Annotated in this window: 55 protein-coding genes (2 of these 55 only partly in view); 17 read left to right on the top strand and 38 right to left on the bottom strand. The window is 62.9% G+C overall.

Annotation, left to right across the window (positions count from 1 at the left end; all coding sequences use genetic code 11):
• Positions 1 to 1434, bottom strand: the 5' portion of a protein-coding gene (locus CH271_RS19175; RefSeq protein ID WP_094634498.1) for an acetate--CoA ligase family protein. Its footprint begins 729 nt before the window's first position; the window shows 1434 of its 2163 coding nt (coding positions 1-1434); its start codon is at positions 1432 to 1434; the stop codon falls past the left edge of the window.
• A 122-nt stretch (positions 1435 to 1556) separates the two neighbouring features.
• On the opposite strand from CH271_RS19175, the gene CH271_RS19170 reads away from it, so the two are divergent.
• Complete coding sequence (locus CH271_RS19170; RefSeq protein ID WP_094634497.1) at positions 1557 to 2492, top strand: acyl-CoA thioesterase; 936 nt, start codon at positions 1557 to 1559, stop codon at positions 2490 to 2492.
• A gap of 64 nt (positions 2493 to 2556) precedes the next feature.
• On the opposite strand, the gene CH271_RS19165 is transcribed toward CH271_RS19170, so the two are convergent.
• Positions 2557 to 3300, bottom strand: a complete 744-nt coding sequence (locus CH271_RS19165; RefSeq protein WP_094634496.1) for an IclR family transcriptional regulator — start codon at positions 3298 to 3300, stop codon at positions 2557 to 2559.
• A 47-nt stretch (positions 3301 to 3347) separates the two neighbouring features.
• On the opposite strand from CH271_RS19165, the gene CH271_RS19160 reads away from it, so the two are divergent.
• From CH271_RS19160 to dmpG, 3 genes are read left to right on the top strand one after another with little or no spacing between them, the layout of a single operon-like run.
• Positions 3348 to 4139 carry a 2-keto-4-pentenoate hydratase gene (locus tag CH271_RS19160; protein ID WP_094634495.1) on the top strand — a complete coding sequence of 264 codons (792 nt, stop codon included), beginning with the start codon at positions 3348 to 3350 and terminating at the stop codon, positions 4137 to 4139.
• 40 nt (positions 4140 to 4179) lie between these two features.
• Complete coding sequence (locus tag CH271_RS19155; protein ID WP_094634494.1) at positions 4180 to 5127, top strand: acetaldehyde dehydrogenase (acetylating); 948 nt, start codon at positions 4180 to 4182, stop codon at positions 5125 to 5127.
• Positions 5124 to 6170 (top strand): 4-hydroxy-2-oxovalerate aldolase, encoded by a 1047-nt coding sequence (gene dmpG, locus CH271_RS19150; RefSeq protein WP_094634493.1) that lies wholly within the window; start codon positions 5124 to 5126, stop codon positions 6168 to 6170. Before CH271_RS19155 ends, dmpG begins: the two co-directional genes overlap by 4 nt.
• A 118-nt stretch (positions 6171 to 6288) precedes the next feature.
• On the opposite strand, the gene CH271_RS19145 is transcribed toward dmpG, so the two are convergent.
• The gene (locus CH271_RS19145; protein ID WP_094634492.1) at positions 6289 to 6567 is read right to left on the bottom strand and encodes a hypothetical protein; all 279 of its coding nucleotides are present in this window, start codon (positions 6565 to 6567) and stop codon (positions 6289 to 6291) included.
• On the opposite strand from CH271_RS19145, the gene CH271_RS19140 reads away from it, so the two are divergent.
• Both CH271_RS19140 and CH271_RS29335 read left to right on the top strand, forming a co-directional pair.
• Positions 6553 to 7122 carry a TAXI family TRAP transporter solute-binding subunit gene (locus CH271_RS19140; RefSeq protein WP_256986458.1) on the top strand — a complete coding sequence of 190 codons (570 nt, stop codon included), beginning with the start codon at positions 6553 to 6555 and terminating at the stop codon, positions 7120 to 7122. The genes CH271_RS19145 and CH271_RS19140 overlap by 15 nt on opposite strands.
• A complete protein-coding gene (locus CH271_RS29335; RefSeq protein ID WP_256986457.1) occupies positions 7119 to 7337 on the top strand; it encodes a hypothetical protein in 219 nt (72 codons plus the stop codon). Before CH271_RS19140 ends, CH271_RS29335 begins: the two co-directional genes overlap by 4 nt.
• Positions 7338 to 7342: 5 nt before the next feature.
• Here CH271_RS29335 and CH271_RS19135 read toward each other — a convergent pair whose 3' ends face one another.
• The 6 genes from CH271_RS19135 to CH271_RS19110 are packed head-to-tail and all read right to left on the bottom strand — an operon-like array spanning position 7343 to position 14408.
• On the bottom strand, positions 7343 to 8116 hold the full coding sequence (locus CH271_RS19135) for a hypothetical protein (protein WP_143546072.1): 774 nt from the start codon (positions 8114 to 8116) through the stop codon (positions 7343 to 7345).
• Between the two features lie 29 nt (positions 8117 to 8145).
• Entirely contained in the window at positions 8146 to 9216 is a 1071-nt protein-coding gene (locus tag CH271_RS19130; protein WP_256986456.1) for a lipocalin-like domain-containing protein, read from the bottom strand.
• 35 nt (positions 9217 to 9251) lie between these two features.
• A complete protein-coding gene (locus CH271_RS19125; RefSeq protein WP_094634489.1) occupies positions 9252 to 10739 on the bottom strand; it encodes an aldehyde dehydrogenase family protein in 1488 nt (495 codons plus the stop codon).
• A complete protein-coding gene (gene hmgA, locus CH271_RS19120) occupies positions 10736 to 12058 on the bottom strand; it encodes a homogentisate 1,2-dioxygenase (RefSeq protein ID WP_094634488.1) in 1323 nt (440 codons plus the stop codon). Before hmgA ends, CH271_RS19125 begins: the two co-directional genes overlap by 4 nt.
• The gene (locus CH271_RS19115) at positions 12055 to 13308 is read right to left on the bottom strand and encodes an oxygenase MpaB family protein (RefSeq protein ID WP_094634487.1); all 1254 of its coding nucleotides are present in this window, start codon (positions 13306 to 13308) and stop codon (positions 12055 to 12057) included. Before CH271_RS19115 ends, hmgA begins: the two co-directional genes overlap by 4 nt.
• Positions 13305 to 14408 (bottom strand): alpha/beta hydrolase, encoded by a 1104-nt coding sequence (locus CH271_RS19110; RefSeq protein ID WP_094634486.1) that lies wholly within the window; start codon positions 14406 to 14408, stop codon positions 13305 to 13307. Before CH271_RS19110 ends, CH271_RS19115 begins: the two co-directional genes overlap by 4 nt.
• 156 nt (positions 14409 to 14564) lie before the next feature.
• Here CH271_RS19110 and CH271_RS19105 point away from each other — a divergent pair, with 156 nt between their 5' ends.
• Entirely contained in the window at positions 14565 to 15161 is a 597-nt protein-coding gene (locus CH271_RS19105; protein WP_256986455.1) for a hypothetical protein, read from the top strand.
• Entirely contained in the window at positions 15158 to 15640 is a 483-nt protein-coding gene (locus CH271_RS19100; protein WP_094634484.1) for a hypothetical protein, read from the top strand. The genes CH271_RS19105 and CH271_RS19100 overlap by 4 nt, the downstream gene beginning before the upstream one ends.
• A 21-nt stretch (positions 15641 to 15661) precedes the next feature.
• Here CH271_RS19100 and CH271_RS19095 read toward each other — a convergent pair whose 3' ends face one another.
• From CH271_RS19095 to CH271_RS19055, 9 genes are read right to left on the bottom strand one after another with little or no spacing between them, the layout of a single operon-like run.
• A complete protein-coding gene (locus tag CH271_RS19095) occupies positions 15662 to 16963 on the bottom strand; it encodes an MCE family protein (RefSeq protein ID WP_094634483.1) in 1302 nt (433 codons plus the stop codon).
• Positions 16960 to 18075: an MCE family protein gene (locus CH271_RS19090; RefSeq protein ID WP_094634482.1), complete on the bottom strand. Its 1116-nt coding sequence runs from the start codon at positions 18073 to 18075 to the stop codon at positions 16960 to 16962. The genes CH271_RS19095 and CH271_RS19090 overlap by 4 nt, the downstream gene beginning before the upstream one ends.
• Complete coding sequence (locus CH271_RS19085) at positions 18072 to 19304, bottom strand: MCE family protein (RefSeq protein ID WP_094634481.1); 1233 nt, start codon at positions 19302 to 19304, stop codon at positions 18072 to 18074. The genes CH271_RS19090 and CH271_RS19085 overlap by 4 nt, the downstream gene beginning before the upstream one ends.
• Complete coding sequence (locus CH271_RS19080) at positions 19301 to 20356, bottom strand: MCE family protein (protein WP_256986454.1); 1056 nt, start codon at positions 20354 to 20356, stop codon at positions 19301 to 19303. The genes CH271_RS19085 and CH271_RS19080 overlap by 4 nt, the downstream gene beginning before the upstream one ends.
• A complete protein-coding gene (locus CH271_RS19075; protein WP_094634479.1) occupies positions 20353 to 21375 on the bottom strand; it encodes an MCE family protein in 1023 nt (340 codons plus the stop codon). Before CH271_RS19075 ends, CH271_RS19080 begins: the two co-directional genes overlap by 4 nt.
• Positions 21372 to 22577 carry an MCE family protein gene (locus CH271_RS19070; protein WP_094634478.1) on the bottom strand — a complete coding sequence of 402 codons (1206 nt, stop codon included), beginning with the start codon at positions 22575 to 22577 and terminating at the stop codon, positions 21372 to 21374. Before CH271_RS19070 ends, CH271_RS19075 begins: the two co-directional genes overlap by 4 nt.
• A 2-nt stretch (positions 22578 to 22579) precedes the next feature.
• Positions 22580 to 23422 carry an MlaE family ABC transporter permease gene (locus CH271_RS19065; protein WP_256986468.1) on the bottom strand — a complete coding sequence of 281 codons (843 nt, stop codon included), beginning with the start codon at positions 23420 to 23422 and terminating at the stop codon, positions 22580 to 22582.
• A gap of 8 nt (positions 23423 to 23430) precedes the next feature.
• The gene (locus tag CH271_RS19060) at positions 23431 to 24216 is read right to left on the bottom strand and encodes an MlaE family ABC transporter permease (protein WP_094634477.1); all 786 of its coding nucleotides are present in this window, start codon (positions 24214 to 24216) and stop codon (positions 23431 to 23433) included.
• On the bottom strand, positions 24213 to 26069 hold the full coding sequence (locus CH271_RS19055; RefSeq protein ID WP_094634622.1) for a multicopper oxidase domain-containing protein: 1857 nt from the start codon (positions 26067 to 26069) through the stop codon (positions 24213 to 24215). Before CH271_RS19055 ends, CH271_RS19060 begins: the two co-directional genes overlap by 4 nt.
• A gap of 100 nt (positions 26070 to 26169) precedes the next feature.
• Between CH271_RS19055 and CH271_RS19050 the strand changes: the two genes are divergently transcribed.
• The 3 genes from CH271_RS19050 (at position 26170) to CH271_RS19040 (ending at position 29067) form a co-directional block, all read left to right on the top strand.
• Positions 26170 to 27000, top strand: coding sequence for an esterase/lipase family protein (locus tag CH271_RS19050; RefSeq protein ID WP_256986453.1), 831 nt, complete (start codon positions 26170 to 26172; stop codon positions 26998 to 27000).
• A gap of 61 nt (positions 27001 to 27061) precedes the next feature.
• The gene (locus tag CH271_RS19045; RefSeq protein ID WP_094634620.1) at positions 27062 to 27691 is read left to right on the top strand and encodes a TetR/AcrR family transcriptional regulator; all 630 of its coding nucleotides are present in this window, start codon (positions 27062 to 27064) and stop codon (positions 27689 to 27691) included.
• Positions 27692 to 28644: 953 nt separating this feature from the next.
• Positions 28645 to 29067 carry a phosphate acetyltransferase gene (locus CH271_RS19040; protein ID WP_094634476.1) on the top strand — a complete coding sequence of 141 codons (423 nt, stop codon included), beginning with the start codon at positions 28645 to 28647 and terminating at the stop codon, positions 29065 to 29067.
• Positions 29068 to 29114: 47 nt separating this feature from the next.
• On the opposite strand, the gene hydA is transcribed toward CH271_RS19040, so the two are convergent.
• From hydA to CH271_RS19020, 4 genes are read right to left on the bottom strand one after another with little or no spacing between them, the layout of a single operon-like run.
• Positions 29115 to 30503, bottom strand: coding sequence for a dihydropyrimidinase (gene hydA / locus CH271_RS19035; RefSeq protein WP_094634619.1), 1389 nt, complete (start codon positions 30501 to 30503; stop codon positions 29115 to 29117).
• Positions 30500 to 30886: an allophanate hydrolase-related protein gene (locus CH271_RS19030; RefSeq protein WP_037189205.1), complete on the bottom strand. Its 387-nt coding sequence runs from the start codon at positions 30884 to 30886 to the stop codon at positions 30500 to 30502. The genes hydA and CH271_RS19030 overlap by 4 nt, the downstream gene beginning before the upstream one ends.
• 13 nt (positions 30887 to 30899) lie before the next feature.
• On the bottom strand, positions 30900 to 32048 hold the full coding sequence (locus tag CH271_RS19025; protein ID WP_094634475.1) for an NAD(P)/FAD-dependent oxidoreductase: 1149 nt from the start codon (positions 32046 to 32048) through the stop codon (positions 30900 to 30902).
• Complete coding sequence (locus CH271_RS19020) at positions 32038 to 33000, bottom strand: dihydrodipicolinate synthase family protein (protein ID WP_094634474.1); 963 nt, start codon at positions 32998 to 33000, stop codon at positions 32038 to 32040. Before CH271_RS19020 ends, CH271_RS19025 begins: the two co-directional genes overlap by 11 nt.
• A gap of 172 nt (positions 33001 to 33172) precedes the next feature.
• Between CH271_RS19020 and CH271_RS19015 the strand changes: the two genes are divergently transcribed.
• From CH271_RS19015 to CH271_RS18995, 5 genes are all read left to right on the top strand, one after another.
• Positions 33173 to 34177 carry a LacI family DNA-binding transcriptional regulator gene (locus CH271_RS19015; RefSeq protein ID WP_037189949.1) on the top strand — a complete coding sequence of 335 codons (1005 nt, stop codon included), beginning with the start codon at positions 33173 to 33175 and terminating at the stop codon, positions 34175 to 34177.
• A 228-nt stretch (positions 34178 to 34405) separates the two neighbouring features.
• Entirely contained in the window at positions 34406 to 35266 is an 861-nt protein-coding gene (locus CH271_RS19010) for an ABC transporter substrate-binding protein (protein ID WP_037189208.1), read from the top strand.
• Between the two features lie 30 nt (positions 35267 to 35296).
• Positions 35297 to 36037, top strand: a complete 741-nt coding sequence (locus CH271_RS19005; protein ID WP_094634473.1) for an amino acid ABC transporter permease — start codon at positions 35297 to 35299, stop codon at positions 36035 to 36037.
• 53 nt (positions 36038 to 36090) lie between these two features.
• Positions 36091 to 36822, top strand: coding sequence for an amino acid ABC transporter ATP-binding protein (locus CH271_RS19000; RefSeq protein ID WP_306437410.1), 732 nt, complete (start codon positions 36091 to 36093; stop codon positions 36820 to 36822).
• 132 nt (positions 36823 to 36954) lie between these two features.
• Positions 36955 to 38946, top strand: a complete 1992-nt coding sequence (locus CH271_RS18995; protein WP_094634471.1) for a TerD family protein — start codon at positions 36955 to 36957, stop codon at positions 38944 to 38946.
• Between the two features lie 94 nt (positions 38947 to 39040).
• On the opposite strand, the gene CH271_RS18990 is transcribed toward CH271_RS18995, so the two are convergent.
• From CH271_RS18990 to CH271_RS18950, 9 genes are all read right to left on the bottom strand, one after another.
• Positions 39041 to 40009, bottom strand: coding sequence for a sugar kinase (locus CH271_RS18990; protein ID WP_230596203.1), 969 nt, complete (start codon positions 40007 to 40009; stop codon positions 39041 to 39043).
• The gene (locus tag CH271_RS18985; RefSeq protein WP_037189210.1) at positions 40006 to 40653 is read right to left on the bottom strand and encodes a bifunctional 4-hydroxy-2-oxoglutarate aldolase/2-dehydro-3-deoxy-phosphogluconate aldolase; all 648 of its coding nucleotides are present in this window, start codon (positions 40651 to 40653) and stop codon (positions 40006 to 40008) included. The genes CH271_RS18990 and CH271_RS18985 overlap by 4 nt, the downstream gene beginning before the upstream one ends.
• A complete protein-coding gene (locus tag CH271_RS18980; protein ID WP_256986451.1) occupies positions 40650 to 42149 on the bottom strand; it encodes a mannitol dehydrogenase family protein in 1500 nt (499 codons plus the stop codon). Before CH271_RS18980 ends, CH271_RS18985 begins: the two co-directional genes overlap by 4 nt.
• Positions 42146 to 43363, bottom strand: coding sequence for a D-mannonate dehydratase ManD (gene manD / locus CH271_RS18975; RefSeq protein ID WP_037189211.1), 1218 nt, complete (start codon positions 43361 to 43363; stop codon positions 42146 to 42148). The genes CH271_RS18980 and manD overlap by 4 nt, the downstream gene beginning before the upstream one ends.
• 38 nt (positions 43364 to 43401) lie before the next feature.
• Positions 43402 to 44124: an amino acid ABC transporter ATP-binding protein gene (locus tag CH271_RS18970; RefSeq protein ID WP_037189953.1), complete on the bottom strand. Its 723-nt coding sequence runs from the start codon at positions 44122 to 44124 to the stop codon at positions 43402 to 43404.
• A gap of 68 nt (positions 44125 to 44192) precedes the next feature.
• A complete protein-coding gene (locus CH271_RS18965) occupies positions 44193 to 44990 on the bottom strand; it encodes an amino acid ABC transporter permease (protein WP_094634470.1) in 798 nt (265 codons plus the stop codon).
• Entirely contained in the window at positions 44990 to 45637 is a 648-nt protein-coding gene (locus CH271_RS18960) for an amino acid ABC transporter permease (RefSeq protein WP_037189213.1), read from the bottom strand. The genes CH271_RS18965 and CH271_RS18960 overlap by 1 nt, the downstream gene beginning before the upstream one ends.
• Before the next feature lie 34 nt (positions 45638 to 45671).
• Positions 45672 to 46538, bottom strand: a complete 867-nt coding sequence (locus tag CH271_RS18955) for a transporter substrate-binding domain-containing protein (RefSeq protein ID WP_094634469.1) — start codon at positions 46536 to 46538, stop codon at positions 45672 to 45674.
• 18 nt (positions 46539 to 46556) lie between these two features.
• Positions 46557 to 47582: a LacI family DNA-binding transcriptional regulator gene (locus CH271_RS18950; RefSeq protein ID WP_094634468.1), complete on the bottom strand. Its 1026-nt coding sequence runs from the start codon at positions 47580 to 47582 to the stop codon at positions 46557 to 46559.
• Positions 47583 to 47776: 194 nt separating this feature from the next.
• Here CH271_RS18950 and CH271_RS18945 point away from each other — a divergent pair, with 194 nt between their 5' ends.
• The gene (locus CH271_RS18945; RefSeq protein ID WP_037189215.1) at positions 47777 to 48241 is read left to right on the top strand and encodes an SRPBCC family protein; all 465 of its coding nucleotides are present in this window, start codon (positions 47777 to 47779) and stop codon (positions 48239 to 48241) included.
• Between the two features lie 33 nt (positions 48242 to 48274).
• Here the strand turns inward: CH271_RS18945 and CH271_RS18940 are convergent, their stop codons facing one another.
• The 7 genes from CH271_RS18940 to CH271_RS18905 form a co-directional block, all read right to left on the bottom strand.
• Positions 48275 to 48847 carry a hypothetical protein gene (locus CH271_RS18940; RefSeq protein ID WP_143546071.1) on the bottom strand — a complete coding sequence of 191 codons (573 nt, stop codon included), beginning with the start codon at positions 48845 to 48847 and terminating at the stop codon, positions 48275 to 48277.
• Complete coding sequence (locus CH271_RS18935; protein WP_256986450.1) at positions 48847 to 50775, bottom strand: DEAD/DEAH box helicase; 1929 nt, start codon at positions 50773 to 50775, stop codon at positions 48847 to 48849. The genes CH271_RS18940 and CH271_RS18935 overlap by 1 nt, the downstream gene beginning before the upstream one ends.
• Positions 50776 to 50850: 75 nt before the next feature.
• Positions 50851 to 51669, bottom strand: coding sequence for an Fpg/Nei family DNA glycosylase (locus CH271_RS18930; RefSeq protein ID WP_094634466.1), 819 nt, complete (start codon positions 51667 to 51669; stop codon positions 50851 to 50853).
• A 71-nt stretch (positions 51670 to 51740) separates the two neighbouring features.
• Positions 51741 to 52163 (bottom strand): carboxymuconolactone decarboxylase family protein, encoded by a 423-nt coding sequence (locus CH271_RS18925; RefSeq protein WP_094634465.1) that lies wholly within the window; start codon positions 52161 to 52163, stop codon positions 51741 to 51743.
• Positions 52164 to 52960: 797 nt separating this feature from the next.
• On the bottom strand, positions 52961 to 55024 hold the full coding sequence (locus CH271_RS18915) for an AMP-binding protein (protein ID WP_094634463.1): 2064 nt from the start codon (positions 55022 to 55024) through the stop codon (positions 52961 to 52963).
• Positions 55025 to 55210: 186 nt separating this feature from the next.
• Complete coding sequence (locus CH271_RS18910; protein WP_094634616.1) at positions 55211 to 56815, bottom strand: SLC13 family permease; 1605 nt, start codon at positions 56813 to 56815, stop codon at positions 55211 to 55213.
• A 90-nt stretch (positions 56816 to 56905) separates the two neighbouring features.
• Positions 56906 to 57092, bottom strand: partial view of an alanine/glycine:cation symporter family protein gene (locus tag CH271_RS18905; RefSeq protein ID WP_256986449.1) — the end only. It continues 1262 nt past the right edge of the window; 187 of the gene's 1449 nt are visible here — the last part of the coding sequence; its start codon lies beyond the right edge, outside the window; the stop codon is at positions 56906 to 56908.

The following is a 57092-nucleotide window of genomic DNA, read 5'->3' as shown; positions in this document are numbered from 1 at the left end:
ATCGACGGCGAATCGAGCTCCGTTGCCGATGGACGCCGGAACGCGACCGTACGTAGCTGCGATGACGTCGGCGCACGACTCCGGTGTACGGAAAGCAGGGACGCCGGAGGTGTTCAGAAGTGCTGCGGCGTCGGGTGCTTCGGGCAGCGCGAAGGCAACGATGGGCACCGCGTGATTTCCCCGCTCGGAGATGGCTTGCACCGCGAGTTCCGGATTCAGCCGCGCCGAGGAGCCGATGACGAACACGATGAGATCGAACTCGCCACTCTCCTGCATCGCGTCCAGAGCGTTGGTGACAATGTCGTGGCGCGCGCCGGCCAAGCCGAGATCGGCAATCAGGCTGTGCGGGATGGTGGCTCCGCGCTCCGCCATCGTGGCGACCAGCTCCTCGCTGGGTCCTGCGATGGTGAGGCCACGTAACGCGAGCTGGTCGACCATGATCGCGGCACCGCCGCCGGTGGTCGTCACGACACCCACGCGCGGGGAGACGGGCGTGGGGGAGACGGGGACGCGGCGCAACAGGCCGGGCGCTTCGACGAGGGACTCGAAGTTGTACACCCGAGCGAAGCCGCAAGACCGGAAGAATGCCTCGGACTCGCTGTCCTCGCCGGCCAGTGCTCCGGTATGCGAAACCGAGAGTGCCGCAGCCTCATCCGATCGACCGAGCTTGTAGACCGCGACCGGCTTGCCCGCGGCAGCGGCGGCCTGGGCGAACGACGCGAGGTCCTCCGAATTGCGCAGCGATTCCATGAAAAGGGCGAAGGAGGTGACGCCGGGATCGGCAACCATCGACTCGCACAGGGCTCCGAGGGACAGGTCTGCTTCACCACCGGTGGAGACGAGTCCGGCGAATCCGATTCCGCGACCGCGAGCGCGGCTGACGAGAGATCCGATGACGCTGCCCGACTGCGACGCGACGAAGATTCCGCCGGCGGGGATGTTCGGCTCGCCGAATGCTGCGTTACCCGTGAGCATCACTCCGGTGCGCGGATTGACCACTCCCAAACTGCTGGGACCGATAACTCGCACGTCGCCCTTGGCAGCGGCAGCGCGCAGCCGGTCCTCGCGTTCGACGCCCTCCGGGCCTTCCTCGGCGAAGCCGGAAGAGAGAACGGTGGCGGCGGTGACTCCGAGTCGAGCGCACTCTTCGACGGCAGAGATCGCCGCTTCCGCGCCGGTCATGATGTACACGTGCTCGGGTACCTCGGGCAGGGCGGACAGGCTGGGCCACGCCTTCTCGCCCTGAACCGTCTCGCGGGTCGGGTTGATGAAGTATGCATGGCCTGCGTAGCCTGCCTGCGCCAGAAATTGCTGCGGGCGGGCGGTGGTCTTTTTCGGGTCATTGGACGCCCCCACGATCGCAATCGACTTCGGGTCGATCAGTCTCTGGGCGAACGACCGAGTGCCGTCGGGATCGTTGCGATGTTCGTTCATGGGCTCAACTCCTGGGAGCAATGGGCGATCGTGACTGCGGATGAGTGCCGGGCGTGGTGTACGCCACTCGGCGTCGCCGGCATGACCTAGGTTACACACTCTATAGAGTACTGTCTATCGACATGAATAGTAGTTCGCCCTCCTTCGTGTCCGAAGAGTCCGGTGACGACACATCCGTCGAGGGTGTGGTCAACTCGGAACAGCTGGCTCAACGGCTCGCAGTCGAATCGCGCGGTTCGGTCGACGCGCCCTTCGGCTTCGCCGGGCGAACCGTGCGCGGGTTCGCTCAGCGCACCTTCGGTGGGCACCTTGTCGCCCAGGCAGTGCTCGCGAGTGCTGCAACGGTGAGTGACGATGCGAGGGTCGTCAACTCGCTGCACGCGTACTTTCTCAGTTCGGGTAGTCATGAACACCCGTTGCGGTACGACGTCGATCCAGTCAGAGACGGTGGGTCTTTCTCGATCCGAGAGACGACAGTGCGTCAGAACGGACGTGATCTTGCAAAGGTCTCGACATCGTTCTGCTTACCGGAAGCGCTCGGCGGCACCGCCGATGAGCGCATGCCGATCGCGCCCACGGTGCCGGCGCCCGACGGGTTGGAACCGCTACACCGTCGCCGCCAACTCGGTCTCCCTCCCGATGGCATCAAACTCGCGGCTCGAAAGAATTGGGAGACCGCCTCGCGACCGGTCGACATCAGATACATCGACGGTGCCGAATCGCGGTGCTTCTGGTTCCGCACAGCCGGCGTCGACAGTGTTCACCAGAACGTGCATCGTTCGATTCTCGCCTTTGCCAGTGACCGGTCACTGCTGCCTGTGATCGCACATGCGCGTGGAGACATCGGTACCGCGCACCTCATGCGGACGGCAAGTATCGATCATGCGATGTGGTTTCATGCCGACGTTCGCTCCGGCGACTGGTATCTGTACGTCCAGGAGTCACCGTTTCGAACTCGGCGCTCGGGTTTGGCTCGAGGATCGATATTCGATCGGACGGGCCGAATCGTCGCCACTGTCACGCAACAAGGGCTGATCATCGGGGACCGCAGCGTGTGAGACAGGGCGAAGTGGCCGTTGTCGATCGCTACACGTGCAAGACCGGTTCGGCGTGTGCCCTTGCTCAGGATCCCGGTCGAGCCAGGACCCGGCCGAGGCCGAGGGCAGTAGTGCGCAGGGCAGGGGCCAAGAGTTCAGGCTGGAAGTCTCGGGTCGGAACGGATACCGAGATCGCCGCAACGGCCTTGCCGTCGACGACGATCGGCGAGGCGACACAGCATCCGCCGTCGGCTGCTTCCTCGCGTTCGATCGCTATTCCGGTTCTGCGTATCTCGAGCAACTGACGTTCCAATATGTCTGCGTCGACGACGGATCTGGTCGTATAACGGCGTAACGGCCGCGTCAGAACAGACTGCCGGACGTCAGCGTCCTCGAAAGCCAGAAGGGCTTTGCCGACTCCGGTGCAGGTGAGAGGGAGGCGTCCACCGATTTGCGACGGAAGCGGCATCGGCGAGTGGCCCTGCAGCTTGTCGACGTACACGATGTCGTGATCGTCGCGTACGCCCAAATGCACGGTGCGTCCAGTGACGGTGTGCAAATCATGCATGAAAGGTATTGCAGCGGAACGGAGTCGATGCTTTATGGGGACTCGCTCTCCGAGCTCGAACAGTCGCATGCCGAGCTCGAACTCGTTCCCGGCCCGCTGGACCCAATTGATCGAAACCATATCGACCAGCATTCGGTGCGCGGTCGACCGTGGAAGTCCGGTACGGGTGACCACGTGAGCGAGTCCCAAGGCCTCGCCGGGAGGGAACGCGTCGAGAATCAAGGCAAAGCGCTCGAGCAGCGACATGTCATCCCGTTTCATGGGATGGATCCTATCCGCAAACCGCAGTCGGACTTAGTCTCACTCCCATGACAACTGTGGAACCGCATGTTCTCGAGGAGGCCGCCGATCGGTTGGGTGTGGCTGCTCGGACGGCGACACCGTGCGCACCGATCCGCGACCTCATCGGTCGTGACGATATCGACGCCGCGTATCGCATTCAATCGCGCAATGTCGATGCTCTCGTCGCGTCAGGACGGACGGTGATCGGCCGCAAGATCGGTCTGACATCGCCTGCCGTGCAGGCGCAACTCGGCGTCGACCAGCCGGACTTCGGAGTACTGCTCGACGACTTCGATGTCTCCGGTGGCGAGGCAGTGGAGTTCAGCCGACTACTCCAACCGCGAATCGAAGCTGAGATTGCCTTCGTGCTGTCCAGGGACATCACCGAGGCGATCACGCCCGCGGAAGCTCCCGGTTACGTCGAGGCGGTGTTCGCATCGTTCGAGATCGTAGACAGCAGGATCGCCGGATGGGACATCAGTCTCGCCGACACCGTCGCAGACAATGCATCGTCGGGTCTCTACGTGCTCGGCGACTCGGTTCGGCGCGACGATGCTCCGAACCTCGCCGAGGTGACGATGACGATGACGGCAGACGGGCAGCAGGTGTCCAGCGGCAAAGGTTCGGATTGTCTGGGAAGCCCCTGGGCCGCGCTGGTGTGGCTGGCCAACACCAGTCTGCGGTACGAATCTCCGCTACGCGCAGGTGAGGTCGTCTTGTCCGGTGCGCTGGGTCCGATGGTGCCCGTAACGCCAGGAGCCACCTATACCGCGACGATCTCCGGAATCGGCCAGGTCGCAACCACTTTCACACACTGATATCTCTCCCGTCGACAGCTGTAATCGGAAGCAGGACAAAATGAGTCGAGTCAAGGCCGCAGTAATCGGGTCGGGCAACATCGGAACCGACCTGGTCATCAAATTGAAGAGGGTGGCGCAGAACGTCGAGATCGCCGTTCTGGTCGGTATCGACCCGGCCTCCGACGGCTTGGCGCGGGCCCGCCGGATGGGTATCAGCACGGTCGATTCCGGTGTTCACGGTTTGATCGATCATCCCGACTTCGCCGACATCGACATCATCTTCGATTCGACCTCGGCCAAGGCGCATGTAGCGAACGCCGAAGCGCTCGAGCCCTACGGAAAGCGATTGATCGATCTGACGCCCGCTGCCATCGGTCCGTACGTCGTGCCCGCGGTCAACCTGGACGAGCACCTGGACGCGTCGGACGTGAACATGGTGACCTGCGGCGGACAGGCGACCATTCCGATCGTCGCTGCCATCTCTCGGATCACCCCCGTGCACTACGCCGAGATCGTAGCCTCCATCGCGTCCAGGTCAGCTGGTCCCGGCACCAGGGCAAACATCGACGAGTTCACCGAAACCACCTCGGAGGCAATAGAAAAGGTCGGTGGCGCAGAGCGTGGCAAGGCCATCATCGTGCTGAACCCCGCCGAACCTCCACTGATCATGCGGGATACGGTGCTGGCGTTGGTCTCGAACCCTGATCAAGACAAGATCCGCGCGTCGGTGCTCGACATGGTAGCGAAGGTATCCGCGTATGTGCCCGGATACCGGCTCAAACAAGACGTTCAGTTCACGCGCCTCGACGACGAAGAGTCCGTTGCCACCCTCACCGGAGGCGTCGACAAGGGGCCAGGACTGTGGAAGGTATCGGTGTTCCTCGAAGTCGAAGGTGCCGCACACTATTTGCCCGCCTACGCCGGCAACCTCGACATCATGACGTCCGCTGCACTACAGGTCGCGGAGAAGATCGCTGAGAACAAGGCCTTGGAGGCAGCACGATGACCGACACCACGACTCGACCGAACGCCGCAGATGGTGCCGCCCTGTACATCCAGGACGTCACCTTGCGCGACGGTATGCATGCAATGCGACATCGCATCAGCCCGGACATGGTGGCCCGCGTGGCGAGTGCGCTCGACAGCGCAGGCGTCGACGCCATCGAGGTGACCCACGGAGACGGCCTCGCCGGGCACAGCCTCACCTACGGGCCGGGCAGCAATTCCGACTGGGAGTGGATCGAAGCAGCAGCACAAGTGGTGCACCGCGCCAAACTCACCACCTTGTTGCTACCCGGTGTGGGGACTGTCAAGGAACTCGAACGTGCTTTCGCGCTTGGTGTCACATCGGTTCGTGTCGCGACGCATTGCACCGAGGCCGACGTCTCAGCACAGCACATAGCCAAGGCTCGGGAACTGGGCATGGACGTGTCGGGGTTTCTGATGATGTCCCATCTTGCGGAACCGGCGCAGCTCGCCGAGCAAGCAAAGATGATGGAGTCCTATGGAGCGCACTGTGTTTACGTCACCGATTCCGGTGGTCGGCTGACCATGAACGGGGTCCGTGATCGTGTTCGAGCGTACCGTGACGTTCTGAATGCAGAGACTCAGATCGGTATTCACGCGCATCAGAATTTGTCGCTGTCCGTTGCAAATTCGGTTGTCGCAGTCGAGGAAGGCGTCACTCGCGTCGATGCATCTCTTGCCGGTCACGGTGCCGGAGCAGGTAATTGCCCGATCGAGCCGTTCGTCGCGGTGGCAGACCTCAACGGTTGGAAGCACAACTGCGATCTGTTCGCGCTGCAGGACGCGGCGGACGATATCGTCAGGCCGTTGCAGGACAGGCCTGTACAGGTCGACCGAGAAACGCTCACTCTCGGTTATGCGGGGGTTTATTCGAGCTTCCTCCGCCATGCCGAGACTGCAGCCAAGCAATACGGCCTCGACACCCGGGCGATCTTGCTTGCGGTCGGCGAGCGCGGATTGGTCGGCGGTCAGGAGGATCTGATCACCGACATCGCCTTGGATCTCGTGGCCGCGCGCGCATGACCTCGATGGACTGATGACAATTCGGTGACTTCGTGCCACTTCTATCGAGAAGAAGCATGAGAGGTGCTGCGCAGCAACCGATGACAAAGGTGTTCGTGGCACTGCTCACCGACTCGGTTCACACGAATGTGGCTGCGTACGCCACCAACACCACGAACATGGCCGCGCCGCCCAGGGCTGCGCCGATCGTTGCCACGCGGACATTGGTTGCCATGCCGTTCGCGTCCCGGACCACGCCGACCCACCCACACGCCACAGCGGCGACACCTGTTGGGACAGAGACAAAGTCGCCGATGAAGGGTACGAACGCGCACACCAGGGCGGTGATCCCCAGGATGAGCGCGGCACTGCCGGCGCCGTTGCGAAACAGCGGCCGTATGGTGTGTTCCTCGGCCATGCCGCCTCCCTCTGTGCGGTCTTCATAGCGCAGATCGTTCCGCTCACGTCGGCCCGCTCCGTCGACAACCTCGAGGCGTTGGGTTATCGGCAGGCCGAGCTGGCCCTGACACTCATGGACGCCGCCTACAGCCATCCGAGCGGAGATCTGGCGGCGGTCGGGTGCGTCTACGAGAACTACGTCCAAGTGGCCGTGCGAGCAGACTCGGCCATCGAGTCCATGGACGATCTGCGCGGCCGAAACGTCAGCACCGGTGCCCCGGGATCCGGTGCCACCGAAGTCTCGCAGCGAGTCCTCCGCGCAGCGGGTGTGTCGGAAGCCGGAGCTGTCGAACAGGTTCAGCTGTCGATGAGCTCCGCGGCAGATGCTCTGTCGCGCAATGAGGTCGACGCCGTGATGTGGGCGGGCGGGTTGCCGACTCCGGCATTTGCCCGGCCTCGAGCCGCGATTCGCCTACTCGATCTGGGCACCGTCGTCGCCGATCTCAGACGCGAATTCGGCACCGCGTACGAGGCCGTGCTGGTACCAACGTGTACGGCGAACATCCGAAGGTGACCACCGTCGGCATTCCGAATCTTCTCCTGGCACATCCGGACGTGCCGAACGGCGTTGTCGCTGCACTGGTGAGTGTGCTTCTCGATCAGTCGTCCGGGCTGGTACCCGGTCAGGCGATCGGCAGCCAATTTCTCGACGCGCGGTCGCTGGTCATGACCGGCAGCAGCCCCCACCACCCCGGAGCCGAACAGAAATATCGCCGACGACACGGGTGAGCCGTCTAGTGCGAACTCGACTCCACTCGCGCCTCGAAATCGAACCTGTTGATCGCGCCCAACCCCGTTGCCTCCTCGGTTCCCATCAGTGCGGCCATCTTCGAACCCGCGTCGGCCGATACTCGACCGACTCCGGCCTGTGCCGTCGGATTGTGCACCGACAGCCGCAGAACCTTTGTGCCGCTGTCTGTTTCGTTCCAGATGCTGACCTGGTCCAGCGGCGACGGCAACTGTGGCAGTGGTGCCTGATCGACGACACGGACAGATCCCCCCTCGGAGATCCCGCCGGCAGCATCGGCGGTAGCGCCGACTTCCGGCAGATACGCGATGTCGAAACCGGCTCCGTGCATCAGGTCGTAGATCTTGCGGTTGTCGGTCACCTGTTCGACGGCATAGAAGTGGTATCCCGAGGTGGCGTCGTGGCGGTCGACCGACAGCACGCGCTCGCCGAAAGCGAACGGTCCGTCGAAGGGGACCCCGTCGATCGTGCCGCTCTGGCATGTCTCGACACCCATGAGCAACGATGAATTGTCGGGTAGTCCGGGACCGCCGGGTAGTCCGAAGAAGCTCGACGAGGTGTACCCATCGGGCAGTGCGGCGTCGGCATTGGCCGGCGGCACCGAGACGATGGCCGACACTTCGACACAGTCTCGGGCGTAGAACCCGCCGATGTCGGTCGGCTCTGCCGCGCCTGCGGTGGGGGCCACCCCCAGGCCCGTGAGGAGGGCAAGCCCGGTGGCCAACGACAGTCGGCGGTAGCGGATCGAACTATTTTGCACAGCAGTGCCTTTCCGGGAAAGTGATGGGATCAGTTCAAGGCGACGAGCTCATGCAAGGTTCTGCCCGTGCGAACATCGGTGACACCGTCTCGGACCACTGTGAGCTCGAATGTGGAATCGAATCGGAAGTAGCCCGGATGGCCGACGAGTCGGTACAACAATGGCCTGAAAACCTTGTGACCGGCAATCGGCACGTCGTCCAGTAGGTCGTGGGCGTGCACCACGGTCTCTACGGTGAGTACCAGTTTCACCACGCCTGGGATCTCGACCTTCAGCCATTCCGGGTACTTGCGATTGGCAATCGCGTTGTACACCATCGGCCCTTCGGAGACCTCCGCCTCACCGGAGCTGAGAATGACCTCGCCCTTGTAGGCCAGCATCATCGGCCGGCTTTCGTGCGCGTCGAGGCGTTCCTGAGTCTTCACCAGCGCGTAGAGCAACGAGTAGTCGTCGTCGTACAGGCGGCCCCAGTGCCAGCGATCGATGACGCTCTTCATATCGCCTGCACCCCAGTTGTGGTCGGCGTATCCCCTGCCGGACACAGTTTTCGTCGTTGCTCCGATCGTGATCGACCCCTCGACACGTGCACGTGGAGCAGCGACGACCCAGCCGAACACGTCGGTTCCGCCGAACAAGGTTTCGCCTTCGCCGGGCATCCAGCTGGGTAGCTCGTTGTGGAACCGCAGATCGAACGTGACGTCCTCTTCGGAGAGGGACAGATGATGAATGGGCAGACTGTCCAAAGGGAACTCGGCCCAGGCGTGGTTGGGACCGACCCGAACGTCGCACTGGGAGATCGACGCCGAGGACTCCTTCTTCGAGTACCGCTTGAAGATCTGGCGGCGGGTTCCATCGGGTGCGTAGATCAGGATTTCCACGCTCGGCTTGGCCACCATCGCCGGTTCCTCCGGCCGGCGCAGGTTGAGAAAGCCGATGATGGTGTGTCCGTCGTCGAGATGGGCATCGAAGTACCAATGCTCGAAGCCAGTTCGGCTGCCCGGCACGGGGTGCGCACCGTTGTGCCTGGGCAGAACAGTGGTCAGGGCGGCGTCGGTCCTGCCGGGCCCGTTCCAGGTCTCGACGATTTCGGGGGATGTCATGTGTAACTCTCCGCTTCGTTTGCTGGTTCCGGGCATCACAGGCCGTCGAAGCCGATGTGTACCGTCTTTTCCTCGGTGTCGCCTTCGAGCCCGGAACGGCCGAGTTCGCGGCCGATGCCGCTTCCTGCTCGGCCGCCCCAGGGCAGTGCCGGATCCGGCACACCCCATCCGTTGACCCAGACCGTTCCCACTCGAAGCTTCTCGACGACGGAATGGACACGGGAGATGTTCTGCGAGTAGACCATTGCGTTGAGTCCGTACCGAGTGTCGTTGGCGATACGAATTGCCTCCTCGGTGGTGCGGAAGCTGATCACCGTGGCAACCGGGCCGAAGATCTCGTCGCGTGCAATGGTGAGTTCGTTGGTACCGCGGAACACCGTGGGCTGCGCGTAGATTCCCGTACTACGTTCGCGCTTACCTCCGCAGACCAACTGTGCGCCCTCGGATATTCCGGAATCGATGTACCCCTCGATACGGGCGAGCTGCTTCGCGTTGACGATGGTCCCCATGGTGGACCGGTCGTCGAAGGGATCTCCGACCACGGCGCTCTCTGCGGCCGCAACGAGACCGTCGACCACCTGATCGATGACGGACTCGTGCGCCAGCACCCGCGTCCCGGCAGCACACACCTGACCCTGATGATAGAAGTTGCCCATCGCGATCCAGGGCATCGCAGCGTCGAGGTCCGCGTCCTCGAAGATCAGCTGGGGTGCCTTCCCTCCGAGTTCGAGAACGAGCTTGCGAAAGCTGTCGCCCGCGAAGCTCTGAATCGATTGCCCCACAGCGGGGCTGCCGGTGAACGAGACCTTGTCGACCCCGGGGTGCGCGGCCAGGGCCGCACCGGCGACGGGACCGAGGCCGGTGACCACATTGATCACTCCGTCTGGAATGCCTGCTTCGGCGGCGAGTTCGACCAGTCGCAACGTGGACAACGAGGCATCCTCTGCCGGCTTGACGACGACGGTGTTGCCCGCGGCGAGAGCCGGCGCCAGCTTCCAGGCCGCGATGAGGGCGGGGTTGTTCCAGGGAGTGATTGCAGCGACGACACCGAGCGGCTGGCGGACGGTGTATCCGAATCTGTTCTGTGGGCCGAAGTTGGGTAGGGACATGGTCGAGCCGGAGATCTTGTCTGCCCACCCGGCGAAGTGACGGAACGCCTCGGCGGCACAGGGAATGTCACCGCCGACGGAGTCGCGAAAGAGCTTGCCCATCTCGACGGCTTCGAGGGCAGCGAGAGTCTCGGCGTCCGCATCGATGAGCGCCGCCAACCGAGTCAGTGCCTTTCCTCTCTCGGGGCCGCTGGTACGCGACCACTCACCGTGCTCGAACTGCTCACGTGCAGACCGAACTGCCGCATCCACGTCCTCCTGGCCGGCCGCGGCGATCTGGGCCACCACCTCGCCGGTGGCAGGATTCGTCGAGGTGTACGTGGCACCGTCGGCCGCGGCGATACGTGCGCCACCGATGCGAAGCAGTGGCTCGGGTAGATCGAATTCAGGTCGAGTGATGTCGGCTGTGGTCATCGTGGATCTCCTGTGGATGCGGAATCTCGGGGAACGAAATGTCGTTGCAAGCCGCTCCACGAAGAGTCGTAGTCCGGCTGGCGGTGCCCAGCACTGTGCGCGAAGTCCGTCGTGATCAACGGAAGTCGGGTCTCGAACATGAAGGCCAAGGAGCCGTCGAACTTCTGGGGCACCAGCTCAGCATTCGAAGCGGTGGTGAACGTTTCGAGGTCGGGCCCGTGCGCTCCCCACATGTTGTGCAGGCTCGCCCCACCGGGGACGAAACCTTCGGCCTTTGAATCATGTTGCCCTCGAACGAGTCCCATGAACTCGGTCATGATGTTGCGGTGGAAGTGGGGAGGCCGGAACGAATGTTCGGCGACGTTCCATCGCGGGGGAAAGATGGCGAGGTCGACATTCGCCTGGCCGGGTCGTTCCGACGGCGAGGTCAGAACGGTGAAGATGGACGGATCGGGATGATCCCACCCGACGGTGCCCATGGTGTTGAAGCGGTCGGTATCGTATTTGTACGCACTGTGTGTGCCGTGCCAGGCCACCACGTCCAAGGGGGAGTGGTCGCACTCCGCTGCCCACAGCTGGCCGCCGAACTTCTGGACCACCTGCACGGTGTCTGCACGATCCTCGTACGCAGCAACCGGATACGAGAAGTCGCGGGCATGCGCCAGGCCGTTGGATCCGATGGGGCCCAGCTCGGGCAGGGTGAAGTAGGACCCGTAGTTCTCGCAGACGTACCCGGAGGCAGAATCCGCGTGCAGTGACACCCGAAACTTCACTGCACGACCGATCACGGCGATCTCGCCGGGTAGGACGTCGAGGAGTCCGAACTCGGTATGCAGTCGTACTCCACCCGATTGTGGAACGACCAGTAGTTCACCGTCCAGGTCGGCAAAATACCGGTCGGTCATCGACTGTGTCGCGTGGTACATGTGCACGGCGATTCCGTTGCGCTCGAGCGCGTTACCGTTCGCTGCCATGGTGTAGATGCTGTCCAGGAAATCCTCGTCCGGCCACGGGGTGTCCAGCGGATTCCAGCGCAGACGATTGACGTCGAGTACGCCGTCGACCAAGGGAGCGGATCGGAAGTGGCGGTTGTCGATTCGCTCGAACCTCGGATGCCGTGCCGATGGGTTGATGCGGTAGACCCAACTGCGCCGATTGATCTCGCGCGGCTCGGTGAACGCGGTTCCCGAGAGCTGCTCGGCATAGAGGCCGTAGGGTGCTCGCTGCGGGGAGTTCTGGCCCCACGGCAGCGCACCGGCGATCGCCTCGGAATGATGTTCGTTTCCGAATCCGGTCTGATAACCGAGGTTCTCGCTCATCGTCGCAATGCTCCCTGGGCATCGAATTCGGCCTCTCGACCGTCCATTTGGGCACGAAGCCAACTGCGTCGGTGCGTGTCGGCAAATCGCTCCGTCCTCTTCGCGACGCCGGGCACGATTCGGCGAACGAGCTCGAGCACCGTGATGAGAGGAAATCGTACGATCACGATCAGAATCCACGGGAACGCCGAAGGCATATCGTATTTCGCACGCGTCGCCGGGCCCATGAACAGCGTGGTGTACGCGCCGTAGATGCCGTGGTTGTACCGAGCTCGTAAGCGCGCCAATCCCTTCTGGTGCGGCCTGGGCGCAAAGCTGGCGGGAAACGATTCGATGAGTTCCTTGCCGTGTACCCCGGCGTCGTAACTGCGTGCTGCCGAGACCATGGCCGTCATGCGCAGTGAGTCGGCGATGGTGGTCGGGAAGTTGTCCACGTTCACCCCGAGCAGATGACCCATGAACTTCTGAAAATGCAGCAGCGCGCGAATCTCGGTGGGTGTGGTCTGCAGTCCGACGAGTCGCAGCGCCAACGCGGGTACGGTGCTGCCTCCGAGCAGCGTCAGCATCTGATAGCCCTGGCTGATGGGGTAGCCCCACTTCTCGGTGTGCCATTCGGGATGCCCGTCGATGCGACGTCTGACCGCAACGTGCATCACTCGCACTTTCATCGCGGTTGCGCGGCCGGTCGATCCGATGCGCAGCAGTGCCCCCGGCTCCGACGTGTCGACCCAGAACTGGCAGGTTTCGAGAAATCGACGTAGTGCGTTGTCGCCCGCGTAGCCGCCGGCGAGGGACAGCGGTGTCGCAACGGCCGCCTCGGTGTACATCTCGAGGGTGATGCCGCCCGCAACCGCGAACAGCATCGTTCCCCAGCGCCGCCAGATGGCCGCGCCCTGTTCGACCAGCTCCGGCCGCACCCACTCCGGCAGGGTCTCGAACTCGTCGAAAAGAATACGCATGCTGGCCGGTACGTCGTCGAGTGCGTCGATGCCCTCCACCAACGCTCGGTCGAGAAGTGCGCGCCCGGCCTTCGGATCCGCAGCGAATACCTCGTCGACGAAGTTCTCGGCGACGGGGTCTCCGTGGAACAGGCTGTCGCAGAAGTCGGCGGCGAGGTCGTCGGACGGAAAGAGCGACGTGCCGAACAGCTTTCGCACCGTCGATTCCACTCGGATGAGACGGGGGTTCTTTCGATGCTCCCAGTATGTGAAGGCAGTCGGGACGCGCCTGGTGTCCGCGGTGAGGGTCATATGTTCTTCTCCATCCAGGTGCCGCATTCGTCGGTTACGGCGCCGACACCATGGGGTTGATCGACGAGATAATGATTGAGTTCGGGCAGCTCGACGAGTGTCGAGTCAGGACTGGCGTCGTGCATCGAGCGCGAATCGTCGGCGAAGGCGGCTTGATCGCCGAGCAGTGAGACGATCAGCGTCGGTGCGTCGATTTTCGGTAGATTCTTGAGGGCGTCGGCTCCGGTGTGATCGGAACTCCAGGTGCTCAGCCAACTGCGTACCGACACGAATCGTGCGAGCCCGCCGGCAGCGGTGTTGGCGCGCTCGGGATCGCCATACATGCTGCCCAGCTTCCGGTCACTGGGATCGAGCGTGAGGTCGACGAATCGAGGGTCTGCGACCGTACGGTGGACCACGAATGCGTGATCCGACGCGCCCCGGACCGACACTGTGTCGAGTTCGCGGATTGCCCAGTCGTCGATTCTCCTGATGCGTTCGAGCTGCGCCGCGCGGTACTGCTCGACCCAGTTCCGATCGAGGGGAATACTGCGATCGGGACTGTACAGATCGAGCTCTGGGTCGGTGGAGAACGGATCGTTCTCGTCGGTGACCGCGGGATCGATCCAGTGCCGCAGTACGCGTGCTCGCCCGGAGTGAGCTCCGACCAGCATCAGTGCATCGGCCGGGACGAGCGCGGGGCCGTCGACCTCGACGGTCGGCGACTCCGCCTGCTCTTGGTAGTAGGTCGACAGCGAGCCGCCGCCACTGAACCCGAGAAGAACGACCTTCTCGAAGCCGAGTTCGTTCTTCATCCAGCGCACACCGGATCCGACATCGGCGATCGCGCGTTCCATCAACAGCGCCGGTTCGTTGGAGCTGTATCGCGTGTTCAGTCCCATGATCGGCAGACCCGCTTCGGCGAAGCCGCGAAGTAGGAAGTGCGACAGGAAGTCCGAGGTGGGATGTGCGAGAAGGATTCCGACACTGCGGTTGTGGTGGTGCTGGGCAACGAGATTGGCGTGCAGTGTGGGGTAGTGCCGGGACAGGCCCGAGTGCATTTCCACCCGGCCGTCTCGGGCTGGTTCGTATTGGATTCTCTGGAAATTGTCGTCGATCACTTGAGGGTCCGCCTCCTAGGACGAATGCGATCCGAGTCACAGAAACGTACCATACTTCGAGGTATGGACAAGTCCGGTTCCTTTCGTTCATTCGGCTGCGAAACGTCCGTACCGTGTAGTACGGTCGGTTGGTTCTGGACTGAGAGAGTGATATCGATGAGTGAGCGAGAAGTAGTGCTGGAGAGCGCATCCGAATCGACCGAGGATGTGCCGGACGTCGATGAAACAGCTGTCGACAGCGACGAATCGAACGATGAACCCAGGCGTCCGCTGCGGCTGCGTCGCAGTCTGATCGGGGTCGCCGTGCTCGGGGTCGTTGCGCTCGGCGCGAGCAGTGCACTGCTGCTGCATCAGCATCAGAAATTGGTTGCTGCACAGGACCTTCAGCAGCGCTATCTGCAGGCTGCGCGCCAGAGTGTGCTCGATCTGACCACGATCTCGGCGTCGACCGTCGATGACGATGTCGCGCGAGTTCTCGAGCGTTCGACCGGCACCTTTCGCGACCAGTTCGGCGATCGGGCAGACGATTTCGTCTCGGTGGTGCAGCAAGCCGATGTGCAGGCGACGGGGTCCATCACCGAAGCAGGAATCGAGAACGCCGACGACCATGCGGCGAGTGTTCTCGTGGCAGCGAAGTCGAGCGTCACCAATTCGTCCGGAGCACAGGAAGAACCGAGAATATGGAGACTACGAGTGACCCTCGACAACGCAGGCGAGTCGATCTTGGTATCCGACGTGGAGTTCGTCCCGTGATCGGCCGTCGGCTGACCGTAGCGGGCTTGTCGGTGTTGCTCGTCGGTGGCGGAGCATCCACGGCCTCGCTCTACGTGATGAACCGAGCGGACGAAGAGCAGCAGCAGGCTCGCGCGGCAATCAGTGACGCGGCCGACGACGGTGCCGTCGCGGTCCTGTCCTACCGCGCGGAGACGGTGGATGCCGACATCGAGCATGCAGCATCCTTCCTCACGGGTGATTTCCTGAACTACTACAGCGCATTCGGTGCCGAGTCCATCGCTCCGGCCGCGAAAGATCGCGGAATCACCTCGAGTGCAACGGTATCGGCCAGTTCGGTGGTGTCCTCGTCGGAAAACTCGGCTGTGGCACTGGTGTTCGTGAACCAGAACATCACCTCCGCCGACGCCCCGGATCCCAAGGCCGCATCGAGCAGCCTTCGGATCGAACTCACCCAGGTCGACGGCCGGTGGTTGATCTCCACACTCGATCCGATCTGACCCCGAGGACGTCGTGGGCGCTCAGCCTCCGCCAGGGACCAGCATGCCGTCGAGAGTCTGCGTCGTGGTGTCGAGGTTCTCGTCGACGTATCGTCGACCGTCGCCGGCGATGTAGGAACTGTCGGTCGGGTCGTACTCGCCGGTGGATGCCACTGGGTCACGGCACAGTTCCACGGTAGCGGCACGACGTCCCGGAAACTCCATGCACGGAAGGTTTCTCGCGCCACGAATGGCGGTCGGATCGGCTGGATCGACCTTGCAGTAGAGCCCTCCAGGAGTAGGGATGGTGTCGACCTCGGTGGGGGATCGGCGTTCTGATGCCGGCAGGAACCCTGTGGTGCACGGCGGTGGGTCGTTCACCTGTGCCGCGAAGTACGTGTTCTGGCCCGGCTCGCCGGACTGGGAATTGAGCATTCCGGTTCCCTGTGTCGCTGCGATGAGGGGTGGGTACAACACGAGAATTTGTTCGATCGACGGGTTGTAGACCACTGCGACTTGTTCCACTGTCGTCAGATTCGCCAGTAGCAGAGGCAGTGTCGGCTGCAGCTGCTGGAACAAGGCCGTTACCTCGGTTGCCATCGGCGTGCCCTTGTCGATGAGGGAACGTATCGACACATCGTGATCACGAAGCGTCCCGGTGACGCCGGTCAGTGACGCAGCCCAGGCCCTGATCGAGTCGCTGCTTGCCGCGGTTGACGCCAGGACGGGATCGGCATCGTCGATCAGTGCGGTGATCGATTGGGTGTCGGCGTTCGCGTCGGCGCTCAGAGTTCGGAACGAGTCGAGGAGTTCGGCGACGTTCGTTCCGTTGTTTCCCAGCGCTGCAGCGCTCTCGTCGAGCACGCTACGAAGGTTGTCGGAGCCGATGGATGCCAACGCCGTCTGCAGCAGGTCGATCGTGGGGCCAACCTGTTCGGGGACGGATGTCCTGTCCAGGGGAATCACCGAGCCGTCAGACAGATACGGGCCGTCGGGCGAGTTCGGAATGATGTCGATGTACTGCTCGCCGATCGCGGACATGGAGTGGACCTCGGCTTCGGTGTCGGCGGGAACCGCGACATCCGACATGAGTGACACGACTGCTCGGGCTCCGTCGCCGTGGGTGGTCAGCTCGACGACTCGGCCGATTCCGGAACCTCGATACGTCGCGTTGGCACCGGTGTAGAGACCGGCACCGTCCGCGAGCTCTACGGCGACTCGATACCGACCGACGCCGAGCTGTTCAGGCAGTCGCGCGAAGTAGACCCCGGTGGTCGAGGCCGAGACCACCGCGACGGCCACAATGGTCCACAGTTTGCGATGGAGGGACTGCTTCGGTGTCATGGAGTGCCTGCCGGTGGGATGAGTAGATCTGTGGTCGACGGGATCGTCGCTGCCGGGCTGGGCGAGAACGATCCGAGTGCGCCTTCGAGTGGCGTGCCGAGAAACAGTGCATTGTCGAGGGTGTCGAGCCGAAGGTCCAGTGTCACATCACCGTTGGCGTAGTCGCCCCGCACCGCGTTCTGGTATGTGTCGATCGGAAACGGGTAGGTGAGTAGATAGCGGAACGAGTCGGTCAGTGACGTACCGGAGTCTGCCAGCGAGGCCAGTAGCGGACGCAACTCCTCGAGTTCGGCGACCAGGTCACCGCCGGTGTCGTCGACAATCTCTTTCGCGGTGCTGCCCAGCGTGCCGAGCGAGACCAGCGTGGTGGTCAGATCTTGTCGGCGATCGGACAAGACCTCCAACGCAGGGCCGAGTGTCGTGACGGCGTCGGCAAGCACCTGGTTCTGAGCGGCCACATCGGCGGCGAAGCGATCGAGGTTGTCGATGGAGCGTTCGATGTCGGCTTGCTGTTCGACAAGACCGCCGAGAAGGGTGTTCAGACGATCGATGAGAGCGCGAACCGATTCGGGCCGTCCACCGAGCGCGGCGTCCAGCTCGTCGACGATGTCACCGAGTTGGGGGAGTCCGCCGCCGTTCAGCACGATCGAGAGCGAGGACAGTGTCTGTTCGGTGGTGGGGTACGCGCCCGCTCGATCCAGCGGGATGACATCTCCATCGGCGAGACGGCCGGTGGGTGATTCGGCGGTGGGCGGCGACAATTCGATGTGGGTAGATCCGAGAAGGCTGGTCTGGCCGACTGCTGCCACAGCGTTCTCCGGCAACTCCACGCCCTGGTCGATGTGGACGGTGACGACCGCGTGGCCGTCCTCCAGTGCGATGTCTGCGACGCGGCCCACCGTGACGTCGGAAGCGAGCACTCGCGAATTGCGGTCGATGGTGGACACGTCCGGCATCTCGATGGTCACCGAATATGCGCCCGGCCCTTCGCCTTCGGTGCCGGGCAGAGGGAGGGAATTGAGACCCTGCCAGCCACACCCGGAGGTCAGCAGAACGAGTGCCACACCGGTGAGCGGGAGTACCGCACAACGGATCGGCTTCCGCGTCGTCATTGCCCGCCTCCTGGAAGCAGGAGGTCCGTCAGTGACGACGGCGAGGGTGCCGGAGTCGCGGGCGCTGCCGGGGCGGCAGGTACGAGGTCGGGTTCGCTGTAGACCAGCTGATCGGGGAGTGCACCCACTCCGTGAATCGGGTTGGTGGACAGGGGAAGATAATCGAAGGCCAGTGTTTTCAGCAACGGACCGAGGTACTGCACGCACAGATTCGCCCCTTCCTGAGCGCCGACTTCCTCCGCTGCAGCAATGGCCGAACAGATGAAGTCCATCGGATTGGCAAAGTTGTTCGGTGCAAGTGCGGAGACGATCGCATTGTGAGCCGGCTGATAGATGTTGTTCAGGTTCGACAACGCGGTCGGGGCTACGTGGAGTATCTGCGCGATTCCGTCCCGTTGCGCGGCGAGTTCACCGACCACACTCTGCAGGCTGCGGAGAGTGTCGTCGACACCGTCTCGATTGGCGGCGACGAAGCGCCGCACATCACCCACCGCAACATCCAGTGACGTCAACGCGGTACCGATCTGTTCGGAGTTCGTATCCAGGACCTCGGTGATCGACGCCATCGAGTGGTTGAAGTTCACGATCTGCTGTCCGCTCGCCGACAATGCAGAAACGAACACCTGCAGGTTGCGGACAACGGCGAACAGGTCGGTACGGCCGTCGGACAACGTCTTCAGTGCATCGGAGAGCTGAGCGACCGTAGTGGCGATGTTCTGACCTTGACCTCGCAGGTTGGCATCGGCCGCGTCCACCAAGGCCCCGAGAGGTGCCTGTCCATCAGGTGTCGCGGTTCCCAACGCATCGGCCACCCGGGCGAGCTGGGCCTTGATCTGATCCCACTCGACCGGAACCGCCGTGCGCGAGATCGGGATTCGTTGCCCGTCGTCCATTGCCGGGCCACCGGTGTAGGGCGGGGTGAGTTGTACGAAGCGGCTCGCGACCAGGCTCTGCGAGACGATCACGGCCATGGCATCGGCGGGTACCGGATAGGACGAGTCCACCTGAAGCTCCACGTCGGCGTGATCGCCTCGGGGTTCGATCGACCGGACCGAGCCCACATCGACTCCCATGATCTTCACGTCGTCACCGACGTACAGACCGGTGGTGCTGGAGAATTCGGCGACGATGGTCGTGGTGATCATGCGAGGGACCACGGTGTACGAGACCGCGGCCAGCACCGCCAAGCCGGTTCCGATGGCGGCAAGCTGCCACCGCCGGGCCGTCACCGTGGCGCTCCGTCGATGACGGACAACGGGTTCACGGTGGCAGACTCGCCGGGAGCAGGACCGAGTCCGAGGGCGGCCCGAATGAATGGAGAGATGATCTGCCCGGGGATCAAGTTCTGAATGTACGAGTTGAAGAACGGTCCACTCGACACGGCTTCACCGAGTTGAGTGATGTAGGGACTCAGATTCTCGATGGCCTGGCCGATGTTCGCACGATTTTCTTCCAGGACACCCAGTACCGAATTCAGCGATGCGAGTGTCGATCCCAGTTCTGCCTCGTTGTCTGCGACGAGACCGCTCAGCTGCTGTGCCAGGGCCGTGACGGTGCCGAAAAGCCGGTCAACGACGGCTTGGCGGCGGTTGAGTTCAGAGAGGATGGTGTCGGCATCGACGATGAGGGTATCGACCTGTTCGCTGCGAGCGGCGAGTACCCCGGTCACTCGTTCCGCTGTCGCCAGCAGCGACCGCAAGGATTCGTCCCTGGATGCGATGGTCTGCGACAGTCGACCCACACCGTCGACAGCGGCCGCGAGGTCGGCGGGTGTCTGCTCGAGTACGTCGGTGGTCACGCGCATGGCGTCGGTGAGTCCATCGGTGTCGAGTTCGGTGACATCGTCGGTCAGATCTCCCAGCGCGTCGGTCAATTGGTACGGGCTCGTCGTGTTGTTCAGCTCGATCCGAGCACCCGAACGCAATCGTCCCCTGGTGCCGGGATCGATGCGCAGGTTCTTCGTCCCCAGCACCGTCTGTGTCGGTATGGACAGTCGGGCATCTTCTCGCAGTTCGACGTCGCCGCTCACGGTGAACGTGATGATGACTGTGTCCGAGTCGATTTCGATGTCGGTGACTGTGCCCACAGGGATCCCTGCGACCTCGACGTCGGCACCGACGGTGAGCCCCCCGGTATCGCGAAATGTGCCACTGTATTCCGAACTGGCCGACAATATCGGCAGCGATGACACATTCGTCGCCACCAGCGTCAGCAGTATCGCCAGGACGGTACCGACAACGCCGAGTCGGAGCGTATTGCGACCTCGAACTCGCTGATTCATCGCGGCGCGCACCTTCCCGTTTCCTGGCCGATGAGCGGCGTCGTCAGCCCTCGGCCGTCGGGTGTGTCGATCTTCAACTTGATGCCGCACAGGTAATAGTTGAAGAAGTTCCCGTACGCGCCGAGCCGACTGAGCGCAGCATAGGTATCGGGTAATCGGGAGACGACGCTACCGATCGTGTCTTTCTCCGAATCCAGTTGAGCAGCAGTGCGACCGAGCTCATCGAGCGTGGACTTCAGCGGTGGTCTGGCCACGGTGAGCAGGTCTGCCACCGTGGCCGACGAGGAGTTGATATCGCTCAATGCAGTGCCCCACGCGGCGCTGTCGGCGGCCAGCCCGGACGCCAGATTCTGGGCACGATCGAGTGCTGTCGACACGGCGTCCTTCTGGTCTGCCAACGTCGTCAAGGTCGTGTCCAGGTTGGTGATCACCCGTCCGATCACCTCGTCTCGATCGGCGAGGGATGTGGTCAGTGTGGCGGTATGGGCGAGCAGGGATGCGATCGATCCGCCTTGTCCCTGCAGTGTCGCGACGAGTTCGGCGCTCAGATCGTTGACCTTCGAGGGATCGACGGCCTGGAAAAGTGGCTCGAAGCTGCCGATGAGTTGGTCCAGATCCAGTGCGGGTGAGGTTAGTTCGAGTGGAATAGTGCCACCCTCGTACATCGGAACCGCATCCCCTGGTCCGTCCGCGAGTTCGAGATAGCGGTCGCCGACGAGATTCTGGTAGCGCACGGTTGCAGTTGTGGACGACGTCACGACGTAGCCCGCACCCACATCGATGCCGACCGCCGCGCGATCGTTGTCGACGATGGTGACGTCGCCGACCTTCCCGACTTCCACGCCTGCAACTCGTACGAAATCTCCACTGCGAAGACCGGAGGCACTGGTGAAGATTGCCCGGAACGAGGTGGTCGATTCGAATCTGATCTGTCCGAACACGACGACCAGGCATGCGAGCACGACGGCCATCACGACCACGAACACGATCAGCTTGATCGTCGTGGATGTGCGGCTCATCGGGTCCCGCCCGGTGCGGCGAGTCCGCCGGGCAGAAAGTCCAGTAACGAGCCAGGTGACAAGACCGGACCGGTATTGCCGGCACGGAACGGATTCGATCCGGTATCGGCAACCACGTACGGGGTCGGTACGGCATCGTTCGGCACGAAAGGCAGCGTCCCGCATCGCGGGCCGCCGGACGCTGCAACGCGGGGTAGGTCCGACTCGTACTCGTACGGTGGGATACCGAACAGCACGGTGCTGTTGAGCAACATGGTGCGTCCGTTTCCGCCGGATACTTCCTCGGCACCGACCCGGGCGCGGTCCGCTCCTTGTAGGAAACAGGTGAACTCGGGCGAATACTCCTCGAGCAGTTCGGTTGTCGGCTTCAGCTCGTGCACCGTGCTCGAGATGCCTGCAGCATTGTCCGTCAGGACGCTATTTCCCACATCGGCCATTCCGATCACGCCGAGCAGCACGGCGTCGAGACTGTCGGTGGTGTCGACGAGCGTGCGCCCGGTCGTCGTCAGGTTGTTCAGGTTCGTCAGCAGATCCGGTGCTGCGTCGGCCAACGTCTCGGTGACGGTCGCTCCCGATGCGATGTCGCGCTGCAGCGTCGGAACCCGAGGTTCGACGGCGGTGAGCAGTGCGTTCGTCTCGTCGAGGCTCAGCCCCAGTTCGCTACCGCGTCCACTCGTTGCCGTGGCCAACGAGGTCAGCGTCGCGTTCAGCTTGTCCGGTTCCACAGCCGCCAGCACCTCGGTCAGGGTTTCGAACACGGTGTTGACCTCCACTGTCACCGAGGACGATTCGACGACCGCGCCCGACACGATCGGTGTGGTCGATGGACTCGCAGGCTCGCTGAGCGTGACGAATTTCGACCCGAAGATCGTGGTAGCGGCAATTCGCGCCTCGACGTTCTCCGGAATCGATTGTGCTGCAGCGCCGTCGAGGCGAAGCTCGACGACCGCGCCACCTGGAACCTGGCGGACGGCGTCCACCGTTCCCACTTCCACGCCGTGCATCTTCACCAAGGCTCCCGGTTGCATCACGAGGCCACTGCGATCCGACTGCAGCGTCACCCTGGTCGGTGGATGGACGGCATCGCCCACCGCGCCGGTGAAGGCGAAGTAGGTGGCTGTCACTGCGAGAAGGAGCAGCGCGGCCATGATCACGGCAGCAACGCGGGGTGCGGCCGATCCGATCCGGTGCGTGTGGTTCATCGTCACCCCGCCAGGTGTACTGATCGGGAATTACCGTAGAGGGCAAGCGAAATCATCAGGGTCACCATCACGACGGTGTTGAGCGAGAGTCGGACGGCGCGACCGGTGGCCGTTCCCACTCCCGCCGGCCCACCGGTGGCCGTGTAGCCGTAGTAGGTATGGATGAGCATGACGGCAGCCGCCATGACGAAGACCTGCAGGAAGGACCACAGGACGTCCGAGGGGACGAGAAACGTCGAAAAGTAGTGGTCATAGACGCCGCCGGATTGTCCGAGAACGACGACTGTGGCTATTCGGCTGGCCAGAAACGACGTGATCAGAGATAAGGAGTACAGGGGGAGAACAGCGAGCATGCCGGCAAGCACCCGCGTTCCGACCAGATACGGCACGGATTTGATGGCCATGACCTCGAGCGCATCGATCTCCTCGCTGATGCGCATCGCACCCAATTGTGCTGTGGTGCCTGCACCGATAGTTGCCGCCAAGCCGACGCCGGCAGTGATCGGGGCCACCACGCGCACGTTGACATACGCGGCGAGAAAACCGGTGAGGGCATCGACACCGATGTTCTCCAGAGAGTCGAACCCTTGAACGGCAACGGTGGCGCCGGCAAAGAGTGTGAGAAAGCCCAGCACGACGATGCTTCCACCGACGGCAGCGAGTGCTCCCGTGCCGAGGCTGATCTCGGCAAGTACGCGCAGAGTTTCGGTTCTGTAGTCACGTGCGGCTTTTCCGGTCGATGCGATGGCGCGTCCGAAGAACAGAGCCAGCTCACCCACGGTGTCCAGTCCGCCGAGAACGCTGCGGTACCGACGACTCACTCGGACGGACACATCGAAGCCCATCACGTTCCTCACCGGTCGCTCAGTGCAAGGCCGACAGACGTCAGCGTGAGATTGACGAGAAATAGAGCAACGAAGGAGAATACGACGGTCTCGTTGACTGCCTCGCCTACGCTTCGAGGCCCTCCGACGACGGACAGACCGCGATAGCAAGCGATCAGTGCGGCCAGTAAGCCGAACAGTGCCGCTTTGATCTCGGACAGGATCAGCTCCGGGAGGCCGACGAGCAGGGTGATCCCGGATACGTAAGCACCTGGTGTGACGTCCTGAAGATACACAGAGAAGAAGAAGCCGCCGACGAGGCCGATGCTGCACACAGCTCCGTTCAACAGCGCCGCGATCATGGTGCAGGCAACGACACGAGGAACGACGAGCCGATGAATCGGGTCGATGCCCAGCACCTCCATCGCCGCCACTTCCTCACGGATGGTGCGCGATCCGAGGTCAGCGGCAATCGCCGTGGCCGCAGCACCGGCAACGACCAAGACGGTCACGAGGGGTCCGATCTGGGTCACCGCACCCAGTCCGGCCCCCGCGCCACTGAGATCGCTCGCTCCCAATTCCGAGAGCAGTGAGTTGAGAGTGAACACGACCAGAACCGTGAACGGGATCGACATCAAGATCGTGGGTAGCAGAGATACCCGGGCGATGAACCAGCTCTGATCCACGAACTCTCGCCACTGAAAGTCTCGGCGTCCCAGTGCCACCGCGGTGTCGATCGAGAGGCCGTAGAACTCGCCGACCGCCGACGTCGCCTTGGCGGTCGCGTGCGCTGCACTCCGAAGAGGCTGCGTCACTGGGTTATCCGATACTTCAGCATCATGTCGTGGTCCTCGTGGTCGAGGAGGTGGCAGTGCCACACGTAGCCCTGAAGGTCGCCCCCCGGATCCGCGGAATGGTCCATTCCATTGTGGACGTCGTGCATGGGATCTTGATGACCCGCGTGATCGCTGTTCGGCTGCGGAGCAGTGATACCGGCCGGTCGCGCGAAGGTGGCGTCGGGGTCGAAGCCGAGTTCGTCGGCCGTCGGAAAACGAACGATGATGCGAGTGACCGTACCGCCGTCCACTCGTACCGTGTCCTTCCAGCCGGCTTCCCACGGAGCGGGCGGGATCATCGGTCCGCCGAGAAAGCCCTCCGGATCAGGAGTCCATTTGATCCCGATGGCAGGCTGCGGATTCGCCACCTGGTAGTCGACTGTCCGCAGGGGAGTGCGACCCACGATCCGGAACGTGACGAGGTGGATGTGAATCGGGTGCGGATCCGGCGTGATGTTGACGATGTTCCACTGCTCGACGGTGCCGGGCCGAGGCATCTCGATGTCCGGGTCGCTGTAGCGAAGGTTGTTGAGAGACATGATGGCCGGTGGGTTACGCAACGCATAGGGCTGGCTGACGGTGACGGTGCGGATTCGCGTCGGCTGCTGGATCGGTGCTATCGGCGCGGGCCCTCGACCGCCGCGCAGCGTCTTCGGTACCCCACCGGTGAATCCACGCGCGGCACCCACCCGGAATCGACAGAACAGCGGCATCGTGACCGCGCCGATGACGGCCGCCTGGAAGGGCGGGGCCTCGTCGTTTCGGAGCTCGACCGTCTGGCCGGCGTCGTAATCGGAGAAGTCCACGAGTACGTCGTATCGCTCACCTGGAGCAACTCTGATCGACGTCACGGGCACCGGTGCATCGAGCAATCCGCCGTCGTTGCCGATGACCCAGAACTTCATGTGGTTCTCGAAGTGCAGATTCCACACGCTGTACGACGCGGCGTTGATCATCCGAAAGCGATACAGGCCTCGGGCAACGGTGAGTTCGGGCCAGATCATTCCGTTGACGAGTCCGACATCGCCGACAGCTCCACCTTCCCAGGAACCCTCGGGCACGATGCGAGTCGATCGAATGCTCAGGTGACCGTCGTCGCGAAAGATCTTCTCTTGCATGACCAGCGGCATCTCGAACTCGCCGGAAGGCAGCCCGAGAGGGTTGTCGACGCGACCGGTATCGAAGCGATCCCGTAGGAGGTACATGCCGGCCAAACCTGCATACACATTGACGCGGGTGATGGCCATCGCGTGATCGTGATACCAGAGTGTTGCCGCTTCCTGCCCGTTGGGGAAGTGGTGGACGATGCTTCCTCCGGGGAGCGTGAGCTGTTCCGGATTGCCGTCGCTCTCCGGAGGAGTCACGCCGCCGTGCAGGTGCAGCGACATCGGGGTCGCGGTGCGGAAGCTCTCGGTCACACCGTGGAGCGAGGTGTCCATGTCCTGGGCCATGGGGTGCAGGGCCATGTTGTTGGAGAATCGGAGGGTCAGCTGGTCCTCGGCGTGCGCTTCGATGATGGGCCCGAGGTAGCCGGGTTGTGCGTTCGGGCCGCAGTGATAGGCCAGGGTAGGGACCTCGGGCATGTCGGCATGGAATCTGTGCATCGCCGACACCGCGTCGACCGAGAGGTTCGATCCCGACACGGTCGGGAGTGTCGGAAGTGCATCTCGGAACGGAGTCACGTTCGGCGAGTGGAACAGCAGCGGGCTCTCGAACGCGTTGTCGACGGGCGAGGTGAATGCGCGTGAGGCGCTGACACCGCCGAGTGTCACTGCAGCGGTGCCGACACCCAGCGCTCGGAGAAGGTTGCGGCGGGTCATGTCGTGCGCCATGTGTGAGGGGACCTTTCCCGCGTCGAAGGATGTGACACGCACCATACCGCACTGTATGGTGTGGTCAATCACTTTCGATGAAACCGCTGATAGGAGGCCAATGAGGCTGCGTGAGAACGTCGGTCGAGTGGCACGGGGCGTGTGCGCGACGTCGATCACCGTTGTCGCTCTGCTGAGCTTCGGTGTTTCGGATGCTTCCGCGTCCCCCTCGACGTGCACCGCAGCCACCGTCCTGGTGCACGATCTTGCGTCCTCCGAGCGCGAATGGGACGGGTGGCTCGACGAGCTGGGCGGCCGGGGGTTGTGCGCGTTCGCGTTCACCTACGGCACCTCGGAGGCTTCGGTTCTGCTGCAGCACGCTGGGCTCCCGTTGGCAGGCCTGACAAGAATCGAGGACTCAGCAGTCGAGTTCGGTGCGTTCGTCGACTCCGTCCGCGAACGCACCGGTGCCGACCGAGTGCAGGTTCTCGCGCACGGTGCAGGCGGACTGGTGGCTCAGCAGTGGATTGCGCACTCCGGTTCGCGGGACGTTCGCGCGTTGGTGACGGTGGGGCCGCTGTGGAACGGGACCGATCTGGCCGGGCTCGGTAGTGTGGCTGCATTCAATCGGAGCATCGGAGTCTACGACTCTCTCGCCGCCCTGGAAAAGCCTCTGCTCGAACCGATCTGCGCGGCATGCGGACAGATCGTCGCCGGTTCCGGTTTCATGCACGACGCTGCTCGCGCCGGCTGGATATCGCCGGGGGTGCGGTACGTCAACGTGATCTCGCGGTACGACGGTGTGATGACCGATCCGGTGTCGGCAGCTTTGCCCGGCAGTGAGAACCTGATCGTCCAGAATCTGGACCCGAACGATCGAACGAATCACCTGCAACTGATGAACGATCCACTCGTTCGTCACGTGGCCGTTGCCGCCCTTGCCGTCGAATGACGGCTCCGGATCGTACGATCGAGGGGCGGAACGCCGCTCCGACAGCGAGGAGTTCACTCTGATGGCAGGCACACCCAGGTCGGCACCATCGCGCCGTGTACCCGCAAAGAAGGCTGCGGGTGCAAAGACCGGGACCAAGCCGGCGCGTCGCGCCACCCGCTTGTCGGTCGACGACTGGATCGACGCCTCGTTCGAGCTCATGGCCAGCGATGGAGTCTCCGGTGTGAAGATCACCAAGTTGTGTGAGCGGCTGGAGGTTACGAAAGGCAGCTTCTATTGGCATTTCGCGGACATCGACAAGCTCATGGAAGCGATCGCAGACAAGTGGTGTGACACCCAGAACGACACTGTGCGTGGATTGAAGGGGCTGGAAGCCGTCGAGGTCGAACAGCGTCTCCAGATCATGGCCGAGCTGCTGATCGACCAACGAACCTGGGCTGTGGAGTCGGCTGTTCGGGACTGGGCACGAAACTACGACAAGATAGCCGATGCGGTGCGTGAACTGGACAATCGCATCTTCGAGGTCGTCCAGCGCTCGCTGCTCGATCTCGACTTCGACCCCGACGAGGCTCGTCTTCGGGCAGGAATTCTCGTGTACTCGGGCATCGGGTTCGTTCATGCGCGAGGTAGCCTTCCCATCCCGACGGCAGACGAAGTGCACGCGATGTTCAGCTTGCTCACGCGTCACTGACGTGGAGCATCACGCTCGATGCGTGTGGGAATCGCTCGACACCACTCGGCAGTTGCGTCCCGCTCGACGTCTTGGTCGCTTGCCGTTTTTGTACTGCCAAAGACCTGGATTCGAGCACCTGACCTGGAAATGTACCCCGCGGCGCGCCTGCCCGCGGATTTAGGTAGGGGAGAGATCGCTGCGCGGAATGCCCGCAGACCGGTGCCGAGACAGAGTCGAGGTGGTTTCACTCGGGGACCAGGTCCATGTTGTGGCGGGCGCTCAACCGCAGCGAGAAGTCAATCGCATGACCGACGAGGGGCGACCTGCCGTCCCTTATTTGGTGGCGACGGGAAATACAGTGGTCCAGCATTTCGTCGGTGAGCCGCGTTGGCCCGTCGTGGATTGCAATGGTTGCCCCTGGAGTTATCGGGGTTCGAGCGTGCCGCGAGCGTGTCACTACTCGGTGCAACCGGGGGTGGATCGACGTGAACCGGTTCGGACGAAAATGCCTGTTCAGGGCCTACTCGGTGGTTCCGAGTGGGTCCATCGACATATGGTCGATCTAGCTGGGGGTCAAGTGGTAGCAGGTTCAAATCCTGTCAGCCCGACACATTGCAGGTCTAAGACGGTTTCGGAGAAATCCGGGGCCGTCTTTTTCGTCTGTATGCCGCGTGACTGTCACCACCCGGGCTGTGACGGTGAGCGGAGCCGATGTGGCCAGATGCTCTCGTGCGGCAGCGGATGCGCAGTCGACGAATGCGAGCGTGAAGACGGTCACGACTACATCGGTGGAAGTTGCAGGTGGTGCGGGCAACCGTTCGGGGAACTCCGCCTCGTCAGCGGCCCATGACATCGCCGGCAGGCATTTGGACCGTGCGGTCGGTCAGGTCGACCCCCGAGCGGTACGGGTGTCGATACTCTCCAGTCGGGTGCTGGTTCGAGAGGTCACTGCTCTAGGGCATCATGGGCCTATGAGCGATCCCGAATACCTCGCCACTTTGCTTTCTGCGATCGATGCGGAGATCGCGCGAATCTCTGCCGCCGAATCGGGCTCCGACGAACAGGCATCGGCTATCGACGACGCGGCCGATGCCGTCTTCCGGTTGCGCGAGAAGGTCAAGGCCGGCTACTCCGGCAAGAAGGCCTACTACCTCGCGGCGTCGACCGATCCGAAGGGGATCAGGGTCGAGGGCATTTCTGCCCTGCACGGCAAACGTGCCCACGAACTGGTCCGAGACGGTGGATGGATGCACGCGGACTCCAGCACCGTCCTCGACGCGCTCGATGACGATCAGATCAGTCGATATCACGCCATCGCGGGACGTGGGGTCGCGCAGACGTTTCGAGACGCACGTGAATACCTGGCGGCGGCAGTAGCTCTCGCCGACAAGTAGTCCGAAGTATCACCACGTCGAGGCAGCCGACGGTAGAAGTCCGGGCCTCACATGCTGAATGCCCCGCTGAAGTCGAGTGGCGCCGCCTCGAGGTGGCGTCCGCGGGGAGTGGCGTCGACGAGTTCGCCGTCGTGGACAACAATCTCGCCGCCTACGATCACGGTGACCGGCTTTCCTCGAAGTCGGTGTCCCTCGTAGGGGGTGTAGTCGGTCGCCATGTGCAGCGTTTCGGTGGTCACCGTCCATTCCAGTTCGGGATCCCAGATCGCGATGTCGGCGTCGGACCCCGGCATCAGTGATCCCTTGCGTGGATAGAGGCCATTGGTGCGTGCTGGATTAGCCGAGGTCAACTCCACGAATCTGCTTGCCGTTAGACCCAATCCGTCTACGTAGTGCGAGTAGATCACCGGAAGGCGCGTCTCGACTCCGGGGAGTCCGTTGGGCATGTGACGCACGTCGTGGCTGTGCACCTGCTTCTGTGCGGTGTCGTAGCAGCAATGGTCGGAACCGATGGTGGTGATGTGCCCGGTGAACAGGTGACGCCCCAGTTCCTCGACCACCTCGGCCGAGCGCAGCGGTGGGCAGCAGACGAAACGTTCGGGTTGTTCACCCGCGTAGGCCGAGTCGTCGAGGATCAGGTGGTGGGCGACCGATTCGGTGAAGGCGACGAGCCCTCGTTTGCGGGCGTCTGCGACCAATTCGACTGCAGCCGGAGTCGACTGGTGCACGAAATAGACCGGCGCATTCTGTGATTCAGCGATCGCGAGAATGGCGGCCACCGAGGCAGTCTCGGCGAGCTCCGGCCGCGTCTGCGACATGTGTGCTGCATCGACTCCGCCCGACACGGCTGCGAGGTTCTGCGCATCGGTGACGATCGCGTCCGACTCGCAATGGATGATGACCATTCCGCCGAGATCGCGAGTGGCCTGCATCGTGTTGAGGATGGTGTGTTCGTTCGCCATCGTCTCAGCGGCATAGGTGGTGAACATCTTGACCGTCCGAATGCCGGCGTCCGCCAGAGTCTTCAACTGGTCGGCGGTGGTGGCGGTCCACTCGACGACGCAGGCGTGCAGAGCTGAATCGCACAGTCCGCTCGACGCTTTCGCTCGTTGCACCTCGGCGGCGTCCAACGGCTGTTGACCGGGACGTGGGATAGCGAAGTCGATGATCGTGGTGGTGCCGCCGAACACGGCCGCCGTCGTGCACTCGAGGTACGAGTCGAGAGAGGTGAATTCACCGGAGGTGAACCCGACGTGGCAGTGCGGATCGACTCCACCCGGCATGACCAGTTTCCCGGTTGCGTCGATGACCTCCGCTGCCGCGTCGACCTCGCTCCCTGGGGTGAGCACCGCGACGACTCTGCCGTCGTCGATGAGCAGGTCTGCTGGAGCGGCCCAATGGGATTCGACGACCGTTCCGCCGCGTATGACCTTCATCGTGTGCTCGCGAGGTAGGTCAGCCATCCGCCGCGGTCACTGATGTCGGTGACGCCCGCGGCCGTCAGGTGGCTCTCGCGCATTCGCATCGACAGGGAGCCCGAGCCATCCGCCAACTCGATGACCCCGAGTTCGAGTTCACTCGGCTCTCTGGGAAGGAGCTCGTCGCGCAATACGTCGTACTCGACCTCGTACAGCTCGCCCGGTACCACGAATCCATCGGTTGCGACCGGGTGCAAACCGGGGAATTCGTCGCGCACGGAAAAGAATCGGTATTTCGGTGCGGTATCGACTTTCCCCACGAATCGCGCCTTGTGCAACGCGTCGTTCAAAGTGCCGCCGGACATCGCCTGTCCGTTGACGAACATCGTGACCAGTGCCATGCGAAGCCTTCTTTCAGTGGGTAGGGAGGTGGACGAGGCGGTCGGGGGAGAACACCGAGATATCGAGTTCTGGTTTTCTACCGTGCACCAGCTCGGTGAGGATGTGTCCCCACAACGGTGCGAAGGTGAATGAGTACGTGCCGCCTGCCACGAAGAGTCCCGGGGCTCCGGCGAGTTCGCCGATGACCGGCATTTCGTCGGGCGTGGTGACCACGGGCCCGGTCCAGGTATCGAGAAGCGTATTGCGGCCCAGCGCAGGCAGAAGTCGTCGGACCTGCTCCAGGTTTCCTGTGGTGCTGTCGGATCTGCTCGGGGCCGTCTCGCTGTCGTGGAATGCACCTGCAGGCCAACCGCCGCCGAGGACGAGGCGTCCCGTTCGATTCTGCTTGATCGACATTCCCTCCCCGACGTGCTGTACCAGCACTTCGAGTGTCCGAGGTGCGGCATCGAGCGAGTGCATCTGCAACGAGGTCGGGACGAGATCGAGCGAGACCCCTGCCAGAGCCGCGATCGGAGCCATCCACGGCCCTGCAACGTCTATCACCACGGGTGCAATCCACGTTCCACCGTTGGTAGTTACTGTCCAGACATCACCGTCGCGGGTCAATCCGGTGACCGGTGTCGACGGATGTACAGACGCTCCTTCGGCCGCGGCCTGCCGCAACAGGGCAGGACCGGCGAGGTCGGGTTCGGCGAATCCGTCCCACGGACACCAGGTTGCGGCCTGAATGCTCGGGCCGAGCAACGGTAGCGCCTGCCGAGGCTCGTCGCCGCTCAGTACCTCCGTCGGGATCCCCGCAGCTCGTTCCCATCGGTGCTTCGCGATGAGGGCGTGGACCTGCTCCTCGGTTTCGGCCACCATGAACCCGCCGCACCGGTTCAGCCCGAGACCGGGCACCGTCTCGTCCAGTGTGTTCCACAGCGTGCTCGTCGACTTCTGCAGTGGAAGCAGTTGTTCGACGTCGACGGCTGTGCCCTGCCCAGGCCTGCGCGTGTGAATGGTCTGGATGTGCAGGTTGCCTGCAGTCGTACCGGAGCCGGCGGTGTTGGGTAGGGTGCGATCGAGCACAGCAACGCGGGATCCCGCGCGGGTGAGGGCGAGAGCCGTTGCTGCACCCACGATTCCGGCTCCGATGACAACGACGTCGACCTCAGACCGCATGAACGGCTCCTACGGTCGCGTAGGCATCGTCGATACCCGATTCGACGATGACCGATTGCAGCGCGGCAAGCGTGTCGGCGTCGGTGACCGGCAGTAACGGTTCGCGCACGGTGCCTCCCGGCTGGCCGAGAAGGTTCATCACGGCCTTCAGTTGGGGGATGGGGGAGGCGTACACGCCGCTGTAGTCCGAGGCGATGAGCCGGCCCGAGAACGCGCGATAACGATCGACCCACATGCGTGCGGTCTCGGCGTCACGTGCAGCGACGGCCTCGTAGAACGGCACCGCAAAGGGCGCGCCCACCCCGCCGCCGTCGATGTTGCCGTCCCCGCCCAGTTCGAGCAGCGTGGCAAGGCCGCGTCGATGCAGGAAACTTCCGAATACACGGACGCGATCGGACACGGCCTTGACGGTGTCGAGCATGGCGAGCCAATCACCGGTGCTGTCTTTGATCGCGACGACGTTCTCCAGGTCGGCCAGTCGAGAGAACAGGTCGGGTGAGGTCCCCATGTCGACCGCAACGCCTCGTGGCCAGTTGTAGGCCATGAACGGCAACGATGTTGCGGTGCTGACGCTTCGGTAGTACTGATAGGTCTCTTCCGCCGAGGTGTGTACGTAGGGCGGAGGCGTCGCCAGTATGCCGTCCGCGCCGGCGGAAGCAGCGTGCTTCGCGAGCGCGGAGGACTGCGCAGCTGTGTACGCACTGACACCGATCACAACAGGGAAGCGGCCTGCGACTGCATCGATCGACGCTTCCGCGACGGTCTTTCGTTCGTGGTCGCTCTGGCTGAACCATTCGCCTGTGCTGCCGTTCACGAGTACACCGTGAACACCCGTCTGCGCGTAGAGATTCATCAAGTCGAAAATTGCCTCGGTGTCGACGTCACCCGACTGCGTGAACGGTGTGGGGGCAGCGGGCCAGTAACCGGACCACGCGACATCATCGCGATTCATGGGAGTGCCTTTCGGGCTCGGGACGATCGACGACGCGTCGTACCCGCATTTGTGGGATCGATTGCATAGACTGCCTTCGGGGTGGTCGAGTCGTCAAGCCGGAAACGTACTTGTAACGCGACCACGGTCGAATATGTTTGTCCGAGGCGTGAAGCAAGAGAACGGAGAACCGATGGCGGTCACCTTGATCGACGTTGCGAGCGCTGCTGGGGTTTCGCGCAGCACGGCATCACGCGCATTGAGTGGATCGTCACTGATCTCCGCGGAGACACGGGCAGCGGTCGAGGATGCGGCCCGCGTTCTCGGGTATCGGCCGAACAGGGCTGCGAGCGCGCTGCGCTCGAACAGGTCGCACTTGATCGGTCTGGTCATGAACAACCTGCTCAACGCGACCTTTCACACTGTCGCCGAGGTCGTCCAGAAGAGGGCGGCAGCCAGCGGATTTCAGGTCCTGCTCTGCATCACCGATGCCGATCCGGCGCGCGAGGACGACGTACTGGCCATGCTGGGCGAGCACGGCGTCGACGGAACCATCGTGATCGGCAGCGGTCGAAGTGCGGCGGCGTCGAATGCGCTTCTGGAGCAGGGCCGCGCGGTGGTCAACCTGATCCGTTCGGTAAAGGGGAGTTCGGCGTCGACGGTGCTGGCAGACGACGTCACGGGTGCTCGCGATGCGACAGCGCATCTGATCGAGCTCGGGCACAGTCGTATCGGCTATATCGGTGGAAACGAGGATGCGACGTCCGGACGTGAGCGCTACGAGGGTTATCGACTGGCGCTGGCCGACGCAGGTGTTCCGGTCGACGAGACGATCGTCCGGAAAGGTCCGTTCACCACGGAATTCGGTGCCGAAGCGATCAACTCGTTACTGGATGCACCCCAGGCAATGACTGCTCTGTACGCGGCCAACCACGAGGCTGTCTTCGGCATCCTGCCCACGCTCGTCGGCAGAGGTGTGTCGGTACCGGACGAGTTGTCGATGATCTGCCACGAGGACATGCCGTGGCTCGCGATGTGGCAGCCGGCAATCACAGTCGTCGACAACGGCGCGGCCCAATTGGCCAACGTGGCCATGGACCTGTTGTTCCAGCAGATCAAGGACTCACTCGAACCCGACGGGCGTACGTATCGAATCGGTGCTCGTCTGGTGGAGCGGGCGTCGTGTGCCGCACTGTGATCGACGTTCTCGGATCGCAGGAATGGGGAGCGCGATCACGTGCGAACGGTTAACAGTTGATGTACCTCGTGTCGGCAGTGTTAACCGCGTTGACGCCTCCGAATTCGTCTGCGACGCTTGATGCAATCGATCCCAAAGGATCGGCTCTTCTCGAATCACTCCGTCATCATCGCTGCCGCCCCGTCCTCGAACGTGTAGTGCTGCAGTCGATATCGAAAGGCTCGCTCAATGCGCAAGTTAACAGGACTCGCCGCTATCGCTGTTGTGGTGGCCGGCCTCACTGCCTGTAGTTCCTCGGACGATTCCGCAGCCGCGCCGACGGATTGCACACCCACGCTCGGTGCTTCGGACCTCGCCGAAGAAGGCGTACTGACGATGGCCACCAACGCGACTCTTCCGCCGATGCAGTACGTCGATCCGAACGGCGACGTGATCGGCATGCGCGTCGACCTCGGTAAGGAGATCGCCAAGCGCCTGTGTCTGACGCCGAAGTTCGTCAACATCGAGTTCGAGGCACAGATTCCCGGTGTGCAGGCCGGCCGCTGGGACATGATCGACACCGGCATGTTCTACACGCCTGCACGTGCCGAGACCATCGATCTCGTTCCGTACGAGGTGCAGGCAGTCTCGATCTCGGTGCCGTCGGGCAACCCCGAATCGATCTCCAGCGTGGACGACCTGGCGGGCAAGACCATCGGGGTCGAAGCGCCCGGATACGAATTCGACACGCTGACCGCCATGGCCGAGCAATTTGCGGCCGAAGGGAAGCCGGCGCTGACGGTGCAGACGTTCAAGACCAATGCCGATGCCTACCAGGCGCTTTCGGCGGGACAGCTCGACGGCACCTCCATCGTCGAGTCGGTCACGTCGTTCTACCAGGAAGACGGACGCTTCGAGACAGCCGTCGGTGGAATCAACGAGGCACCCCTGGCAATGGGATTCGCCAAGGGCAGCAAATCCTCCGCTGAGGTGGCGCGAGTGCTGTCGGAGATGAGGAGCGATGGATATCTGCCCGAGCTGTTCGAGCAGTACGACGTCACCGGATACGACGGCGATATTGCCGTCAGCACCGGTCCTCTCGACAGCTGATCCGACCAACGCAAGTCGAAAGGCACCCCCATGTGGTCCTGGGACGCATTTTTCTCCATCCTGACGAGCACGCAGCTGCTCGAAGGCGCGTGGGTCACGATCTGGCTCACCGTGGTCAGCATGATCCTCGGACTCGCTCTCGCAGTGGTGGTGGCCTCCGCGCGATCATCCAAGCTCGTGCCCCTGCGGATAGTCGCCGGGTTCTACGTGTGGCTGATGCGCGGCACGCCTCTACTGGTGCAGCTGGTGATCATCTACACCGGACTGCCTCAGGTCGGCATCAAACTGGGTGTGATCGAGGCGGCACTCGTGGGCCTGGTTCTCAACGAAGCCGCATACCTGTCGGAAATAGTCCGTTCCGGGTTGCTGTCGGTTCCCACCGGACAGACGGAAGCGGCACGGGCCCTGGGCATGTCACCCACGAAGGTCTTCCGCGTGGTGGTTCTTCCACAGGCGCTGCGGGTGATGATTCCTCCACTCGGCAACAGCTTCAACGGGTTGCTCAAGACCACAACTCTGGTGTCGGTCATTTCCGTACAGGAACTGCTGCGACGCACACAGTTCTTGGTGCAGGTGAATTTCCGAGTGCTGGAAGGGCTCTGCGCGGCAGCGTTGTACTTCCTGGTGCTGACGACTCTGTGGGGGTTGATTCAGAAGATGATCGAAGTACGAGTAGGGCGTGGATACGACCGCAATTACCGCCGTAAGGGCGGCCCGTCGAGTCCGAAGATCGACGACAGCGCGATGAAAGCCGAGGCCGTGAACCGATGACGAGTGCGACATCTGCGACCACGAAGACCACGACGATGGTCGAGGTCAGGAATATGACGAAGGCCTACAACGATCTCGTCGTTCTCGACGACATCGATTTCACGGTGGACAAGGGGGAAGTGGTCCTGCTCCTCGGGCCGTCGGGAAGTGGAAAGAGCACCTTGCTACGCACGCTCAACTGTCTCGAAACGATCGAATCCGGGACCGTCCGAGTATGCGGCGAGATGATGGGCTTCTCGGAAGGGGCCAAGCGAACGCCGCTGTCGGAGGCGCAGATCGCCAAGCAGCGGCACCACACAGGAATGGTGTTCCAGAGCTTCAACCTGTTTCCCATGATGACGGCGCTGGACAACGTCGCATCGGGTCCACGTCATGTCCTAGGCACGCAGAAGGACAAGGCGCGCAGGCAAGCTCAGGAACTTCTCGACCTCGTCGGCCTTGCGGACAAGGGGGAGAACTACCCATCGCAACTGTCCGGTGGACAGCAGCAACGCGTGGCGATCGCCCGAGCGTTGGCGATGAAGCCCGAAGTGATGCTGTTCGACGAGCCCACGTCTGCCCTCGATCCCGAGATGGTCAACGAGGTACTCGACGTCATGCTTCGACTGCGCGGCGAGGGCATGACGATGGTGGTGGTCAGCCACGAAATGGGCTTCGCGAAAGCGGCCGCAGACAGGGTCGTCTTCATGAGCGACGGGAAGATCGTGGAAGAGGCACCTCCCGGCGAGTTCTTCGACCGTCCCAAAAACGCTCGTACACAACAATTCTTGAGTCGCATTCTCTGACAGGCGCAAGGGGGACCAACCAGGCGTGCCGTAGGTCGAATGAATGAATGTCGAGCGAGGACGACTCACATTGCCACGCGGTGCATAGGGTGAGCAGTCGGAGTCCGTTTTGTCCGACAGGAGCGTGTCAGCGTGAGTTCACCCATTCTCGTCAAAGGACAGAACATTTCCCTGCCGGGCGGGGTGACCGAGCTGGATGTCATCGTGTCCTGGGTCGACCCGGAACGAAATCTGGATGCGTCTGCGCTGCTGGTGAATTCGAGCGGGCGCGTTCGGTCCGATGCAGACTTCGTCTTCTACAATCAGCCGGAGTCCGAGGACGCGACCGTACGCTACCGCGGGAGCAGTAGCACCGACGAAGGCAAGCAGGAACGAGTGTCGATTCATCTCGATTCTCTCGCAGCCGAAATCGACAAGGTGGTCATCGCGGGGAGCTCCGACGATGTTCCGTTGGGTGACTTCGGGAAACTGTCGATGCAGGTGCGGGATCAAACCGGTTCGGTGCTCGGGGAATTCCTCACCGCCGATGCGTCGTCGGAACGTGCGTTGGTGTTCGGGGAGGTGTACCGGCGGAACGGCGCGTGGAAACTGCGCGCGGTCGGGCAGGGCTGGGAATCCGGATTGGGTGGTTTGGCGCAGGACTTCGGCGTCGACGTCGACGACAGCGAGCCCGAAGCGTCGGCGAACGACGTCGTCGTGGTCGAGGTCGCCGACTCCCACGTGCAGGCCGTCGACACGACCGGTGAGATCGTCGACGTCTCGGTTGTCGATGTCGAACCGCCGAAACGTGGCGTTCGCACCAAGAAACCCATTGCCAAGAAGGTCACGCCGCCTCGGTTCACCCTGGCCGGGGGAGAAGGGTGGCAGACGGCTCGCCTGTTCTCCGTCTCCGGTGTCGGCTCCGGTGAGGAGCAGGAGAAGAGGGCCACCTCGGCTCTGATCGCGACGATGCAGGCGGTTCGTCCGTTCGCTCGCGCAATCTGCGCACATGCCGGAGCTCCATCCGGGCCCTTCGAGGGCTACCTCGAAGTGCAGTTCGCCAAGGGCGAGGGCAAGGTCATCCCCGACGGTGTGTTCCGAGTATCGCGCGCGGGCCAAGTGTGGACCGCGTTGCTGGAAGTGAAGACCGGCACCGGCAAGTTGCAGAAAGAGCAGCTCGAGAATTACCTCGACGTCGCGAGACGGCACAGGTACGAGACCGTTCTGAGTTTGTCCAACGACATACCTGCCTCCGCCGGTGAGCTCCCCGTCCAGGTGAACAAGACCAAACTGAACAAGGTAGCGCTGCGGCATATCTCATGGTCCGAGGTCATTCACGAAGCCCGGATGTTGTTGTCACACGGCGACCTTGCCGATTCACTGCAGGTCTGGATTCTGAGCGAATTCGTCCGGTATCTGACGCACCCGAAGTCCGGCGCGACGGAGTTCGTCGACATGGGTCGCCACTGGGTGGCAGTTCGTGACTCCGTCACCGCCGGAACCCTCCGTTCGAGTGATGTCAAAGCCATGTCGGTGGCGAACACCTGGGCGTCGCTGTCGAGGCATCTGGCGTTACGGATGACTGCCGATCTCGGCGTTCCGGTGAAGCACCACCTCCCGAGGAAATTCGGTGGAGATCCCCAGGCGCGCAACGAGTACATCGTCGAACAGCTCGTCGCCTCCGGGTGCCTCTCGGCCACGTTGCGCATCCCGGATGCCGCCGGAGATGTCACTGTCGAAGCGGATATGCGTACCAACAAGATTCAGTGCAGAACCGCTATCGACGCGCCGACCGACGGCACCGCGCTCCGGCGAGCATCATGGCTGCTCAAACAACTGAAGAACGCTCCAGCCGACATCCTGGTCGAAGCCGTGTTCGCAGACGCAGGCGAAATATCGTGCGAGAACCTGGCGACCGTGCGCGCGGATGCCAAATCGTTGACCGCAGGCCGGAGCAGCGAGTTGCAGTACTTCACGTTGACGTCACCGACGAAGATGGGCAGCAAGCGCTCGGGATCCGCGGCCGGTTTCATCGGTAGCGTGACCGACGGTCTCGACGCGTTCTACCGGGACGTCGTGCAACCTCTGAAGCCATGGGTGCCGTCGGCCCCGGAGGCACCCTCTGTCGGCAGCACGGACGACTGACCCATCGGTCGTGCGATCTGCCCATGGAACTGTCCGCGTCCGATCCTGGCGTGGAAGCCGACAACGAGGAACTGCTCGACCGTCGATCACCGGTTCATCGGATGACGGGTTCGCACCCCTCGAGCAGCTCGAGCTCACGTCGTCGCGGTAACCCCTCCCAGTCCCCACGGGCCAGACATGCGAAGGCTCCGGTCCGCACGGCGGTGCGCAGCCGCTGTGCGGCATCGTGGCCGTCGATCAACTCGGCGAGGTAGCCCGCGACGAATGCATCGCCCGCTCCTACGGTGTCGACGGGATCGATCGAGATCGCATCCTGTCGGTAGGTCTCGCCATCGATGATCGCGTGGGCACCGTCGGCGCCGCGCTTGATGACCACCTGCGAGGGGCCGAACTCGGCGAGCCCTCGGGCCAGTGACTCCGGGTCGTCGGCGTGAGCGGGCCCGAGCACGAGTGCAGCTTCGTCCTCGCCCGCGAACACGACGTCGACGAAGGGGAGTATGTCTCGATAGACCTGGGCAGCAACGTCGCTCGACCAGAGAGCGCTGCGATAGTTCACGTCGAATGACACGCGCACACCGCTGTCGCGAGTCCGAGCGATCACCTGACGCCAGGTCTCGGAGGCTTGCGCAGACAGGGCAGGAGTTATCCCGGTGACGTGCAACAGGGCTGCGCCCGACACGATGTCGGAGTCGACGTCGTCGGGGGTGATCCGTGATGCCGCGCTGTGTGCGCGATAGTAGGTCACCCGCTGCATGGTGGGCGTTCTGAGTTCTTTGACCATGACGCCGGTAGGAGCAGTGCAGTCCTCGGGCGCGACGACGTGGACGCCCTCGGCTCTGATCTCTCTGCGTACCAACTCACCCGGTGCATCGGAGCCGAGCCTGCTGCACCAGACCGCCGAAGTACCCAGGCGTTGCAGTCCGATCGCGACGTTGGACTCGGCTCCGCCGATTCCCACTGCCACGTTTCCGGCATGGGCGAACGGTCCTGGATGTTCGCTGCGGAACAGCGCCATGGTTTCGCCGAAGGTCACGACGTAGGGAGTGGACAGTCGAGACCTCACAGTGCCGCCGCCTCATCCACGACACGGCGTATTTCTTCGGCACGCCTTGTCAATTCACGGATGTCTCCACCGGAGAACGCGTCACCGAGCAGTGGCCCGCCCATGCTCACCGCCACCGCGCCTGCTCGAATCCACGCGGCCGCTTCGGCGATGCCCACTCCTCCCGAGGGAATGACTTCGATATCGGGAAATGGTCCACGCAGGTCGGCGACATAGCCAGCGCCGACCTTCGATGCAGGGAAGACCTTCACTGCGGTGGCACCTGCCGTCCAACCGCGATGTAGTTCGGTGGGAGTCAACCCGCCCGGAAACACCGGCACCCCTCGATCGATCGCGATGTCGATGATCGGTGTCTCGGTGATCGGTGTGACCAGGTACGCGGCCCCTGCATCGATGGCCTCGCTCGCCTGGGCGGGTGTTGTCACGGTGCCCACGCCGAGTTCGGCGTCTGGACCGAATCGCTGCAGTAGGTTCGGCAGCTCTTCGATGACGCCGTGGGTGCTCAGGGTCAGTTCGATGCTCACAACCCCACCGGCGATCAGTGCCTCCACGACCGGCGCGTACTCGGTGGCAGATTTCGCACGTAGGACAGCTACGACGCGGGTCTCGCGAAGTAGCGCCGACGGCTCGCTCCTGCGGTTCATCGATCACCTTTCAATGCTTCGGACGTCGCTGCGTCGATTCCGTGTCCGACGATGACATCGATCAACTCGCCGGTTCGTTCGACAAACGGGACCCAGTCGGCGATGTCGTCACCGAGCAACCGCCGGTCGGTGAGCGCGCCCTTCGCCATCTGCGTACCGGATGTGCTGCGCGATGCAAGCTGGGAAAGCCATCCTCGCGCCGGATCCTGCATGGCGGTCGCATGAGGTCCTGGATCGAAGCCGTCGATCGGGGCCAGGCAGGTCAAGTACGCCGCTGTGGTCAAAGCCATCAAGTGGGGAGTCCGCCCGGCGTCACGGAGCATCATCGCTGGTTCCGGAATACGTTCTCGCAGTTTGACCGAACCGTCGGACCCCACCTGCTGCGTGCGGTGCCCCAACGCCGTGTTGCTCCATCTGACGAACAGTTGTTCCTCGTACAGGTCAGGATCTATGCCATCGGGAACGTCCACGCTCGGTAGATACTCGTCCCGCAGTATCGTGTGCGCGGCCCGATCGACGAAGCTCTGTGCAACCGACTCCGGTATCGTCGCCGCGCCCGACAGGGCACCCAAATACGCTATGAGCGAATGAGTTCCGTTCAACAGTCGTACTTTCAGCTGTTCGTACCGGCCGACTTGGTCCGAGAACACTGCACCGCCGGCTTCCCACGCCGGCCGACCGGCGGCAAAGTTGTCCTCCAGAATCCACATGCTGAACGGTTCGGCAGCCACGGGTATCGAGTCCTCGAAACCCATGTCGCGCGCCAGGTTCGACCGATGAGCGTCGGTGGTGGCGGGGACTATTCGGTCGACCATCGTGGAGGGAAACGCCACGTTCTGCTCGATCCACGTCGAGAGCTCACCTGATTCGGAGCCCGGCAGCTGGGCTGCGAACTCCAGCACCAGTCTTCGAGTGTGCTCACCGTTGTTGTTCAGGTTGTCGCAGCTCAGGACCGTCACAGGCGTGTTGTGCGCGACGCGCCCCTGCAAACCTCGGACGATCAGGCCGATGGTGGATCTCGGAGCACCGCCGGCAAGATCATGAGCGATATCCGGGTGGTCGAGTTGCAGACCCTTGGTGGCCGGGCTGTACGTGTACCCGTTCTCGGTGACAGTCAAGGACACGATCTTCGTGGTCCGATCCGAGAGCGCAGCGACGACGTCGTCCGGTTCCCGAGCGGCCACAAGCGCGCCGGTATGAACCGAAGGAACGCTGTAGGTCGCGCCCGCGGGCGAGATTTCCGCCACCGAGTACCTCAGGTCCTGCGCGCGCAAGGCATCGGCTACCGTTCCGGATCTACTTGCGACGCCCAGGATGCCCCAGGCACCGTCCTGATGCGCGAGTGCTGCCTCGGTGTACACGGCTTGATGCGCCCGGTGGAAGTTACCGAGACCGAGGTGGACGATGCCTTGTTCCGGTGGACGGTTTCTACCCGTTGACGACGGTGGAGCCGTGGCAGCCGACAAACGGGGCAACGGAGTGCGAATGATCGTCACCAGTCCTTCACCGAACCGTCGAGATTACGTGCGACCGGCAGATACGCGCGTTCGTACGGAAAGCGTTCGGCGGCAGCCTCGTCCACCTCGACGCCGAGGCCGGGTGCATCGCCTGGATGTAGGTAGCCGTCGTCGTAGGTGTAGCTCGGGCGGAACACCTCGGAGACCTGTTCGGGATAACCCATGAATTCCTGTATCGCGAAATTGGTGGTGGCCAGACCCAGGTGCAACGACGCGGACAGGTTGATCGGAGACACATCCGACGGACCGTGCGGCGCACCCATGACCTGAAAGATCTCTGCGAGAGCGAATATCTTGCGGACGTGCGAAATGCCACCCGCGTGCACGATTGCAGTCCTGATGTAGTCGATGAGGCGCTCGGTGATCAACTGCTGGCAGTCCCAGACGGTGTTGAACACCTCGCCGATCGCCAGTGGAACCGTCGTGTGCGCCCGGACCGTGCGGAGCAGCTGTTGATTCTCGGCGGGCATCACGTCTTCGAGCCAGAACAGGTTCACCGCTTCGAGGGCTTTGCCGAGTCGCGCTGCCTCGGTGGGATTGAGCCGATGGTGGACGTCGTGCAGCAGGTGCAACTCGGGTCCGACCGCCTCGCGTACGGCCGCCAACACGTCCGGCGCGTGTCGGAGGTACGCGGCGGTGTCCCACTGCTCTTCGACAGGGCCGACGCCGCGCCCCGCGGGTTCGTAACTTGCCGAACCTCGAGTGACGCCGTACACCTTGTCCAGACCGGGGACGCCGAATTGCACACGGACAGCACGGAACCCCTCGTCTCGGCGCTTGTTCACCGATTCGAGAAGCTCGGGCAGGTCCCAACCGGTGGCGTGCGTGTAGGTCAGAACACGGTCGCGCGCAGCACCACCGAGGAGCTGATAGACCGGCATGTCGGCGGCTTTGCCCTTGATGTCCCACAGGGCCAGATCCACCGCCCCGATGGCGGCCATCGTGACCGGTCCGCGACGCCAGTAGGCACCACGGTAGAGGTACTGCCAGGTGTCCTCGATGCGCTCGGCGTCGCGACCGATCAAGAACGGCGCGAGATGATCGCGAAGGTAACTGGCAACAGCGAGCTCCCGGCCGTTGACCGTGGCATCGCCCCACCCGATCAGACCGTCGTCGGTCGTCAACTTCAGAGTGACGTAGTTTCGTCCAGGACTGGTGACGATGACGCGGGCGTCGACTATTTTTCGAGTCATATTGTGAGAAGGCTCATTTCAGTGATGCGGGTGAGATGTCAGAGCACTTTGGCGAGAAACTCGCGTGCTCGATCGGTCTTGCAGTCCGTGAAGAACACGTCGGGCGTGCTCTCTTCGACGATTCTCCCGTCTGCCATGAAGATGATCCGATCGGCAGCGGTCTGCGCGAATTTCATCTCGTGCGTGACCACCACCATCGTCATGCCTCCCTTGGTCAGTTCGACGATGACGTCGAGGACCTCCTTGATCATCTCGGGATCGAGAGCCGACGTCGGTTCGTCGAACAGCATCACCTTGGGGTTCATCGCGAGAGCCCGCGCTATGGCGACACGTTGTTGCTGGCCACCCGAGAGCTGAGCGGGGCGTTTGTCTGCTTGAGATTCGACTCCGACACGGGTGAGGAGATCCATTGCGTGCGTACGGGCTTCACCGGCGTCGACGCCTCGAGCTTGAACCGGACCGAGCATGACGTTCTCGAGTACCGTCATGTGTGCGAACAGGTTGAACTGTTGAAACACCATTCCGACTTCCGAGCGCAGCCGGGCGAGTTCGGCGCTCTCCTCGGGCAGCGGCACACCGTCGATCTCGATGACGCCACCGTCGATCGGCTCCAATCGATTCATGGTTCGACACAGGGTCGACTTGCCGGAACCGGAGGGCCCCAGAATGACGACGACCTCACCGGTCGAGACCTCGAGATCTATATCGGCCAACGCCTGATGGCTGCCGAACCACTTCTGAACTCCTTTGACCGAAATCATCGTTCCGGCCTCCCGCAAGGATGCACCTTGCTCATGATCGGAACCCTTGTGTTCTACGAAAGTCATTGTCAGTGAAGCCTTTCACTCAATATGTTCGACAGTCGACCCAGAATGAGGCACAGCAGCACGTACAGAGCAGCCACGGCGGCGAAGACCGGTGCTGCGTACTCTCCGCCGAGATATTCGATCGCGAGTTCTCCAGTGAGCAGCAGATCGGTGTAGCCGATCACGAAACCGAGCGACGACGCTTTGGTGACGCGCACCATCTCGCTGACGAGACTGGGTAGAATCTGCCGTACGACCTGGGGGAGTAGGACAAATCGGAGCGTCTTGACGGTGCGCAGCCCCACTGCCATCGCAGCTTCGCTCTGGCCGCGAGGGAGGGCGTGGAATCCACCGCGGAACACCTCGGCCATGGACGTGCTCTCCCAGAGTACGAGTCCGATGACCAACGCCCAGAAGGTGCTGATGTTGAAACCGGTGGCCGCCGGCACACCCAGGTAGATGAAGAAGACCAGGAGCAGTTCCGGCAGTCCGCGCAGTGTCTGAACCCAGATCCGGGCAGGGACATTGACCATCGGATTCGACGACATCTGCGCAAGCGCGAGCAGCAGACCGAAGAACAGTGACAGCACCACCGTGAACAGGGCGACCTGCAGGGTGGCGAGTACACCGCGGAGCAGCGTCGCGGCGAGGTCGGCGCGACCGAGTACCGACCATATCTCGGGGTCGAACAGGTCCGCGTTGTTCAGGACTATTGCCGCCAGGGCGACCACCGCGACGATGGGGATGGCCCCGCCTGCGGTCCACGCCCGGATCCGGCGCCGTTCCCTTGGTCCTGGTTGCTCGAAAAGTGTTGTAGTCATCAGGAAGTGAACGCAACCTTTCGTTCCACGGCGGCCGCGAGAAGTCCGGCCGGAACAGTTATTGCCGAGTACAGCAGTGCGGTGAACAGCATCAGTGCGATCACGGCCGAATCGTTGGTATTGATGAGTTGCAGCATTGCGCCGAACAATTCGGTCACGCCGAAGACGCCGGCAATTGCGGTCACCTTGACGAGTGCGATCGTCGTATTGATCAGTGGTGGAACGGAGTTACGTAGTCCTTGAGGCAACACGATCAACCGAAGCGTCTGCGCCTTGCGTAGCCCGATGGCGCGTGATGCTTCGAGTTGGCCCTGGCCGATGGCATTGATACCGGAACGGACTGCGTCGCAGTAGTAGGCCGAGAAGTACAACGTGATGCCGATGGTGGCAAGTGCGAAGAACGACAGACGTACGCCGAGCAGGGGGAGTATGAAGATGGTGAAGAACAGATGCGCTGCGGCGGGAATGTTCCGCATGAGTCCGACATAGATGCCGCTGATTCTCTGTAGTAGCGGGATGGGCGAGATCGCGAAGGACGCGAGCACCAATCCGGCCGCCATGGACATCAGTCCGGAGATCACCACCAGGAGAACGGTATTGACGAACCCTTCCCAGAAGACGTCGATATTGTCGATGATTGCGTTCATGTCGAGTAGGTCCTTTCCCGAATCGGTCCGGGCATCAGCAGCTGGTCATGGATTCGGGGGCGACTGGGGCCTTCAGGCCGGAGGCACCCATATGGCGGTCCCAGAGTTCCTCGATGGTGCCGTCGTCGAAAGCCTGCGTCAGCTGTTCGTTGAAGTACTCGCACAGGTCGCTGCGATCGTCGGCCAAACCGATACCCCACTTCTCACCGTCGCCGTACGTCATGGGCGCAAGAGCGAACTCGTCCGGTTTGTCGACCACGAATCCCGCAAGCAGCGGTGCGGTCGAGTCGATGGCATCGACGGTGCCTTGTTCGAGTGCCCGGACGCAGTTCGTCAGAGTGTTGAACTCGGAGATCTCCGCCTGCGGGATGAACTCCGCCACGCGTGGTTGTCCCTGGCTGCCCTGTAGCACACACACTTTGGTGCCTGCAGGAACATCCTGGAGCGACTTGATGCGTTCGGCGTCGTCCTTTCTGACCATCAACTGAGGGGCCGTGTCGAGGTAAGGTCCGGAGATCGAGATGGCCTCTTCGCGCGCTGGAGTGATGGCTAGGGCTGTGGCGAACAGGTCCACCTTCCCCTGCTTCAGAAAGGGAATTCGGTTGGCGGCGGTGGTGTGAACCCATTCGATGTCATCGCTGGACACGCCCAAGGATTCGACGAGCAACACCGCCAGATCGATGTTGAACCCTTCCCAGTCGTGTTGAAGGTTCAGCTCGGCCAGACCAGGTTGGTTCGGTGACGCGCCCACCTTGATTTTCGGTGCCGCCGCCAACTCGGCCATGGTCGAGCCCTCGGGAAAATCGTTGGGACGGTCCACGGTCGCGCTGCCGCACGCGGTCATCCCGAGAATCGTGACCACGGCAGCCGTGAAAACGGCACACTTCGATCGATGAAACATGATTGTTCGTCTCTTTCTTCAACGAGAGGTTGACGCGCTGCGTTCGATTTCGCGCGCGCTGCGAGCAGATCGGGGTGCGGATTCCGGCGGTCGGGCCGTCGACCCACGGACGATGAGCTGGGATCGCAATCGAACCGAGCCCTCGCGCCATGGCTTTCCGTCGATTTGGTCCATGATGAGCCCGATGCTGAGGGACCCGCTGCTCTCGATGTCGACCATCACCGTGGTCAGACCGGGATCCGATGCTGCTGCGACATCGACGTTGTCGATACCGACGATGCTGATGTCGGTCGGGCACCGATAGCCGAGGGAACGGATTCCGGCTTGAACTCCCATGGCGACCATGTCGTTGTACGCGACTACCGCCGTTGCGCCACTTGCCGCCACAGCCGCGGCCGCGGCCAACCCACCGTGCACGTCCGCCGATTGGTTGCCTACGACCGCAAGGTCGAACCCTCGCTCGGACGACAGGTCGGACAGGATTTGCGCGCGCGTGCGGTTGGCCCACGAGGCCGCCGGGCCAGGAACGTAGACGAAAGACTGGTGCCCGAGAGACTGTAGATGTTCTGCAGCTTGACGCAGACCCTGCTCGACATCCATCAAGATAACGGGAGAGCCGTTCGACTCGCCGTTGACAACGACGAGTGGGGTCGAACCGATCGCCCGGGCCACGTCCGCTGGGTTCGATCGGGGAGAGCACAGAATCACCGCGTCGGCTTCTCGGCCGACCGTGTCGAGCAACTCGATCTCGCGTGCCGGATCCTCGGCGGTGTCGGCAAGAAGCATGCGGTGACGACCCGGCCACAGCTTTTCCTGGATTGCCCGCAGCATTCTCGCGTACACGGCGTTCGACACGTCGGGAACCAAGACGAGGATGGTGCGCGCCCTCGTCGGTGCCGGTGCGTCGTAGCCGATCCGGCGAGCGGCTTCCAATACCCGCTGTCGAGTGTGCGGGGCCAGCAGGTCGACCGAAGTGAACGCTCGCGAGGCAGTCGCCATGGAGACTCCGGCCTCGATGGCAACGTCCTTCAACTTTACGACCACGGTTCCTCATTTCGGTCCTGTTGCGTACATCTCAACCCGAGCGGTGTGTAACCACTTTCACACGACGTTCAGGTTGTTGCAATAGGTTGCAAAAAGTTTCAGAAAACGCTCGAATGCAGGGGGACTGGAACATCGGCGTCGCGTCTTCCGTGGCTCGGCGATTGAAGGTGGCGAGTTCTGGGCAAGCGGTAGTCATGACAGAGAACACCAAGGTCACAGTCGAACGCACCATCGAAGCGCCCGTCGACGCAGTTTTCGATGTGCTGTCCAACCCCGAGCGTCATCAGGCTCTCGACGGATCCGGGTTCGTCCGGAGCGTGGACCACGCCGACCGCATTCAGAAGGTCGGCGAGAAGTTCACGATGAACATGCAGGGCGATCACATGGGAGGCGAGTACCAAACCGACAACCATGTCAGCGGTTACATCAAGGACAAGCTGCTCGCATGGAAGACGGCACCCGCAGGCAACGAGCCTCCCGGCTGGGAGTGGCTGTGGGAGTTGGAGTCTCAGGGTCCCAACGAGACGTTGGTGCGCCACACCTACGACTGGTCGAAGGTGACGGACAAAAAGCTTCTGCAGCAGATCAAGTTCCCGCTGGTCACCGAGGACCAGCTGAACGACACACTCGCTCGGCTGGCAGTCGAAGCGACTTCCTGACCAGCGGACTGGTCTGAGTAGCACAGTCTCGGCTCAGCCGAAAAACGATGTGGCATCGACACTTTCTATCGGCATCCAACGCCGTGGAAAGTCCGTCGACACGGTTGTAGCCGACAGATCGACTCCACGGACGGCCAATGCCGACGTCGGCATCTGATCGACGATCAGACTGACGGCGTAGGTAGCGGCCGTCACGTGGAGACACGGATCGATTCTTCCGGAGCACGTGCAGAACGTTTCGGTTACGTTCGGGACCGGCGACAGTGCGCTCGCTACCAGTTCGGCGTGGACCTCGTCGGGGAGGTCTCCGCTGGCTACGGCCCCGCGCGTGTGGCGGGCGAGGATGCGCAGCACCAACTTCCGTTCGCCCGCTCCATACCGGGGGAGGGAGATCACGGCGGTCTCGACCTTCTTGCCCGTTGACACGACGCAGCGAAACTCTCCGATCTTGCTGGGGTCCACTGCAACTGCGTCGTTGCGCACCAGGCTTCGTGCTCGCGGGAGCATCGGGTTCGGCCGGGTGACGGTGATGGGTTCGACTCGCCTGATCCAGTCTTTCCCCCAGGGCGTCGACCCGAAGGCGGCAGGCTGCGGTGTTGTGGCCATCAGCGCGTCACCGCCCGCAGCGACAGCGTTTCTCGCAATGTCGAGTCGTCGAGCGCCGCCAGAGCCGACTCGTTGTTGCTCTCGGTCAATCCGGCGATCGCCTTCTTCCGGGTATGGAGTGAAGCGATGTGCTCCTCCAGCGTCCCCTCCGTCGTCAGTGCCATGACCGTCACCCCGGACTTCTGCCCGATACGGTGAACTCGGTCTGTGGCCTGCGCCTCGACGGCGGGGTTCCACCACCTGTCGTAGTGAATCACCGTGCTGGCACGGGTGAGATTGAGGCCGTACCCCGCCGCCCTCAGGCTGAGGACCATGACGGGGGATCGGTCGCTGTTCTGAAATTCGTCGACCATCCTGTCGCGCTCGCCCACGTCGAGCCCGCCGTGAAAGAACGGAATCGGGGCTCCGGTGAGGCCTTCGAGGTGCTCGGCGAGAATCTCTCCGGTGCGGCGGTACTGGGTGAAGACGAGTGCAGCGCGCGAGGATTCGGCGAGCTCCTCGACGATGTCGGTGAGCCTGTCGAGTTTGCCCGAGCGATCGGCCAACCGAGACAAGTCTCCATTGACGAGGCCCGGGTGGTTGCAGATCAGTTTGAGCGACGTCAGTAGCGCCAGCACTGCTGTTCCACGGCCGCGGTTGCTGCCGAAACCGGTGTCGAATGCTTCTTCGACGGCCGAATTGTACAGCGATGCTTGCTCGTTCGAAATGGGACACAGGACATCGATGTGGTGCTTCGGCGGCAAATCCGTCGCAACCTCGGCCTTCGTCCGGCGAAGGACGACCGGCGCGATCGCACTCGACAGTTGTGCGAGTGCGGCCGCTGAGCCTCCCTGCTCGATGGGTGCTGAGAATCGTCGAGTGAACCGAGCCCGGGTTCCGAGCAAACCGGGATTGGTGAGATCGATCAAGGCCCAGAGTTCGTCCATGCGGTTCTCGACGGGCGTGCCGGTCAGGGCGATGCGCGTGGTGGAATTCAGCCGACGCGCCGCTCTTGCTATCTTGGTCCGGGAGTTCTTCATGACGTGCGCCTCATCGAAGAACACTGTGCTCCAGAATATTTCGCTCAATCGCTCTGCATCGATGCGCAGGGTGGGATACCCGGTGACTGTCACCGAGCCTGCGTCGGCGCATTGCTCGAGGGTGCGGGACGGCCCACGGTATACGTTGACGACCAATTCGCCGTCGGAAAAATTCTCGATTTCTCTCCGCCAGTTGCTGATCAACGACGTCGGGCACACAACCAGATAGTTTCCTTCGCCTCGTCGCGCGCCGACGATCATGTGCGAAATGGCCTGGAGCGTTTTGCCCAGCCCCATCTCGTCGGCGAGGATTCCGCCGCCCCCCACCTCGTGAACGGTCGGCATCCAGGCCGCACCGTGCACTTGGTAGGGCCTGGGCGTGAAGGCCGACGCACGCTCGATCAGATGGTTCTGCAGGTGCAGGCTGGCGCGGAGTGCCTCAGCGGCACCGTGTGCTGTGAACATGCTCGACCCGCCGGTGTTGGGAACTGCGTGCGCCGCAGGCGGGAGTGCATCGATGAGAGCTCGGGGAATCCCACTCACGTCGGGGTTATCCTCGACGTGGTTCAGGATCGCCAACCATCCGCGAGCACATGGACCTGTCGCAGAGCGGGCTGCGGTTCGGAGCTCGCCGGCGTTCGCTGCCACGAGTTGCGCGCCTACGGTACGAACGGCAACGGTTCCGTCCGCGCCGGGAAGCGCGAGCTCGATGGGGGTGGACTCTCCTTCGAGTGTCGCCTCCGGGGTGCTGTGCCAGACGGCGAAACAGTGACGGTGGGGCAGATAGGTGACGTGAGGAGCTGGGTCTGTGTCGGCGGTCGAAAGCATGCACCCTCCGGCGAAGTTCGCTGCCTCGGCGACATCCGAAGCTGCCAACACCGTACGCCGTCCGGTGTAGTTGTGCCGCATCCAGGTTTAGCTTGACTTTTCCGAAAAATACTGTCCTACAGCACTATCGAGCACCGTCCCATGCACTGGACCAGATCAGGATTGCTCGCGAGAACACCACCAGGTTGTGCGGCCGCCCACCGTTCCGCGTGCCATCGGTGCACCACATCGAGGGCACGCCGCGTCCGTTTTTCGGAAGGGAATGATCTCCCCGGTGTGCACGCCGCCCTTCTTCGTCGCTGATCTGATCGCACGACGCAGAACGACGCGAAGCTCGTCGAGCTCCTCTGTCGTGAGTGTTTTGGCTCGCCTGGACGGGGATTGCTCGCTCTGCCACAGCACCTCGTCGGCCAATAGATTGCCGACCCCCGCTATCGCCGCTTGGTCGAGCAGTCGTGCTTTGAGAGGTGCACCGCTGGAACCGATTCGGTGACGGAAGTCGTCTCGCGTGATCTCCGCGGCATCCGGACCGAGGCCGTCGATATCAGGTTCGAGTCGAACTCGGCCGAGGCGGCGCTTGTCGAAGAGTCGGAGTTGGCCACCGTCGTCGAACGTCACGGAGAAGCGCGTCCACTCCGGCTTGTCTGTCGGGCGCTCACCGACGTGAGGATCGCCGCCTCCGTACTGCGACGTCCGCTCACCGTCGGGTGCGGTGACGATGACGCGTCCGCCCATGCCCAGGTGAATGCCCAGGGTCGGGCCGCTCGAGCCGTCGGCCGTGACGGTTTCGCACCACATCGCCTTGCCGCGTCGCCGCGCCTCGGTGAGTTTCCCGCCCGTCAGTGCGCGGGCGATATCGCCCGGCATGTGTGGTCGGCACTCGAACGTGTCGGTGTCATCGATGTCGACGATGACGCGACCGAGAGCTTTCTCGACGACCTGTCGGGCGTTTTCGACTTCGGGTAGTTCCGGCATGCATCCGGTGTACCCAATTCGTGGGCACTATGCGCGGATGCCGTCATCGGTCATTCGACTCGTTCGTCGTCTCACTCTGGCACCAGCGGCCCAAGTTCGGCGTCGAGCACCTTCTGCACGACGCGCATCGCCGCCAGCGCGGCAGGCGCGCCGCAGTACCCCGCCGTGTGGATGACGGTTTCGGTGATCTCGGTTCGGGTGAGGCCGTTGCGGAGAGCTCCGCGCACGTGTCCTGCCAGTTCCTCGTGGGCGCGCAGCGCGATGAGGATTCCGAGGTTGAGCAGGCTGCGGCTGCGGTGATCGAGTCCGGGCCGCGTCCACACGCCGCCCCACACGGTGTCGGTGACGAAGTCTTGCAGTGCAGCGGAGTCGGTGTCGGCGGCATTGGCAAACGCTTTGTCGACGTAGTCTTCGCCCATCACGTTCTGGCGGACCTCGAGTCCGTCCTCGAAGCGTGGTCCCCTGTTCCGATTCGTGGATTCTTCGTCGATCATGGCGTCCCTCTCCCTTGTCTGCGGTGTCGACAGATCATGGCAGGGGTTTCCAGCGGAACCGCAGGCGGAGGCGAACTCGGCTACGGTTCGATCTGTTCGGTGTTCGTACGTGGATCACCGTGATCGGGGGGAGTGATCCCACGCTCGCGTGGTGAGCCCATGAAGGCCGATCCTCCGACAGCACTGTCGATTCCGTGGAAGCGACCTCGCCGCATGCGCGAGCGAAGTATGCGTGCAACGACGACGAAGGCTCCCAGAACGACGGCGAAGCCGGCGACTACGGCAACCAGCGCCAACGATGTGTTAATGACGGCCTCCGATCCTCACCTTCGGTCAACCCACCGGTCACTGACAATTATCAGGCATGGGACCGGCTCGGGTGATGGAACCAGGACGGAGGTATCTGTCGATCTGTTCAGCGCAGAGAAACCGGCCCACCGTCACGGTTGTCGCGTGAAGCCTGTGTGTCGTCGGAGACTTGTTCTGCGCGAGTTGCTTCGAGGAACAGTTGAAGGAAGGAAGAATGCGCGCTTCGGTCCTGCGCGGGTCTTCCCTCTCGGGGGTCTTCCGATGCCTTCGACATAGCGATTCGCGTTCCTCCCGTGTCGCGAACAACAGTCTCAGATTCTGAATAGTTAAGCAACTGAGACAGTAGGTACAAAGCGCGGCACTAAGTGAACGATCGGAAGGAGGTGGTGATCGAGTAAATCCTAGCGGTGTGTGGGCGTCGAGGGTGCCCAAGCTGCAACGCATCGGCAGAGGGGCTGGCCATCGCTACCCGTGCCTTCGGTTGATGGCTACATCCCAGCGGCGGTGGGCGGCTCGATCAGCATCCTCTTGATCACCTTGCCGGTCGCCGTTCGGGGCAGCTCGTCGAGGAACGTGATGTCGCGGGGAACGCAGAAGCGGCTCAACCGATTTCGGATGTAGGCGCGCACCATGTCCGCATCGAGGCCTGCCGATCCGCGGCCGACGACGAATGCGGCCAAGCGCTGCCCGTATTCCGGGTCGGGCACACCGACGACCGCGACCTCGCCGACCTGAGGAAGATTGGCGATCGCATCCTCGACGGGGCCGGGAAAGACGTTCTCGCCTCCGGAAATGATCATCTCGTCGTCCCTGCCACAGACGAACAGCCGACCGTTGCAGTCGATGTACCCGAGATCGCCGGTGTCCATCAGGGCAGCTCCGCGGGCGGAGGCCGTCGACGGAGGTTCGGCGTTGGTGTACCCGTCGAACAACATGTCGTTGCCGACGAAAATTCGGCCCAGGGTTCCCACCGGAACGGCAGTACCGTTCGCGTCGAGAACCGCGACCGTCGTACCCAGCGGAGGGCGTCCGGCGGTGGCGGGGGCTGCGCGCAGGTCTTCGGGAGTGGCGATCGTGGCCCACGAGACCTCGGTGGAACCGTAGAAGTTGTAGAGGACGTCACCGAAGACGTCCATGAAGCGGCTCACGGTCGATCCGGTCAATGCCGACCCACTGCACGCGACGACTCGCAGGCTCGAGGTGTCGTAGCGTGATCGGACCTCGTCGGGCAGGTCGAGTATCCGCTGCAGCATGATCGGAACTGCGATCAACGAGGTGCAACGGTGCGCCTCGATCGCCCGCAAGCAATCTTCCGGATCGAACCGATCCTGGAGAACCACCGTGGCGCGCAGCGGAGTACTGATCTGCAGTGCCGCGAGTCCCCAGCTGTGGAACATCGGTGCCGCGATCAGCATCCTCTCGTTCATCCGAAGGGGCATGCGAGACAGCATGGCTGCCACTGTTCCGAAGCCCTTCGGTGTGGGACGTACCGCACCCTTCGGCGACCCGCTGGTTCCGGAGGTCAACACGACCACCGATCCTGGCCGATCCGGCCTGGTGAATGTGGCGGACGGTGGTGCGACGAAGTGTTCGAGCGTGCGCCGACGCGGAACGGCGGTATGGGACGACAGGCTCACACGGGTGACATCGTCGGGCAGGTAGCGCACCATCGAGTCGAACTCGTCGTCGACGAACAGTACTCGGAGCTGGTGGCGGGCAGCGATCGTCTCGATCTGGCGGGCAGCGAGACCGGTGTTGAGAAGAACCACCTCGACTCCGAGCATGCCGCACGCGACGGTGCACTCGATCATCGCCGAGTGGTTGCGGGCCAGAATTCCGACGGTGCTTCCAGGGCTGATTCCGGACGCGTGGAGACCTGCCGCGATGCGGTGCGAACGGTGGTGGATCTCTGCGAAGGTCCTGGTCCCTCTGTCGTCGATCAACGCGATCTCGTTCGGGGACTTCGCTGCTGCGGCAGCGAAACCGCCGCCAAGGGTGAAGCCCCACTTCGCCAGCGAGTTCAACTGCCGGTACGCGCGGTCGGGACGTGCAGCACGAATGACGCCGGTTCCCACCATCGTCTTCATGATCGCCAGCGGTAGCGACCGCGAATCCCCTGTGTTGGACACGATCGACGTTGAGGTTCCGGACAGGGAGTTCTCCAGTCGACGCAGACCACCCATCACCCATTCGACCACGGCCCGGTTGTGTTCGGGTTGGGGTGAGTAGGACCCGCCGAGTCCCGCTCTGAACACGGTGACATCGATCTTCGTCTCGCCTGCCGAGCGGGCAGTGAGGGTGAATCTGATGAACCCGCCGGACTCGACGTGCTCGATGGTGATGATCGGCCGGTTTCGTCTGTTCACCACCAGGTCGAGGGCATGCTCGACACCGCCGACTCCGCATCGGTAGCCGGCCGTGGCTTCACGAAGCGTGCAGTAGTCGAGCCCGGGAAAGTAGCGCGGGTACAGCTCGACCGCGCTCAACACCCCGCACACCTGCTCGATATCGTGTGCGAAGACCGTGCTGCAGTCGATGACGTCCGAGACCATGCCCCAACCCCCGTACCTTGCCGAGCCGGCAGCAATGCCGACTCAGCACCGACCAGGGGATGGCGGCGAGCACCTGGAACGGGTCATCCGCCTGGATGAAGTCGTCATCGTAAACCCGAAGCACGGTTGTCTGGGCGAAATCGGCCGAAGTGGGTGCGTGATTGCCGATTTCTTCTGCCCACTGCGTCAGAACTGAATGCCCAGAGACCACGCGAACACCGTGTACGCGGCGATGGTGATCAGTGAGATGGCGATCAGATTGAGCCAGAAACCGCCTCGCATCATCTGACCGATCGTGATGTAGCCGCTGGCGTAGGACACCGCATTCGGCGGAGTCGCGACCGGCAGCATGAACGCACAGGTCGCTGCCAGTGCCACGGGGACGGTCAGCACCAGGATGTCGATGTTCATACCCATTGCGACGCCACCCGCGACCGGAAGGAAAGTTGCCGCCGTCGCGGTATTGCTGGTGATCTCGGTCAGGAAGATGATCGCGGCCGTGGCGATGACGACCAACATGACCACTGGAATCGTGTCGAGACCGCCTGCGACGCTACCGATCCACTCCGTCAGGCCGCTGGACTCGAACTGTGCCGAGAGCGCGAGTCCGCCGCCGAAGAGCAGCAACACGCCCCACGGGAGTTTGACGGCGGTCTCCCAATCGATCAGGCGTACGCCTTTCTTGCTGCCGCTGGGAAGTAGGAACAGCAGGAGAGCTGCTGTCATGGCGATTCCGGTGTCGGATATCGGAGGGCTGTCGAAGAGCAGTGGAACTGCAACCCAGGAAGCGGCTGCCGCGAAGAACACCGTTGCGACCCGGATCTCACCCTGCGACATTCTGCCGAGGGCGTCGAGTTCACCTCTGATCAGCTGTTTGCCACCGGGTATGTCGTCGATCTCCGGCTTGAACATCACGTGGGTCAGCAGGAACCACGCGATCGCCAGCAGGATCACGGCGAGCGGAACGCCGGCGATCATCCACTGGAGGAATCCGATGGTGATTCCCTGACCTTCCAGGTAGCCGACCAGCAAGGTGTTGGGCGGGGTGCCGATGATGGTGCCGAGCGAACCGATCGATGCCGCGTAGGCGATGCCGAGCATCAGGGCGGTGCCGAAGTTGCTCTTGATGACGGCCTGGGTGATGGTCTCGGCGTCCGGGGTCGTTTCACTGTCGGAGCCGGGAACTGCTCCGGCCTTCTTGCCGATGTCGAGTACCAGGACCAGGACCGAGACGCCGATCGGAATCATCATCACGGCGGTGGCCGTATTCGAAACCCACATCGACAGAAAGCCTGTTGCGATCATGAACCCGGCGATCACCATCGTGGGCTTCGTGCCCATGGCGTTGACCGTCAGCAGCGCGATGCGGCGATGCAGATTCCACCGCTGCATGGCCAGCGCCAACAGGAATCCGCCCATGAACAGAAAGATGATGTTGTTGCCGTACGACGCACCGACGTCGTTGACCGCGACGCCGGAATCGAACACCGGAAAGATGACGAGGGGGAGCAGTGCCGTCGCCGGAATGGGCACAGCCTCCGTCATCCACCAGATGCCCATCAATACCGCGGTGGCTGCGGTCAACCGAGCCGGGTGCGCCACGTCCTCGGGGAGAACCAGATAGACGAGAAGGGCCAACAGAACGCCTGCGCCCAGCCCGACCCATTGGCGCTTGCGGCGACCGGGTTGCACTTCGTCTTCTCGTTCTCCGGCCGACCTCTGATCGACTTCGTCGAACTCGTGGCCGTCGGGTGCGCGCCCGGCCTTCTCGTCATCGCCGATCTGCGTCATGGGGACCTTCCTCAGGAGTGGACGTCCCATCACCCTAACGCGTGATTTGTCCATTAAGTCCGAATCGACGTGGGGAAGCGAAGGCCTCGGCTAGCGGGCGATGTCGGGCTTGTCCACGGCCGGATCGTTGTCGAGCACCGGATCCCACACGTCGCCGGGCAGGTCGCCCGGCAGATAGCTGTTGCCGCGTCCGACGAATTTGTCGTCGCGACCTTCGCGCCGCATGGCCTCGAAGTCCGCCAGCGCACCGAAGGCCCATTTGCCCAGCAGCGCAATG

This window comes from Rhodococcus sp. 05-340-2 (genome assembly GCF_002258915.1).
In the GTDB taxonomy this organism is placed as follows: domain Bacteria; phylum Actinomycetota; class Actinomycetes; order Mycobacteriales; family Mycobacteriaceae; genus Rhodococcoides.
This window is presented reverse-complemented; position numbering and strand designations above follow the sequence as displayed.

What these genes read in the sequence shown, in the direction of transcription:
- CH271_RS19170 (WP_094634497.1), top strand. Translation starts at nt 1,557, where the DNA reads ATGAATAGTAGTTCGCCCTCCTTCGTGTCCGAAGAGTCCGGTGACGAC.
- CH271_RS19165 (WP_094634496.1), bottom strand. Translation starts at nt 3,300, where the DNA reads ATGAAACGGGATGACATGTCGCTGCTCGAGCGCTTTGCCTTGATTCTC.
- CH271_RS19160 (WP_094634495.1), top strand. Translation starts at nt 3,348, where the DNA reads ATGACAACTGTGGAACCGCATGTTCTCGAGGAGGCCGCCGATCGGTTG.
- CH271_RS19155 (WP_094634494.1), top strand. Translation starts at nt 4,180, where the DNA reads ATGAGTCGAGTCAAGGCCGCAGTAATCGGGTCGGGCAACATCGGAACC.
- dmpG (WP_094634493.1), top strand. Translation starts at nt 5,124, where the DNA reads ATGACCGACACCACGACTCGACCGAACGCCGCAGATGGTGCCGCCCTG.
- CH271_RS19145 (WP_094634492.1), bottom strand. Translation starts at nt 6,567, where the DNA reads ATGGCCGAGGAACACACCATACGGCCGCTGTTTCGCAACGGCGCCGGC.
- CH271_RS19130 (WP_256986456.1), bottom strand. Translation starts at nt 9,216, where the DNA reads ATGACATCCCCCGAAATCGTCGAGACCTGGAACGGGCCCGGCAGGACC.
- CH271_RS19125 (WP_094634489.1), bottom strand. Translation starts at nt 10,739, where the DNA reads ATGACCACAGCCGACATCACTCGACCTGAATTCGATCTACCCGAGCCA.
- hmgA (WP_094634488.1), bottom strand. Translation starts at nt 12,058, where the DNA reads ATGAGCGAGAACCTCGGTTATCAGACCGGATTCGGAAACGAACATCAT.
- CH271_RS19115 (WP_094634487.1), bottom strand. Translation starts at nt 13,308, where the DNA reads ATGACCCTCACCGCGGACACCAGGCGCGTCCCGACTGCCTTCACATAC.
- CH271_RS19105 (WP_256986455.1), top strand. Translation starts at nt 14,565, where the DNA reads ATGAGTGAGCGAGAAGTAGTGCTGGAGAGCGCATCCGAATCGACCGAG.
- CH271_RS19095 (WP_094634483.1), bottom strand. Translation starts at nt 16,963, where the DNA reads ATGACACCGAAGCAGTCCCTCCATCGCAAACTGTGGACCATTGTGGCC.
- CH271_RS19090 (WP_094634482.1), bottom strand. Translation starts at nt 18,075, where the DNA reads ATGACGACGCGGAAGCCGATCCGTTGTGCGGTACTCCCGCTCACCGGT.
- CH271_RS19080 (WP_256986454.1), bottom strand. Translation starts at nt 20,356, where the DNA reads ATGAATCAGCGAGTTCGAGGTCGCAATACGCTCCGACTCGGCGTTGTC.
- CH271_RS19075 (WP_094634479.1), bottom strand. Translation starts at nt 21,375, where the DNA reads ATGAGCCGCACATCCACGACGATCAAGCTGATCGTGTTCGTGGTCGTG.
- CH271_RS19070 (WP_094634478.1), bottom strand. Translation starts at nt 22,577, where the DNA reads ATGAACCACACGCACCGGATCGGATCGGCCGCACCCCGCGTTGCTGCC.
- CH271_RS19065 (WP_256986468.1), bottom strand. Translation starts at nt 23,422, where the DNA reads ATGGGCTTCGATGTGTCCGTCCGAGTGAGTCGTCGGTACCGCAGCGTT.
- CH271_RS19055 (WP_094634622.1), bottom strand. Translation starts at nt 26,069, where the DNA reads ATGGCGCACGACATGACCCGCCGCAACCTTCTCCGAGCGCTGGGTGTC.
- CH271_RS19050 (WP_256986453.1), top strand. Translation starts at nt 26,170, where the DNA reads ATGAGGCTGCGTGAGAACGTCGGTCGAGTGGCACGGGGCGTGTGCGCG.
- CH271_RS19045 (WP_094634620.1), top strand. Translation starts at nt 27,062, where the DNA reads ATGGCAGGCACACCCAGGTCGGCACCATCGCGCCGTGTACCCGCAAAG.
- CH271_RS19040 (WP_094634476.1), top strand. Translation starts at nt 28,645, where the DNA reads ATGAGCGATCCCGAATACCTCGCCACTTTGCTTTCTGCGATCGATGCG.
- hydA (WP_094634619.1), bottom strand. Translation starts at nt 30,503, where the DNA reads ATGAAGGTCATACGCGGCGGAACGGTCGTCGAATCCCATTGGGCCGCT.
- CH271_RS19030 (WP_037189205.1), bottom strand. Translation starts at nt 30,886, where the DNA reads ATGGCACTGGTCACGATGTTCGTCAACGGACAGGCGATGTCCGGCGGC.
- CH271_RS19025 (WP_094634475.1), bottom strand. Translation starts at nt 32,048, where the DNA reads ATGCGGTCTGAGGTCGACGTCGTTGTCATCGGAGCCGGAATCGTGGGT.
- CH271_RS19020 (WP_094634474.1), bottom strand. Translation starts at nt 33,000, where the DNA reads ATGAATCGCGATGATGTCGCGTGGTCCGGTTACTGGCCCGCTGCCCCC.
- CH271_RS19015 (WP_037189949.1), top strand. Translation starts at nt 33,173, where the DNA reads ATGGCGGTCACCTTGATCGACGTTGCGAGCGCTGCTGGGGTTTCGCGC.
- CH271_RS19010 (WP_037189208.1), top strand. Translation starts at nt 34,406, where the DNA reads ATGCGCAAGTTAACAGGACTCGCCGCTATCGCTGTTGTGGTGGCCGGC.
- CH271_RS19005 (WP_094634473.1), top strand. Translation starts at nt 35,297, where the DNA reads ATGTGGTCCTGGGACGCATTTTTCTCCATCCTGACGAGCACGCAGCTG.
- CH271_RS19000 (WP_306437410.1), top strand. Translation starts at nt 36,091, where the DNA reads ATGACGAAGGCCTACAACGATCTCGTCGTTCTCGACGACATCGATTTC.
- CH271_RS18985 (WP_037189210.1), bottom strand. Translation starts at nt 40,653, where the DNA reads ATGAACCGCAGGAGCGAGCCGTCGGCGCTACTTCGCGAGACCCGCGTC.
- manD (WP_037189211.1), bottom strand. Translation starts at nt 43,363, where the DNA reads ATGACTCGAAAAATAGTCGACGCCCGCGTCATCGTCACCAGTCCTGGA.
- CH271_RS18970 (WP_037189953.1), bottom strand. Translation starts at nt 44,124, where the DNA reads ATGATTTCGGTCAAAGGAGTTCAGAAGTGGTTCGGCAGCCATCAGGCG.
- CH271_RS18965 (WP_094634470.1), bottom strand. Translation starts at nt 44,990, where the DNA reads ATGACTACAACACTTTTCGAGCAACCAGGACCAAGGGAACGGCGCCGG.
- CH271_RS18960 (WP_037189213.1), bottom strand. Translation starts at nt 45,637, where the DNA reads ATGAACGCAATCATCGACAATATCGACGTCTTCTGGGAAGGGTTCGTC.
- CH271_RS18955 (WP_094634469.1), bottom strand. Translation starts at nt 46,538, where the DNA reads ATGTTTCATCGATCGAAGTGTGCCGTTTTCACGGCTGCCGTGGTCACG.
- CH271_RS18945 (WP_037189215.1), top strand. Translation starts at nt 47,777, where the DNA reads ATGACAGAGAACACCAAGGTCACAGTCGAACGCACCATCGAAGCGCCC.
- CH271_RS18940 (WP_143546071.1), bottom strand. Translation starts at nt 48,847, where the DNA reads ATGGCCACAACACCGCAGCCTGCCGCCTTCGGGTCGACGCCCTGGGGG.
- CH271_RS18935 (WP_256986450.1), bottom strand. Translation starts at nt 50,775, where the DNA reads ATGCGGCACAACTACACCGGACGGCGTACGGTGTTGGCAGCTTCGGAT.
- CH271_RS18930 (WP_094634466.1), bottom strand. Translation starts at nt 51,669, where the DNA reads ATGCCGGAACTACCCGAAGTCGAAAACGCCCGACAGGTCGTCGAGAAA.
- CH271_RS18925 (WP_094634465.1), bottom strand. Translation starts at nt 52,163, where the DNA reads ATGATCGACGAAGAATCCACGAATCGGAACAGGGGACCACGCTTCGAG.
- CH271_RS18915 (WP_094634463.1), bottom strand. Translation starts at nt 55,024, where the DNA reads ATGGTCTCGGACGTCATCGACTGCAGCACGGTCTTCGCACACGATATC.
- CH271_RS18910 (WP_094634616.1), bottom strand. Translation starts at nt 56,815, where the DNA reads ATGACGCAGATCGGCGATGACGAGAAGGCCGGGCGCGCACCCGACGGC.